This window comes from Rhizobium phaseoli (assembly GCF_003985125.1).
GTDB lineage: Bacteria > Pseudomonadota > Alphaproteobacteria > Rhizobiales > Rhizobiaceae > Rhizobium > Rhizobium phaseoli.
On the sequence record NZ_ML133575.1, the window covers coordinates 1 to 57,671 of the forward strand.

The 57,671-nt window shown below is 61.5% G+C and carries 47 protein-coding genes and 1 tRNA gene (1 of these 48 running past the window's edge); 12 read left to right on the forward strand and 36 right to left on the reverse strand.

The features are described 5' to 3' along the window. From EFD56_RS18815 to EFD56_RS18825, 3 genes are all read right to left on the reverse strand, one after another. On the reverse strand, positions 1–2,827 hold a 2,827-nt coding region (locus tag EFD56_RS18815), incomplete at its 3' end, for a M10 family metallopeptidase C-terminal domain-containing protein (protein WP_425376307.1). Between the two features lie 691 nt (positions 2,828–3,518). Continuing rightward, positions 3,519–3,595, reverse strand: a tRNA-His gene (locus tag EFD56_RS18820). Between the two features lie 130 nt (positions 3,596–3,725). Beyond that, positions 3,726–4,175, reverse strand: a complete 450-nt coding sequence (locus EFD56_RS18825; protein ID WP_012482731.1) for a phasin — start codon at positions 4,173–4,175, stop codon at positions 3,726–3,728. A 211-nt stretch (positions 4,176–4,386) separates the two neighbouring features. Here EFD56_RS18825 and EFD56_RS18830 point away from each other — a divergent pair, with 211 nt between their 5' ends. After that, on the forward strand, positions 4,387–8,175 hold the full coding sequence (locus EFD56_RS18830) for a sensor histidine kinase (protein ID WP_126905958.1): 3,789 nt from the start codon (positions 4,387–4,389) through the stop codon (positions 8,173–8,175). 342 nt (positions 8,176–8,517) lie between these two features. Here the strand turns inward: EFD56_RS18830 and EFD56_RS18835 are convergent, their stop codons facing one another. After that, positions 8,518–10,470, reverse strand: coding sequence for an acetoacetate--CoA ligase (locus EFD56_RS18835; protein WP_126905959.1), 1,953 nt, complete (start codon positions 10,468–10,470; stop codon positions 8,518–8,520). 229 nt (positions 10,471–10,699) lie between these two features. On the opposite strand from EFD56_RS18835, the gene EFD56_RS18840 reads away from it, so the two are divergent. Further along, positions 10,700–12,589 (forward strand): AsmA family protein, encoded by a 1,890-nt coding sequence (locus EFD56_RS18840; protein ID WP_126905960.1) that lies wholly within the window; start codon positions 10,700–10,702, stop codon positions 12,587–12,589. A gap of 1 nt (position 12,590) precedes the next feature. Here the strand turns inward: EFD56_RS18840 and EFD56_RS18845 are convergent, their stop codons facing one another. The 5 genes from EFD56_RS18845 to EFD56_RS18865 all read right to left on the reverse strand — a co-directional run bounded on the left by EFD56_RS18845 (position 12,591) and on the right by EFD56_RS18865 (position 18,259). Next, positions 12,591–13,409: an ABC transporter permease gene (locus EFD56_RS18845; protein WP_012482726.1), complete on the reverse strand. Its 819-nt coding sequence runs from the start codon at positions 13,407–13,409 to the stop codon at positions 12,591–12,593. A 3-nt stretch (positions 13,410–13,412) separates the two neighbouring features. Continuing rightward, a complete protein-coding gene (locus EFD56_RS18850; RefSeq protein WP_085741824.1) occupies positions 13,413–14,324 on the reverse strand; it encodes an ABC transporter permease subunit in 912 nt (303 codons plus the stop codon). A gap of 4 nt (positions 14,325–14,328) precedes the next feature. Beyond that, positions 14,329–15,471 carry an ABC transporter ATP-binding protein gene (locus EFD56_RS18855; RefSeq protein ID WP_126905961.1) on the reverse strand — a complete coding sequence of 381 codons (1,143 nt, stop codon included), beginning with the start codon at positions 15,469–15,471 and terminating at the stop codon, positions 14,329–14,331. A 156-nt stretch (positions 15,472–15,627) separates the two neighbouring features. Further along, positions 15,628–16,725 carry a polyamine ABC transporter substrate-binding protein gene (locus EFD56_RS18860; RefSeq protein WP_004673764.1) on the reverse strand — a complete coding sequence of 366 codons (1,098 nt, stop codon included), beginning with the start codon at positions 16,723–16,725 and terminating at the stop codon, positions 15,628–15,630. 124 nt (positions 16,726–16,849) lie between these two features. Beyond that, positions 16,850–18,259, reverse strand: a complete 1,410-nt coding sequence (locus EFD56_RS18865) for a helix-turn-helix domain-containing protein (RefSeq protein ID WP_126905962.1) — start codon at positions 18,257–18,259, stop codon at positions 16,850–16,852. Positions 18,260–18,452: 193 nt separating this feature from the next. Here EFD56_RS18865 and aceA point away from each other — a divergent pair, with 193 nt between their 5' ends. Beyond that, the gene (aceA, locus tag EFD56_RS18870) at positions 18,453–19,742 is read left to right on the forward strand and encodes an isocitrate lyase (protein WP_126905963.1); all 1,290 of its coding nucleotides are present in this window, start codon (positions 18,453–18,455) and stop codon (positions 19,740–19,742) included. A gap of 21 nt (positions 19,743–19,763) precedes the next feature. Then, entirely contained in the window at positions 19,764–20,000 is a 237-nt protein-coding gene (locus EFD56_RS18875) for an SMc00767 family acetate metabolism repressor (protein WP_004673767.1), read from the forward strand. Positions 20,001–20,169: 169 nt separating this feature from the next. Here the strand turns inward: EFD56_RS18875 and EFD56_RS18880 are convergent, their stop codons facing one another. Then, complete coding sequence (locus EFD56_RS18880; protein ID WP_085741820.1) at positions 20,170–21,039, reverse strand: LysR family transcriptional regulator; 870 nt, start codon at positions 21,037–21,039, stop codon at positions 20,170–20,172. Between the two features lie 90 nt (positions 21,040–21,129). On the opposite strand from EFD56_RS18880, the gene EFD56_RS18885 reads away from it, so the two are divergent. Then, positions 21,130–21,381 (forward strand): hypothetical protein, encoded by a 252-nt coding sequence (locus tag EFD56_RS18885; protein ID WP_064823061.1) that lies wholly within the window; start codon positions 21,130–21,132, stop codon positions 21,379–21,381. On the opposite strand, the gene EFD56_RS18890 is transcribed toward EFD56_RS18885, so the two are convergent. The 4 genes from EFD56_RS18890 to EFD56_RS18900 all read right to left on the reverse strand — a co-directional run bounded on the left by EFD56_RS18890 (position 21,354) and on the right by EFD56_RS18900 (position 27,767). Then, positions 21,354–23,201 carry a methyl-accepting chemotaxis protein gene (locus tag EFD56_RS18890; protein ID WP_126905965.1) on the reverse strand — a complete coding sequence of 616 codons (1,848 nt, stop codon included), beginning with the start codon at positions 23,199–23,201 and terminating at the stop codon, positions 21,354–21,356. The genes EFD56_RS18885 and EFD56_RS18890 overlap by 28 nt on opposite strands. 176 nt (positions 23,202–23,377) lie before the next feature. Then, entirely contained in the window at positions 23,378–25,909 is a 2,532-nt protein-coding gene (locus tag EFD56_RS18895; protein WP_004673770.1) for a methyl-accepting chemotaxis protein, read from the reverse strand. Between the two features lie 310 nt (positions 25,910–26,219). Next, on the reverse strand, positions 26,220–26,363 hold the full coding sequence (locus EFD56_RS32680) for a hypothetical protein (RefSeq protein WP_164736843.1): 144 nt from the start codon (positions 26,361–26,363) through the stop codon (positions 26,220–26,222). Positions 26,364–26,546: 183 nt separating this feature from the next. Next, positions 26,547–27,767, reverse strand: a complete 1,221-nt coding sequence (locus tag EFD56_RS18900) for a BaiN/RdsA family NAD(P)/FAD-dependent oxidoreductase (protein WP_037143439.1) — start codon at positions 27,765–27,767, stop codon at positions 26,547–26,549. 87 nt (positions 27,768–27,854) lie between these two features. Here EFD56_RS18900 and EFD56_RS18905 point away from each other — a divergent pair, with 87 nt between their 5' ends. The 5 genes from EFD56_RS18905 to edd all read left to right on the forward strand — a co-directional run bounded on the left by EFD56_RS18905 (position 27,855) and on the right by edd (position 34,805). Beyond that, positions 27,855–29,291 carry a glutamine synthetase family protein gene (locus tag EFD56_RS18905; RefSeq protein ID WP_016734756.1) on the forward strand — a complete coding sequence of 479 codons (1,437 nt, stop codon included), beginning with the start codon at positions 27,855–27,857 and terminating at the stop codon, positions 29,289–29,291. Positions 29,292–29,299: 8 nt separating this feature from the next. Beyond that, positions 29,300–30,595, forward strand: coding sequence for an NAD(P)/FAD-dependent oxidoreductase (locus EFD56_RS18910; RefSeq protein ID WP_064817469.1), 1,296 nt, complete (start codon positions 29,300–29,302; stop codon positions 30,593–30,595). Between the two features lie 134 nt (positions 30,596–30,729). Continuing rightward, positions 30,730–32,205, forward strand: coding sequence for a glucose-6-phosphate dehydrogenase (gene zwf / locus EFD56_RS18915; protein WP_004673775.1), 1,476 nt, complete (start codon positions 30,730–30,732; stop codon positions 32,203–32,205). Between the two features lie 10 nt (positions 32,206–32,215). After that, the gene (pgl, locus tag EFD56_RS18920; protein ID WP_004673776.1) at positions 32,216–32,914 is read left to right on the forward strand and encodes a 6-phosphogluconolactonase; all 699 of its coding nucleotides are present in this window, start codon (positions 32,216–32,218) and stop codon (positions 32,912–32,914) included. A 67-nt stretch (positions 32,915–32,981) separates the two neighbouring features. Continuing rightward, complete coding sequence (gene edd, locus EFD56_RS18925) at positions 32,982–34,805, forward strand: phosphogluconate dehydratase (RefSeq protein ID WP_085741816.1); 1,824 nt, start codon at positions 32,982–32,984, stop codon at positions 34,803–34,805. Between the two features lie 31 nt (positions 34,806–34,836). Here edd and EFD56_RS18930 read toward each other — a convergent pair whose 3' ends face one another. After that, on the reverse strand, positions 34,837–35,808 hold the full coding sequence (locus EFD56_RS18930) for a LysR family transcriptional regulator (RefSeq protein ID WP_126905966.1): 972 nt from the start codon (positions 35,806–35,808) through the stop codon (positions 34,837–34,839). A gap of 180 nt (positions 35,809–35,988) precedes the next feature. On the opposite strand from EFD56_RS18930, the gene EFD56_RS18935 reads away from it, so the two are divergent. Next, positions 35,989–36,906: an alpha/beta hydrolase gene (locus EFD56_RS18935; protein WP_225883860.1), complete on the forward strand. Its 918-nt coding sequence runs from the start codon at positions 35,989–35,991 to the stop codon at positions 36,904–36,906. Positions 36,907–37,017: 111 nt separating this feature from the next. On the opposite strand, the gene EFD56_RS18940 is transcribed toward EFD56_RS18935, so the two are convergent. From EFD56_RS18940 to EFD56_RS18965, 6 genes are all read right to left on the reverse strand, one after another. Then, positions 37,018–37,371 carry a hypothetical protein gene (locus tag EFD56_RS18940; protein ID WP_009996042.1) on the reverse strand — a complete coding sequence of 118 codons (354 nt, stop codon included), beginning with the start codon at positions 37,369–37,371 and terminating at the stop codon, positions 37,018–37,020. Between the two features lie 176 nt (positions 37,372–37,547). Beyond that, entirely contained in the window at positions 37,548–38,636 is a 1,089-nt protein-coding gene (locus EFD56_RS18945) for an ABC transporter ATP-binding protein (protein ID WP_004672339.1), read from the reverse strand. Between the two features lie 21 nt (positions 38,637–38,657). Beyond that, on the reverse strand, positions 38,658–40,310 hold the full coding sequence (gene bglA, locus EFD56_RS18950) for a beta-galactosidase BglA (protein ID WP_126905968.1): 1,653 nt from the start codon (positions 40,308–40,310) through the stop codon (positions 38,658–38,660). A gap of 34 nt (positions 40,311–40,344) precedes the next feature. Continuing rightward, entirely contained in the window at positions 40,345–41,508 is a 1,164-nt protein-coding gene (locus EFD56_RS18955) for a carbohydrate ABC transporter permease (RefSeq protein WP_004672336.1), read from the reverse strand. A 1-nt stretch (position 41,509) separates the two neighbouring features. Next, positions 41,510–42,523 carry a carbohydrate ABC transporter permease gene (locus tag EFD56_RS18960; RefSeq protein WP_126905969.1) on the reverse strand — a complete coding sequence of 338 codons (1,014 nt, stop codon included), beginning with the start codon at positions 42,521–42,523 and terminating at the stop codon, positions 41,510–41,512. Positions 42,524–42,695: 172 nt separating this feature from the next. Then, complete coding sequence (locus EFD56_RS18965; RefSeq protein ID WP_004672333.1) at positions 42,696–44,057, reverse strand: ABC transporter substrate-binding protein; 1,362 nt, start codon at positions 44,055–44,057, stop codon at positions 42,696–42,698. A 298-nt stretch (positions 44,058–44,355) separates the two neighbouring features. Here EFD56_RS18965 and EFD56_RS18970 point away from each other — a divergent pair, with 298 nt between their 5' ends. Next, the gene (locus EFD56_RS18970) at positions 44,356–45,384 is read left to right on the forward strand and encodes a LacI family DNA-binding transcriptional regulator (RefSeq protein ID WP_064826954.1); all 1,029 of its coding nucleotides are present in this window, start codon (positions 44,356–44,358) and stop codon (positions 45,382–45,384) included. Here the strand turns inward: EFD56_RS18970 and folD are convergent, their stop codons facing one another. The 15 genes from folD to flgK all read right to left on the reverse strand — a co-directional run. After that, the gene (gene folD / locus EFD56_RS18975; protein WP_126905970.1) at positions 45,385–46,284 is read right to left on the reverse strand and encodes a bifunctional methylenetetrahydrofolate dehydrogenase/methenyltetrahydrofolate cyclohydrolase FolD; all 900 of its coding nucleotides are present in this window, start codon (positions 46,282–46,284) and stop codon (positions 45,385–45,387) included. A gap of 121 nt (positions 46,285–46,405) precedes the next feature. Next, on the reverse strand, positions 46,406–48,160 hold the full coding sequence (locus EFD56_RS18980; RefSeq protein WP_126905971.1) for a GumC domain-containing protein: 1,755 nt from the start codon (positions 48,158–48,160) through the stop codon (positions 46,406–46,408). A 156-nt stretch (positions 48,161–48,316) separates the two neighbouring features. Next, positions 48,317–49,156 (reverse strand): WecB/TagA/CpsF family glycosyltransferase, encoded by an 840-nt coding sequence (locus EFD56_RS18985; protein ID WP_010008871.1) that lies wholly within the window; start codon positions 49,154–49,156, stop codon positions 48,317–48,319. A gap of 299 nt (positions 49,157–49,455) precedes the next feature. After that, the gene (locus tag EFD56_RS18990; RefSeq protein ID WP_126905972.1) at positions 49,456–49,995 is read right to left on the reverse strand and encodes a hypothetical protein; all 540 of its coding nucleotides are present in this window, start codon (positions 49,993–49,995) and stop codon (positions 49,456–49,458) included. Continuing rightward, on the reverse strand, positions 49,995–50,360 hold the full coding sequence (locus tag EFD56_RS18995; protein ID WP_010005921.1) for a hypothetical protein: 366 nt from the start codon (positions 50,358–50,360) through the stop codon (positions 49,995–49,997). Before EFD56_RS18995 ends, EFD56_RS18990 begins: the two co-directional genes overlap by 1 nt. 124 nt (positions 50,361–50,484) lie before the next feature. Then, positions 50,485–51,048: a rod-binding protein gene (locus EFD56_RS19005; protein ID WP_010024787.1), complete on the reverse strand. Its 564-nt coding sequence runs from the start codon at positions 51,046–51,048 to the stop codon at positions 50,485–50,487. A gap of 31 nt (positions 51,049–51,079) precedes the next feature. Then, positions 51,080–51,493, reverse strand: coding sequence for a hypothetical protein (locus tag EFD56_RS19010; protein ID WP_037114486.1), 414 nt, complete (start codon positions 51,491–51,493; stop codon positions 51,080–51,082). Continuing rightward, positions 51,490–52,254, reverse strand: coding sequence for a flagellar biosynthetic protein FliR (locus EFD56_RS19015; RefSeq protein WP_126905973.1), 765 nt, complete (start codon positions 52,252–52,254; stop codon positions 51,490–51,492). The genes EFD56_RS19010 and EFD56_RS19015 overlap by 4 nt, the downstream gene beginning before the upstream one ends. After that, the gene (gene flhA, locus EFD56_RS19020) at positions 52,251–54,338 is read right to left on the reverse strand and encodes a flagellar biosynthesis protein FlhA (protein WP_064817462.1); all 2,088 of its coding nucleotides are present in this window, start codon (positions 54,336–54,338) and stop codon (positions 52,251–52,253) included. The genes EFD56_RS19015 and flhA overlap by 4 nt, the downstream gene beginning before the upstream one ends. A 90-nt stretch (positions 54,339–54,428) precedes the next feature. Then, complete coding sequence (fliQ, locus tag EFD56_RS19025) at positions 54,429–54,695, reverse strand: flagellar biosynthesis protein FliQ (RefSeq protein WP_004672321.1); 267 nt, start codon at positions 54,693–54,695, stop codon at positions 54,429–54,431. An 89-nt stretch (positions 54,696–54,784) separates the two neighbouring features. Further along, a complete protein-coding gene (gene flgD / locus EFD56_RS19030) occupies positions 54,785–55,210 on the reverse strand; it encodes a flagellar hook assembly protein FlgD (RefSeq protein WP_004672319.1) in 426 nt (141 codons plus the stop codon). Beyond that, positions 55,201–55,650 (reverse strand): flagellar biosynthesis repressor FlbT, encoded by a 450-nt coding sequence (gene flbT, locus EFD56_RS19035; protein ID WP_012482697.1) that lies wholly within the window; start codon positions 55,648–55,650, stop codon positions 55,201–55,203. Before flbT ends, flgD begins: the two co-directional genes overlap by 10 nt. Then, positions 55,647–55,994: a flagellar biosynthesis regulator FlaF gene (gene flaF, locus EFD56_RS19040; RefSeq protein WP_004672317.1), complete on the reverse strand. Its 348-nt coding sequence runs from the start codon at positions 55,992–55,994 to the stop codon at positions 55,647–55,649. Before flaF ends, flbT begins: the two co-directional genes overlap by 4 nt. A gap of 34 nt (positions 55,995–56,028) precedes the next feature. Further along, positions 56,029–57,081 carry a flagellar hook-associated family protein gene (locus tag EFD56_RS19045; protein ID WP_004672316.1) on the reverse strand — a complete coding sequence of 351 codons (1,053 nt, stop codon included), beginning with the start codon at positions 57,079–57,081 and terminating at the stop codon, positions 56,029–56,031. 3 nt (positions 57,082–57,084) lie between these two features. Next, positions 57,085–57,671, reverse strand: the 3' portion of a protein-coding gene (gene flgK / locus EFD56_RS19050; RefSeq protein WP_004672315.1) for a flagellar hook-associated protein FlgK. 901 nt of this gene lie beyond the right edge of the window; the window shows 587 of its 1,488 coding nt (coding positions 902–1,488); its start codon lies beyond the right edge, outside the window — the gene reads right to left on this strand; the stop codon is at positions 57,085–57,087.

A 57,671-nucleotide genomic window follows, 5' to 3' on the forward strand; every position in this document is an offset into this window, starting at 1 on the left:
CTACCGCGCCGGTATAGGTGAGGTTCTCGACATTGGCGGCAAGCGTATAGTTCGCCAATGCCGTGCGAACCGTGTCGGTCCCTTCGTCGGCGGCTTCGGTGACGATGTCGCCGGCATGGTCGACGATGTAGGTGTCGTCGCCTTCACCACCGATCAACGTGTCCGCACTGACCCCGCCATTCAGCATATCGTTGCCGGCGCCGCCGGTGATCGTGTTGGCAAGCGCATTGCCGGTGCCGCTGAAGTTGGCGGATCCCGTGTAGGTCAGGTTCTCGACATTGGCCAATGCGGCGATCGAGTAGGCTGCAAGCGCCGTGCGAATCTCATCCGTGCCGGCGCTGTCCTTGATCACGTCGCTCGCACTGTCGACAACATAGATGTCGTTGCCGCCGCCGCCATCAAGCGTGTCATTGCCGGCGCCGCCGTCAAGCGTGTCGTTGCCGGCACCACCGGTGATCGTGTTGGCAACTCTGTTTCCGGTACCAGCAAAATCGCCGGTGCCGATGAAGGTCAGGTTTTCAACATTATTGGTCAAAGCATAGGAAGAAAGCGTCGTCTTGGTCAGATCGGATCCTTCATTCGGCCTTTCAGTCACGACGTCGGCAACGTTATCGACAATATAGGTGTCGTCGCCCACACCGCCGATCAGTATGTCTGCTCCGGCCTTTCCGTCCAGGGTGTCGGCACCTGCCCCGCCCTTGATCGTGTTGGCGAGGTTATTGCCGGTCCCGGTAAAGGCTGCTGTGCCGCTATAGGTGAGGTTCTCGACATTGGCGCCAAGCGTATAGCCTGTAAGGGTCGTGCGAACCGAGTCGATCCCCCCATTGGCAGCTTCGGTGACGAGGACGCCGGCATTGTTGATGATATAGGTGTCGTTGCCCACACCGCCGATCAAGGTGTCTGCACCTGCCCAGCCGTCCAGCGTGTCATCGCCGGCGCCGCCGGAAAGCGTATCGGCTGCGCCACCCCCGGTGATCACGTTATCGAGATTGTTGCCCGTGCCCACAAAACCAAACACCCAAGGTCCGCGATAGGTGAGGTTCTCGAGGTTGGCGCCCAGTGTGTAGCCCGTAAGATACGTCTGCACCGTATCGATGCCCTCGTCGGCATTTTCGATGATAGTATCGCCGGCGTCGCGAATGACATAGATATCGTTGCCGGTCCCCCCGGTAAGCGAGTCAGTTCCTTGGCCACCGTCGAGAGTATCGTTGCCTGCCCCACCAGAGAGCGTGTCGTTGCCAGCTGCACTCGTGATTGTATTGTCGAGGCTGTTGCCGGTGCCGGTAGAATTGCCGTTGCTCAGAAGGACTAGATTCTCGACATTGGCGATCCCCGCCAGCGAATAAGCAGTAAGGCCGGTCAGGATCCTGTCAACGCCGCCGTCGGTCGCCTCGACCACGACATCGCCGAGACTATCGACGGTATAGGTATCGTCGCCCGCACCACCGATCAGAGTGTCGGCGCCGGCCTTCCCATCCAACTGATCAAAGCCCGTCCCGCCAGTGATCACATTGTCCGCCGCATTGCCATAACCGGCGAACGTGCCGGTGCCGATGTAGGTCAGGTTTTCGACGTTGGTGGCGAGTGTAAAATTCCAAGCCGTCGTCCGGACCGTGTCCGTCCCCTCATTGGCATTCTCATTCACAATGTCGTTGGCATTGTCGACGATGTAGACGTCGTTACCCACCCCGCCCGACAACTTGTCGTTTCCGGCACCGCCATCGAGTGTGTCATTGCCGGAGTCGCCAGTAAGGGTATCGTTTCCGGCATTGCCCCAGAGCGTATTGTCCGCCTCGTTGCCGACAATCGTATCGTTGCCGGAGCCGGCCTTAACGTTCTCAATCAGCGACGCGACATTGTCGTGATAAAGAAGGGCGTTGAAAATGTTGCCGCGGGCATAGCCACCGTTCGGACCACCGCCCAGATAGGCCAACTGACCCTGGGAAAAGACCGAGTACCCCCCTGCATGCAAGTCGATCTTGAGGGCGGTGGTATAAGCGCTCAGATCATAGGTATCGGAACCGCCGCCGTCCCAGATTGTTGCGAAAACCCTGTTGGCAGCGGGCGTGATGGCTGCCACCCCATTGACGTAGGTGATGCCCTGGTTGGGATTCCACTTGTAGACGGTATCGCCACTGTTCGTCGTATAGTCCGCACCATACATTTCCTGCAGCGCGGCGATGTCGAGCATCATGAAGGTTTGTGGCGCGCCATCATGCTCATACTTGTATCCGCTCGTATTGTCTCCGACAAATGAGCGGTAGGTCATGATCGTATATTCGAGCGAGTCGTGGACTCGCGGAACGAGTGTCATATTGCGAGCATACTCTTCGTGAGCATGCTTCAGTCCGAGAGCGTGACCTAACTCGTGCGCCAAGGTGTGGCCCGCATAGTTGCCGAACCTCGGGAAGCGAAGATCATTTTCGGTGCCAGCGTATTCCGTGCCGAACCAGATATCGCCGCCGACGCCGCCTATAACTGGAGTATAGGCCCATGCCGTCTCAGGCAAGGACGATTGAGCGAACCGCACTGTTGCAGTGCCTGCGCTTCCGGCCTCAAAGTTGGCGTTCGTGAATCCCTCGACGGAGAAGCCGTCATTTGCCGTGTTTCCATAGGACTGTTCCATAAAGAACAGGGCTAAGGACTGCTGTTGTGAGGAAATCGAAGAGAAATTGTAATCCTTCTCGCCGCTATAGGCATAAGATGACGAGGTCGTGGGAAATGCGTAGGTTATCGTTCCGTCCCAGGCAGCGCCGCTGAAGAGCCCGTCAACTTTCTGATCCCCGGTTGAGCTGACGTCTTTGGTCGAGGTAATAAGGTTCGTCATAAAGTCCCCGTTTTCCTATTCCATTTCGGCCGCGCCCAATGCCAGTTTCCCTCTGCTCCATAAAGAGAAAAACTTCAACCAAAAGCTTCATTTCTGTTCAGGAATGTTTTCGATCTTGGCAGCTAGCGCTAATGAAACGCTTCCTCCGCAACCTCTTTCAAGGGCTACAAGACATATTCCAGGATCCTGCGCTCTGCCCGTCCGAACTTCCGCAATTGCTGACATGGCGGCACTTAAATTGACGTTACATTCATGTGCTGAAATTTAGTAAGTCTGAGGTTCGGCGATATCGGCTCCGCATGTTTCGACGCTCCGAACGCTATCTCCGCCTCGGTTGCGGCGAGGTAGGCTTCGCTGGTCGCATCTTCCGCGACATGCTGGCGTGGAGGGAATCTTTCGGATCGAGTGGCGGATCGTCGCAATTGCGGACCTTGGTGCTACTGTGTGCTGCACATGTAGCCGATATGGCACTATCGCACCATATGGGCGGTTGTGCCTTTGAAATGTTCGATTCGATGTGGCAAATAAGCAGCAACTCGCGGTCGGAGCGTCGAGCTGTTGAGGGCGCCGCGCAACTGGCTTCCAAAAGCTTGCGATTTGCAGAATCGCCTCAGCATTCTGCGGCGATACAACATGTTCGAAATGCCGTCGGCCGAAGCGACTTGCTCGAAAGCGACTTGACGTGGGGAGATGGTACGGTTGGGGGGTCTCGAACCTCCGACCTCAGGTGCCACAAACCTGCGCTCTAACCAACTGAGCTACAACCGCATAAACCGCGCCAGGCGCGATGGGGGTCACATACGAGGACTTGGCGATGAATTCAAGCCCCATTCCTCGTCAATATACAAAAAGGCTGGACGCGGGGTCCAGCCTTTTGTTTGCAATCGGCAAAGACTGATCAGGCAACCTTGAAGGAGGCCATGGCCTTTTCGGCGGCTTCCTTGGAGGGCTTTGCGAGCTTTTCGGCAACCTGCTTGGTGGTTTCCTGCATCGACTTCGCTTGGTTGACGGCGAGTTCGGCCTGCTTGCGCAGGAACGAGGTCTGCAGCTCGACGAATTCGGCGACCGACTTGACGCCGAGCAGGGCTTCCATGTGCGAGAGCGAGCTCTCGGCATTGACGCGCAGGACGTCGATTGCCTTCAGGCCGATCTCGACGGTGCCGGCCTGGGCCGTCTGGACCGTGGCTTCGAGCGTCTTGCCGGCTTCTTCGCCGGCGGTCTTCAGCTTGGCATAGGCGTCTTTCGACTGCTGTGCGCCCTTTTCAGCGAATTCGCGGAAGGATTCCGCGAGCTTGGACGGGTCGAAAGAAGCGATTGAAAAAACATCATCGGTCTTTATGGTAGCCATGTCGCATTCCTTTGGGTTGAGGCAGTCGCTGCCTGTGATCATCGAATGACGTCTATATAGGGTATTTCATTGTGCATTGCAACAATCATTGTGCGGCGCACAAGTCGTTAACCCTGTGGGCCGAAACTACCTTGCTGTTCTGGACCGGCATGCGACCTGCAGTTATTAATAAGCCGTTAATTTAGAAGGCCGACAGCGACAAGGTTCGATCATGCCCGCAGTCCAATATCCGTTCATCGATATCGCCGTGCATGCGCGGGTGCGGGAACGCTTTTCACGCGGCGAGGCGATGGTGCTGTTTTCGGCCGATCTTGCGCGCCTGCTCTGGGCAAACGGTGCCGGTGCCGAGCTTTTCGGCCATTCGGCGGTCTATGATCTGCTCGACCAGGGCGTTGATCGCGGCGATATCACCTTTCGCCAGCTGGAAACGGCGGCGCGCCAACTCGCCGATGTCGGCGACAACAGAAGCCTGATGATCCGCGTCGCCAAAGGCTTCCAGCGCGTGCAGGTGCAGGCGGCGGCCGAATTGATCCGGCTTTCCCAAGGCGAGAAGGCCATCCTCTTTTCAGTGCCGGTTGCGGCAAGGCCGCTGGCGGCAGGGGCTTCGGCGGCACAGATGCTGCGGGGGCTCGACGACCCCGACACGCATATGGCCGTGATCGGCGGCAATGGCGAGGTCATCGCCGCCTCACCGGGCTTTGCCTCGCTCGCCATCTCAGGCGAAACCGCCAAGACGCTGATCAACCTTGCCGGTGCGCATCCCGACCGGCTGGTGAAACGCCCGGTCGCCACCGGCAAGGGTTATCTCCCCGCCGCAGTCGGCAAGCTCAGCGACGAGCCGGCCCTCAATCTGCTGTTTGCCGTGGAGACCGCGATCGGTCATCTCGACCCGGTCGATGCACCCGTGCTCGATCCAGTCGATACCCCCGTGCTCGACGCCGTCGATGCACCCCCGCAGACGGCTGACGCGCCCGCGGGCGCAGCAAGCGCGCCGCCGGCCAAACTTCCGCGGGAAGAGCCGGTCGCCGCTACCGGCTTCACCGAGATCATCGACGCGGTGTCTGATATTGAAGAGGTCGAAGAGACCCTCGAGGAGATCGCCGGCGAAAGCGAACAGCCGGCAGAAGCCGCCGCCGCATCCGCCGACGAAGTGATCGCGGAGATGCATCCGGCCGAAGACGCGGCGCCGGAAAACGATGACGGCACGATCGGCAGCAGTTCGGACGAGCCTGTCCAGCTTGTCAATGGCGACGCGGCCCATTTCGTTGATGAGACGGCGGAAACCAACGAGACGGCAGAACCGGCCGCAGCCAGTCAGACGCCCGTTGAAGAGGCGCCGGCAATGGCCAGTGAAGCGTCGGCCGCTGCGGCGTCATTGATTTCCGAGGTCTCCCCTGCCCCGGCGCCTGCCGCGCAACCCGCTTTCGTCTTCCGGCCGAACAGCCGCGCCACGCGCTTCGTCTGGAAGATCGATGCGGAAGGTCGGTTCAACGAAGTCAGCCATGAATTTGCCGAGGCCGTCGGTCCGCATGCATCCGCCATCATCGGCTCCGCCTTCAGCGATATCGCCGCGCTCTTCAACCTTGATCCGGACGGCAAGCTGTCCGAGGCGCTCGCGCGCCGCGACACATGGTCGGGCAAGACGATCCTCTGGCCGGTCGAAGGCACCAGCCTCGTCGTTCCGGTCGATCTCGCGGCCCTGCCGACCTATACCCGCAACCGCGACTTCGACGGTTTCCGCGGCTTCGGCGTCGTCAGGCTCTCCGATGCGCAGGAGGATCCGCTGGCGCTTGGCCTGACGCTCGGCCAGGATGGCGTCGGCCATGATGCGGCAAGCCTCGGGCCGATTGCCGAGCCTGCCGCCGAACCGGCGCATGATGTGGAAGCCACGTCTGGGGAGGCCGCGGCGGAACCGACCGTGGCGGATGCGAACGGGAATGAGGCGCCGACAGCCGCCGCGCCGCAGGCCGAAGAGGCGGCCCCGGCAGCGGTAACCGGCGAAGAGACGACCTTCGAGACATCAGCCCGGGACAATGCTGCAGACGAACCGCCGGCGCTTCGCATCGTCGAAACACCCAATCGCCGTTTCACCGACAAGGTCGTTCAGCTTCACAGCACGGGCGCCGCGCTGACGGCCGCCGAACAGGCGAATTTCCGCGAAATCGCCAAGCGCCTGGAAGCCTTCGGCGCCCGCAAGGAAGAGCCTGCCGCTCCGGCGCCGAGGGGCGCCGGTGCCACGGAAACGGCGGCTTTCGAAGAGAGCGTGAAACCGGACACTATCAAGGACGAAACGCCGCTCGCCGATACGGCCGACAACGCTTCGGCCGAGGAAATGGCGCCGCAGGAAGCGATCTTCGAGAATGCGGCCGAGGTGCAGCGAGAAGAGGCTGAAGGGCTCGCGGCAATAGAAGAGGACGAGGCGACGGAAGGGCTCGAGGAGACCGTCAGCCAGATCGAGGTGCTCACCAGCTTCATCGCGCCGCGCGTCAAGATGACCGACGGGCTGTCGGCCGGAACGGTCGACCAGCTGCCTGTCGCGGTGCTCATCCATGTCGGCGACGCGCTGATGCATGCCAATCCCGAATTCATGCGGCTGACGGGCTATTCGTCCCTAGATGCGCTACGCGACGTGGGCGGCATCGAAGCCCTGCTGCAGCGCCGCGACCTTGAGGAGAATGCCGCAGGCTCCGGCACCATGATGCTGGTCAAGGCCGACGATACGCTGACGCCGGTGACCGCGCGGCTGCAATCTGTGCGCTGGGAAGATGCCAACGCCTTGATGCTGGCGCTGATGCCGGTGGCAGGCAAGGAAGAGGCCCGCACAGAGGCCGGCCGGTCCGAGGCCCGTCCCGAGCGGATGGTCGAGAAGGTGGCCAAGCTTCAGGTCGAGGTGGAGGAATTGCGCTCGATCCTGGAAACGGCGACCGACGGCGTTGTCGTCATCGGCATCGAGGGCGACATCCGCTCGATGAACCGGTCGGCGAGCGCGCTCTTCAATTACGACGAACAGGAGACCCGCGGCAAACCCTTCGTCATGCTGTTTGCCCATGAGAGCCAGAAAGCCGTTCTCGACTATCTGCACGGCCTTTCCGGCCATGGTGTGGCCAGCGTCTTGAACGATGGGCGCGAAGTGATCGGCCGCGAGGCCGCAGGCGGCTTCGTGCCGCTGTTCATGACGATGGGCCGGCTCACCTCCTCGAACGGTTATTGCGCCGTCATCCGCGACATCACCCAATGGAAGCGCACCGAGGACGAGCTGCGCAACGCCAAGGGCGCGGCCGAAACCGCCAATGCCCACAAGACCGATTTCCTCGCCCGCGTCAGCCACGAAATCCGCACGCCGCTCAACGCCATTATCGGCTTTTCCGACATGATGGCCGGCGAGCGCTTCGGTCCGATCGGCCATCCTCGCTACATCGAATATGCCAACGATATCGGCCGCTCCGGCCGGCATGTCCTCGACATTGTCAACGACCTCCTCGACATTTCGAAGATCGAGGCGGGCGAGATGGATCTCGATTTTGCCGCCGTCGGCCTCAACGAGGCGGTCTCGGAGGCGGTCGCCCTGGTGCAGCCGCAGGCGAATGGCCAGCGCGTCATCATCCGCACGGCATTATCGCATGCGGTGCCCGACGTCGTGGCGGATCTGCGCTCGATCAAGCAGATCGCGCTCAATATCCTGTCGAACGCCATCCGCTTCACTCCATCAGGCGGGCAGATCGTCGTTTCCACATCCTATGAGGCGAACGGCAGCGTCGTGTTGCGGGTCCGCGATACCGGCGTCGGCATGACGCGCAGCGAGCTCGACCAGGCGATGAAGCCGTTCCGGCAGGTCTCCTCGACCCAGTCGCGCCATCGCGGCGACGGCACCGGGCTCGGCCTGCCGCTGACCAAGGCGATGGTCGATGCCAACCGGGCGACATTCTCGATCAATTCGGCGCCGAACGAAGGCACGCTCGTCGAGATCACCTTCCCGTCGCAACGCGTGTTGGCCGGCTGATCCGCAATCTGTGACGCAGCTCTGGCGCAGCGAAAAAAAAGGCAGCCAGAGGCTGCCTTGAATTTGGTGCTGTTCAACAAGAGCTCAGTCGATCCACGTCATGTTTCGTAAGCCCGCCTGCATGATTCCTTAAAATCGGGAATCGATCTAAGGAATCATGCAGCAACTCAAAGTGCTACAGCGCCTTTGCGCGTCTGCGACGCGCGGCGCTGTAGGGCTTCGGACCGCCTCGTTCATGTGCGGCCCCCAAGTTGCTCCAACCTTTGCCTAACCTTTCTTAACGAAAGGTTTCGATGACAAGGGATTGCTGAATGGTGAAAGCTCGTAGTTTACGATTCCTTATCAGTCCTTCAGCTCGCTTAAGCCCGCAAAGAGCTGCAGCGCCTCGGGGTTGGCGAGTGCTTCCTGGTTTTTCACCGGCCGGCCATGCACGACTTCGCGCACGGCAAGCTCGACGATCTTGCCGGACTTGGTGCGGGGAATGTCGGCCACAGCGATGATCTTCGCCGGCACGTGGCGCGGCGAGGCGCCGGTGCGTATCCGTGTCTTGATCGCCTTGACCAGATCCTCGGTCAGCGTCACGCCCGCCGCCAGGCGGACGAAGAGGATGACGCGCACGTCGTCGTCCCAATCCTGGCCGATGCACAGCGCCTCGGCCACCTCCTCCATCTGCTCCACCTGATTGTAGATCTCGGCCGTGCCGATGCGCACGCCGCCGGGATTGAGCGTCGCATCCGAACGGCCGTGGATGATCAGGCCGCCATGCTCCGTCCATTCGGCGAAATCGCCGTGGCACCAGACATTGTCGAACCTGTCGAAATAGGCGGCACGATATTTGGCGCCATCGGGATCGTTCCAGAACATGACAGGCATCGAAGGGAAGGCCTTGGTGCAGACGAGTTCGCCCTTTTCGCCGCGCACTGGCTTGCCGTCATCGTTCCAGACGTCGACGGCAAGGCCGAGGCCCGGCCCCTGGATCTCGCCGCGCCAGACCGGCTGCAGCGGATTGCCGAGCACGAAACAGGAGACGATATCGGTGCCGCCGGAGATCGAGGCGAGCTGCACATCCGTCTTGATGCCTTCGTAGACGAAGGTGAAGCCCTCCGGCGACAGCGGCGAGCCGGTCGACGTCATCAGCCGCAGGCTGGAAAGATCATGGCTCTGGCGCGGCGTCAGCCCGCTTTTGCGCACCGCATCGATATATTTCGCCGAGGTGCCGAAGATGACGAAATTTTCGGCCTCGGCATAGTCGAACAGCACGTTGCCGTCAGGGGCAAACGGCGAACCGTCGAACAGGCAGAGGGTAGCACCGCAGGCAAGGCCGCTCACCAGCCAGTTCCACATCATCCAGCCGCAGGTGGTGAAGTAGAAGAGCTTCTCGCCGGCCTCGAGGCCGCAATGCAGACGTTGCTCCTTCAGATGCTGCAACAGCGTGCCGCCGGCCGAATGAACGATGCATTTCGGCACGCCCGTCGTGCCTGATGAAAAGAGGATGTAGAGGGGATGGGCGAAGGGGAGCGGGGTGAATTCGATCTCTCTTGCCTCATAGGGCGCAATGAAGGCTTCCAGCGTCGAAGCCCCCGGCGTCCTGCTCGCCACCGCCCCGGCATCGCCGGCATAGTGGACGACGATCGCAGGGACGCCCAGGCTTTTCGCCACCGCGGCGACCTTGGCGCCGACATCCTGCAGCTTGCCGGAATACCAATAGGCATCGCACGCGATGAAGAGCTTCGGGCCGATCTGGCCGAAACGGTCGAGCACGCCCTGCTCGCCGAAATCGGGGGAGCAGGACGACCAGATGGCGCCGATCGAGGCAGCCGCCAGCATCGCGGCGACGGTTTCCGGCATGTTCGGCATCATCGCTGCGATGCGGTCGCCTTCGCGGATACCTTGCGCCTTGAAGGCCTGCTGCAGCTTCGACACCAGCCTGCGCAGCCGGTCCCACGACCAGCGATCCTCGACCTTGTCCTCGCCGCGGAAGAGGATGGCGTCGCCCTCGCCGCGGCCGGGCAGCAGGTTTTCGGCGAAGTTCAGCGTCGCGTCGGGAAAGAAGCGGGCGCGGAGCATGCTGTCTCCGTCGACAAGCACTTCCGCGCCGCGTTTTCCCTTCACGCCGCAGAAATCCCAGACGGTCGACCAGAATTTCTCCCGCTCGGCGACTGACCAGGCATGCAGCTCCTCAAAGCCGGAAAGCGATAGCCCGAACTCGGCGTTGCAGCGCTCCATGAAGGCATGGATCGGGCTTTTCGCCACGGCTTCGTGCGATGGCACCCAAAGTGGTCTGTTGTCCTGCATTCAATCCTCCTGCCCAATGTCGTCTTTATATCATGCTGCATTGCATTATAAAGGCCGGAACCCGACCGGATCCGACGCCCGGCGAACAGACCGGAAAGCGCCGATCTCAGCGTCGATTCAAAATACCCGAGAGCGCGCGGGCTGGAGGGATTTGCATCTGGCTGATATTTCCTATATCCGGCGAAATCAGCGCTTAACGGCTAAACCGGCTGAATGACCGGTGGAGATCATGGGTACGTCAAGACATCGCAGGTGGCGCAGAAAGATCGGACCCGTTTCGCGCTGGCTGCCGGCTTTCGCGCGTCTTTCAACCGTGCTGCTGCTGATTGCGCTTGGGCTTTTCGTGGCGCTGAGGGTGGCAGCGCCCTATCTGATCACGACTGGTTTCGTGCGCTCCGGCATCGAGGACGCACTGTCGAAATGGACGGGCTATCAGGCTGAGATCAAAGGCGATCCGGTTCTCGAATTCTGGCCGACGCCACGCATCACGCTCAACGAGGTCACGATCCGCCAGCCGCGTGAAAGCGGTGACAAGCTGCTCGGCAGGATTGAAAGCCTCTCGGCCGATTTCAGCCTCATCGATGCACTGAGAGGCCGAACCAGTTTCCACGAATTCCATCTGCTGCGCCCCAACCTGGCGCTGACGCGTGACGAAAAAGGCCTGATCGACTGGAGCTATGCCGGTCTGCTTGCCCGTGCGATCAGCGGCGTACGCTACGAAAACGGAGCCGAGGTGCTCGATCCGGCTCTCGATGCCGAGATCGGCGCAGTGACCGTCGAAGACGGCACGTTTGCCGTCACCGACATCGCCAGCGCCAAGACCTACCATTTCGACAGCGTCACGGCCGACATCGCCTGGCCGCGGCTCTCAGGCGCGATCTCGGCCGTCGTCATCGCCCGCAACAACGGCGAGGACCTGAAGGTCGATTTCGCCTCGCGCCAGCCGCTGCTCGCCTTTGCCGGCAAGAGTGCCGAGACGCGGACGTCGCTGACGTCAAACCTGCTGACCGTGCGTTTCCAGGGGATTGCCAGCATCGCCAGCCTTTCGGCCCTTTCCGGCAATATCGCCGTCAGCATTGCCGATGTGCCGGCCCTTCTCACATGGTCGGGCAGATCGATCCCCGGCATCGGGACGCTGAAGAGCGCCTCGCTGGAATCCGACATCATGTCGTCGGGCAACGGGCTGCGCTTCAACGATCTCAGCCTGTCGCTGAACGAGGCAAGCGCCACCGGCGTCATGGACTTTTCGACCGAACCCGGCAAACGTCCGAAGATCGGCGGCACGCTTGCCTTCGACCAGATGAACCTCAAGCCGTTCCTGGACGCCTTTGCGCTCAGGCTTGCCGCAGGCGAGGCGGAGGATATCTCCGGCATGCGCGAACCGCTGCAACTGCTCGATATCGACGTCAGGCTTTCGGCGCGACGCGCGCAGATGGGCCTCTTCGAGCTTTCCGATGTCGGCGCCAGCATGATCGTGACCGGCGGCGAGGCGAAATTCGATATCGGCGACAGCGCCTTCGAAGGCGGTGAAATGACCGCGCATCTGGAAGCGACACGGCGCGATTTCGACGGCGGCGGCAAATTGCAGCTGTCGATCCGCGATGCCGACTTCGCCGCCCTTGCCGAGCGCCTGCAGCTCAAAGGGCCGCTGCCGCTGGCGACGGGATCGCTCGACCTCGACCTGCAGTCGCCAAAGGCGATCTGGACGACCGGACTTGCCGACGTCACCGGCAAGCTGCACTTCTGGACGCAGGAGGGCACGATCCCCGGCGTCGATGTTGGAACGCTGCGGAGCCAGGCCGCCGAAAAGGCGTTCTTTCCGCTGAGTGCGGCGGCAAACGGCGCCTTTGCCTTCAGCCGGCTGGACCTCCAGGCCGATTTCGCCAATGGTTCGGCCGAGATCCACGACGCTCATATCACCGGGCCAGCACAGACGCTGACGCTTTCAGGGGTGGTCACCTATCAGTCGAACGGGCTGGCGCTTTCCGGATCGCTGGAGGCAACCGATCCGGCCAAAGCGGCCGAGCTGCCGCTTCTGCCCTTCTTCATCGGTGGCTCCTGGCCAAACCCGGTGATTTCGCCGGTCCCGCTTTTCGGCAACAGCCCTCACGCGCAGTAAATCAGGCCCCGGCGGCAGCCGCCCGCTCGTCCCGATCACGCTGGATTTCACGGCGCTTGGTGATGATCGAGGCGCAGACGACCCCGACCGCGACGATGCCGATCAGGATGGTGCAGACCGCATTGATCTCCGGCGTCACGCCCAGGCGCACCTGACTGTAGATCTTCATCGGCAGCGTGGTTGCGCCCGGGCCCGAGGTGAAGCTTGCGATCACGAGGTCATCCAGCGACAGCGTGAACGCCAGGATCCACCCCGAAAATACTGCCGGCGAGATGATCGGCAGGGTGATTTCGAAGAAGGTGCGCACCGGCGGCGCCCCGAGATCCTGCGCCGCCTCCTCGATCGATTGATCGAAGCTTAGAAGCCGTGACTGCACGACGACGGCGACAAAGCACATGGTCAGTGTCGTATGCGCCAGCGTGATCGTCCAGAAGCCGCGGTCGAAGCCGATCGCCACGAAAAGCAGCAGCAGTGACAGGCCGGTGATGACCTCGGGCATGACGAGCGGTGCATAGACCATGCCGGAGAAAAGCATGCGGCCGCGAAAGCGGGTGTAACGCACCAGCGTCAGCGCCGCCATGGTGCCGAGGACGGTGGCGAAGGTGGCCGACAACAGACCGACGCGGATCGTCACCCAGGCGGCATCGAGCAAAGCCTGGTTTGACAGCAGCGAGACGTACCATTTGGTGGAGAAGCCGCCCCAGACGGTAACGAGCTTCGACTCGTTGAAGGAAAAGATCACCAGCAGCACGATCGGCAGATAGAGAAAGGCAAAGCCGAGCACGACGGAGATGATGTTGAAACGGGTCCATCGCAGCATGGTCTATTTCCCCCGCTCTTCGGCCTTGGCCTGTGCATTCTGGAAGAAGACGATCGGGATCACCAGGATCATCAGCAGGATGGTCGCGACCGCCGAGGAGACCGGCCAGTCGCGATTGGCGTTGAACTCGTTCCAGAGCGTCTTGCCGATCATCAGCGTCTGTGAACCGCCGAGAAGATCGGGAATGACGAACTCGCCGACGGCGGGGATGAAGACCAGCATGCAGCCTGCCACCACGCCTGGGATCGACAGCGGGAAAGTGACGCGCCAGAAGGCCCGGATCGGCGTGCAGCCGAGATCCTGGGCCGCCTCGATCAGCGTGCCGTCCATCTTTTCGAGCGCCGAATAGAGCGGCAGCACCATGAAGGGCAGGTAGGAATAGACGATACCGATATAGACCGCCGTCGGGGTGTTGAGAATGATCAGCGGGGTGTCGATGATATGCAGCGACAGCAGGAGCTGGTTCAGCAGTCCCTCGGGTTTCAGGATGGCAATCCAGGCATAGACGCGGATCAAGAAGCTCGTCCAGAACGGCAGGATGACGAGCATCAGCAGCGTCGGGCGGATGGTGCGCGGCGCCTGCGCCATGCCATAGGCGATCGGATAAGCGATCAGCAGCATCAGCAAAGTCGAGACCGCCGCGATGATGACGCTCGACAGGTAAGCGTTGAAGTAGAGCGGATCGTCGGTGAGATAGCCGTAATTGTCGAAGGAGAAGGTCGCAACCTTGCTCCAGAAACCGCTCCAGCCGTCGGCAAAGGAGAAGACAGGCTCATAGGGCGGAATGGCGATCGCCGTCGTCGACAGTGAGATGCGGAAGACGATGAAGAACGGCGCCAGAAAGAAGAGCAGCAGCCAGGCATAGGGAATGACGATGACGAGGCGGTTATAGAAGCGTGATGCCAGCGTGCCCATGATTTCAATCCTTCAGCAGCACGCCTGCATCCTGATCGAAGGAAACCCAGACATCCTGATCATAGGTGAAGGGGTCTTCGACGGAACGCCGGGCATTGAGGGAAGAGGCTCTGACGAATTGGCCGCTCGCCAGCTTGATGTGGAAGACGGTCATGTCGCCGAGATAGCCGATATCCCAGATCTCGCCCCTGGCCGCATTGACCGGGGCGTTTGCCGGTGCCGCGCGGCTGACGCGGATCTTCTCCGGGCGGATGGCAAAACCGACCGTGCTGCCGACTGCCGGAGTGTCGGGGGCGGCAATGCGGATGGTGAAATCGCTGTCGACTGAGATCTCGACGGCACCATTTCCCGACGTCGTCACCTTGCCGTCGAAGATGTTCACGTCACCGATGAAATCGGCGACGAATCGGCAATTCGGCGCCTCGTAGATCTCGGCCGGCGTTGCGACCTGCACGACCTTGCCGTGGCTCATGACGGCGATGCGGTCGGCCATGGTCATCGCCTCTTCCTGGTCGTGGGTGACGACGACGAAGGTGAGGCCGAGGCTTTGCTGCAAGTCCATCAGTTCGAACTGGGTTTCCTCGCGCAGCTTCTTGTCGAGCGCGCCGAGCGGTTCGTCGAGCAGCAGCACTTTCGGGCGCTTGGCAAGCGACCGGGCGAGCGCCACGCGCTGGCGCTGACCGCCGGAAAGCTGGTTCGGTTTGCGGGAGGCAAACTGCTCGAGCTTGACGAGCTTCAGCATCTGCGACACGCGCTCTGCCATCTCGTCCTTCGGCATGCCGTCCTGCTTCAGGCCGAAGGCGATGTTCTTCTCGACGGTCATATGCGGGAAAAGCGCATAGGACTGGAACATCATATTGACCGGCCGCTTGTAGGGGGGCGTGCCGGCGAGGTCGGTGCCATCGAGAACGATTTCGCCCGATGTCGGCTGTTCGAAGCCGGCGAGCATGCGCAGAAGCGTCGACTTGCCGCAGCCGGACGCGCCGAGCAGCGCGAAGAATTCGCGGTGATAGATGTTCAGCGACAGATCATTGACGGCGGTGAAATCGCCGAAGCGCTTGGTGACGTTCTTGAAGGCTATGAAAGGTTTTGCTGACGGATCGGTCCAGGGTGCGAAAGCGCGGCGGATATTGCCTAAGGACTTCATATTATTCCCCGAGAATATGGATTTCAGCCGGCCTCCACCTAGAGCATGATGCCGAAAAGCGTGAGCGGTTTTCGGGCGACATCATGCTCTAACTCTTCAGTGTTCTAGGCCGCGAGTTGAAAGGCCCGGACGTTTCCGTCCGGGCCTGGCATCGACTTACTGGCCGGTTACGACCTTCGTCCAGATTCGCGTCGCCGTGCGCTGGGTCTTCGGATCCCACGGCTTGACGGTGAACAATCCCTTCATCACCTCATCCGTCGGGTAGACCGCCGGATCTTCGAGCACATCCTTGCTGACGAATTGCTGCGAGGCCTTGTTGCCGTTGGCATAGAAGGTGTGGTCGCTCGCCTTGGCGATGACTTCGGGCTTCATCATGTAGTTCAGGAACTCATGCGCTTCGGCCACATGCTTGGCATCGGCGGGGATCGCCATCATATCGAACCACATCTGAGCGCCCTGCACCGGGATCGAGTAGTTGACCTCGACACCGTTCTTGGCTTCGGCCGCGCGGTCGCGGGCCTGCAGCATGTCGCCGGAATAGCCGAAGGCGATGCAGATGTCGCCGTTGGCAAGGGCGTTGATATATTCGGAGGAGTGGAATTTGCGGATATAGGGGCGAACCGCCGTCAGCAGTTCCTCGACCTTCTTGAAATCCTCGGCCTTGGTGGAGTTCGGATCGAGGCCGAGATATTTCAGCGCCGTCGTCATGACGTCCTTCGGCGTGTCGAGCACGTAGATGCCGCAGTCCTTGAACTTTTCGGCGACCTTCGGATCGAAGATCACCTCGAGGCCCGGCTTGGCATCGGGACCGAGAATCTCGGCAACCTTCTTGACGTTGTAGCCGATGCCGTCGGTGCCCCACATGTAATCGACGGCATATTCATTGCCCGGATCGTATGAGGCGGTGCGCTGCTCGATCACGTCCCACATGTTGGACAGGTTCGGCAGCTTCGACTTGTCGAGCTTCTGGAAGACGCCGGCCTGGATCTGGCGCTGCAGGAAGTCGGCGGTGGGAACGACGACATCATAACCGGTGCCGCCGGCGAGCAGCTTGGTTTCGACGGTCTCGTTGGAATCGAAGGTGTCGTAAACGACCTTGATGCCGGTTTCCTTGGTGAAATCGGTCAGGATGCTGTCATCGATATAATCCGACCAGTTGTAGACGTTGACGACACGCTCCTGCGCGACGGCCGGGGCGGCGGCAAAAAGCGCGGCGATGGCGGCGGCCGTCACGCTTGCGATGGTTGACCTCATGACTTCTCCTGTTTGTTCAAAGCGCCCGCATCCCCGGGCATCTTTTCCCTCTGGTTTGCCCGCAGACTAAGAAGGAATTTCTAAGCCCACAAGCGCAAAAACTGCGCTCTCAACGATTTCACAATCACTGGAAGTCGAAGGCGCTGAGGCCTGCCACCATCTCGTCGAGCCCGAGCGGCCTCGTCACCGGCGGCTCGGCGCGGGAAAGACAGCCGCGCCGCTCGCAGAGGCGACAGGCCGGGCCGATCGCGACCGGATCGAGCGCCGTCGCCTGCCCATAGGCCAGCCCCTCGCCAAGGGCGGCGTCACAGCCGATCAGGATCGCGGTGCGCCTGACCCTTTCGGCGAATTCGACGCTCGGCCCCTCCAGGGTGCGGGCAACCGTCAGGAAGGAGGCTCCGTCAGGCATGACGACCGTCTCGGCGAGAATCTGACCCGGCTGCAGGAAGGCGGCGTGAACATTGAGCTTCGGACAGCCGCCGCCGAAACGGGCCTGCGGAAAGCCCTGGGCGCCGGCTCGGCGCAACCGGTGGCCGGCGGCATCGATCTCCATCAGGAAGAAGGGAATGGCCGCCGCCCCAGGACGCTGCAGCATGGTCAGGCGCGTGGCGGCATGGCCGAAGGAGACGCCGAAGCGGGCGCGCAGAATATCGATGTCGTAACGCGTGGCCTTAGCCGCCGACAGAAAGGCCTCATAGGGCATGGCGAGCGCCAGGGCCGCGATGCGGGCGAGCTCGAAGCGAGCGATGCGGCGCGCCTCGGCGGAGGAGAGCGACAGATCGTCGAGCTCGGCATCGATGGCCGGCAGCAAAGCGAGGTTGGCGGCCTCGATAGCGATCTCATGCGCACGGTCGGCCGGCGACAGCCGCTCGGAAATGAACAGCCGCATCGAATGGCGGTCGAAACGGCGGCGCAGATCCGGCATGACGTGCACCGGCAGGACGCGCACCGCAATGCCGCGCTCGGCGCGCAGCCAGTCCTTCAGCCCGGCGGCAAGATCGGCGCCGCCAGGAAGCGTCGCGGCGAAGGCTTCCGCCGCCGTCTCGATCCGGCCGAAATAGCCGGATCTGCGCTCCAGCGTCTCGCGCAACTCGTCGAGCGGCAAGCGACCGGCGGCGACGGGCGCATGTCCCTCGGCCGCCATCAGCGCCGTCAGGTCCGACAGCCGGGCAGCCTGTTCACGATAGGCGCGATAGAGCTTGATCATGCCGCTTGCGGCATTGGGTGCGGCCTCGGCCACCTCGACCAATTCCTGGTCGCCGGGCAGTTCCCCCGAAAGCAGCGGGTCGGCGAAGACCTCCTTCAGCTGGCCGAGGCTGCCGCCGGTCTGCCCCCGCAATTCCTCCAGATCGACCCTGTAGACGGCCGCGAGCTTCAAGAGGAGCTGCACCGTCAACGGCCGCTGGTTGCGCTCGATGAGGTTCAGGTAAGATGGCGAAATCTCCAGCGCCTCGGCCATGGCGGTCTGCGTCAGCGCCAGCGCATTGCGGATCCGCCGCACTTTCGGGCCTGCGAAGATCTTCCGTTCCGCCATGTCACACCCTTTGACAAAAAGCCGGGCCACTTGATTTACAAAATTTTACAAATTCACAGCGTGAGCTTGTAAATCCTGCGCATGATAACCCGTTTCCACTGCCGATATCAAAGGTTTTCCTGGCAATTCCGGGCATTTTTGTAAATTCTGTGGCGCGACACCGGAAACGGCAATTTTCAGTAAGGAGAGCAGCATGACGGAATTTTACAAGCTTGTCCAAAACGCACCGGCGGGCCGCTTCGACGGCATCGAGCGGCCCTACTCGGCCGCCGATGTGCAGCGGCTCAGAGGCTCGGTGGCGCTCAGCCATACGCTGGCCGAAATGGGGGCGGACCGGTTGTGGCGGCTGCTCCACCAGGAGGATTTCGTCAATGCGCTCGGCGCACTCTCCGGCAACCAGGGCATGCAGATGGTGCGCGCCGGGCTGAAGGCGATCTATCTCTCCGGCTGGCAGGTGGCGGCCGACGCCAATACGGCATCGGCGATGTATCCCGACCAGTCGCTTTATCCCGCCAATGCCGGGCCGGAGCTTGCCAAACGCATCAACCGCACCCTGCAACGCGCCGATCAGATCGAGACATCGGAAGGTAACGGGCTTTCCGTCGACACCTGGTTCGCGCCGATCGTCGCCGATGCCGAAGCCGGCTTCGGCGGGCCGCTCAACGCCTTCGAGATCATGAAGGCCTATATCGAGGCCGGTGCTGCCGGCGTCCATTTCGAGGACCAGCTCGCCTCGGAAAAGAAATGCGGCCATCTCGGCGGCAAGGTGCTGATCCCGACGGCCGCCCACATCCGCAATCTCGACGCCGCCCGGCTTGCCGCCGACGTCATGGGCGTGGCGACGCTGGTGATCGCCCGCACCGATGCGGAAGCGGCAAAGCTCTTGACCTCAGACATCGACGAGCGCGACCAGCCCTTCGTCGATTACGAGGCCGGGCGCACCGTCGAAGGCTTCTACCAGGTCAGAAACGGCATCGAGCCGTGCATTGCCCGGGCCGTCGCCTACGCGCCGCATTGCGACCTGATCTGGTGCGAGACTTCCAAGCCGGATCTCGAGCAGGCGCGCCGTTTTGCCGAGGGTGTGCACAAGATCCATCCCGGCAAGCTGCTCGCCTATAATTGCTCGCCTTCCTTCAACTGGAAGAAGAACCTGGACGAGGCGACGATTGCCAAGTTCCAGCGTGAACTCGGGGCGATGGGCTACAAGTTCCAGTTCATCACGCTCGCCGGCTTCCACCAGCTGAACTACGGCATGTACGAACTGGCGCGCGGCTACCGGCAGCGGCAGATGTCGGCCTATTCCGAGCTGCAGGAGGCGGAATTCGCCGCAGAGGACTACGGCTATACCGCCACCAAACATCAGCGCGAGGTCGGCACCGGCTATTTCGACGCCGTGTCGCTCGCCATCACCGGCGGCCGGTCGTCGACCACGGCGATGCACGATTCAACCGAACATGCGCAGTTCAAACCGGCTGCGGAATAAGGCGAACAGGAGGACAGAACCATGGCATCCATTTCACGCGTCCGGGAACGGGCCGAAGAGCAGACGACCAGCATGAGCGAGGATCAGCAGACGACGATCCGCATGCTCGCCAACGACCTGCACCGGCTGAACCAGTCGGTCATGAAAGCGGTCGAGGCCGGCGTTTCGGTCGAACTGGTGCGCTCGGCCCGTCATCACGGCGGCGACGGCAACTGGGGCGACCTGCTCATCCCGGTCGTCGTCACCAACCGGCATTGACCGGGACGTCCGGCGCGGCCCGACGATACGGGGCACGCTGATCGACCAGAGCGTCCGCGCATTCTAGAGATGCGCGGGCGCTTAGAGCATGATGCCGAAAAGTGTGCGCGGTTTGCTACCGGGTCCAAAATCATCCTGTTCTAGCCATAGACATGGAACGCGCTGACGATCAGCCGCGGCTCGGTCGTTTACCGGCGAAAAGGTCGGCATAGCTTCGGATGAGCTTGGTCATTCGGTCGGCGACCGTCCGGATTTCGGGGCGATGGCGATCCTCGGCGTTCATGACGATCCATTGGCGGTGGCGCAATTCCGGCAATTCGCCGCCCTGGCGCTGCAATTCCGGATGGAGATCGCCGACGAAACAGGGAAGCACGGTCTTGCCGGCGCCGGCGCGCACCAGATCCGGCAGCGAACGCGGCCGGTTGACGGTGGCGACGATCCCGGATGCGGCATGGGTGTGCGGCCAGCGCAGATAGGCCGAGATCGCCTCATCCTCGCCAACGGCGATCCAGCGCTCGTCGGTCTCGGCGGCGTTGCGTCTGGCATAGATGGCATAGGCCACCTCCCCGAGCAGGCGTGCGGCGAGGTTCGCTTCCTCCGGCTCAAAGGCGCGAATGCCTATATCGCTCTCGCGATAGGCAAGGCTTGCCCGCGCCTCGCCGATGGTGAGCGCAATGGCGAAGGCATCGCCCGGCATACGGATCGCGGCAAAATTTTCGGTCAGCAGCCAGGCGACCCAGGTGCCGGTGGTGATCCTGACGGTCGTGCCGCCCTCACCGGATTGCCGCCAGGCTTCCACCTTGCGGGCGGCGGCTTCCATTTCCTGCAGATGATCGAGCAGCGCCTGGCCATCCTGCGTCAGCCGATAACCGGTCTGGCTGCGCGAAAACAGGGCGCGGCCGACCTCCTGTTCGAGCTCGAGCATGCGCCGGCCGACCGTGGCGGGGCTGAGCCCGCTGGCAGCACTCGCTCCCGTCAGACCGCCGAGCCGGGCGACCTGCAGGAAAAGCTGATAGGAATCCCAATTCGCGTTTTTCATTGCTGAAAAACATAGCGGGATTTTCCCTGTTTATGAAGAGAATTTTGCAGCCTAAATGAAGTGATGTCTGACACAAGAAGGGACATCGCCATGATCGACATGATCACCATCGCTGGCGTCCACGGATACCGGCATTTCAGCAAGCCAAGCGGTTCAAAAGCCGATGAAGACCGGTTCTATGCCGAGTTCGGAGACGACAGCATCGTTGGCTTCGCCGCTTGGCTGACCTCGATCGACCTCATCTTGAGGCGCATCGCATCGAACGGAAGACGCCGCAGCGTTGCGGCGCAATCCTGCGGCCGGCACAGCCGCGCTCAGGCAACCTTCCTTGCGCCGAGGTGAGCGGCGGCCGGTTCTGCGCCGAGGCGGAAACGCTCGATGATCGCCATCAACGTATCGGCTTCGCCGGCGAGCAGGCGGCTTGCCTGCGTCGTCTCGGCAACCATCGAGGCGTTCTTCTGAGTCATCTGGTCCATGGCGTTCACCGAACCGTTGACCTCCTGCAGCGCCGCCGACTGGTCGCGGCTGGCGGTGGCGATGGTCTCGACATGGCCGCTGATCGCAATGATTTCCTGGCTGATCGAGGCAAGAACGCTGCCGGTCTTCTGAACCAGTTCGGAGCCGGCCGTCACTTCCCGGCTGGATGTTTCGATCAGCGACTTGATCTCGCGCGCCGCATCGGCCGAACGCTGGGCGAGTTCGCGGACCTCCTGGGCGACGACGGCAAAACCCTTGCCCGCCTCGCCGGCCCGTGCCGCCTCGATACCGGCGTTCAGCGCCAGAAGATTGGTCTGGAAGGCGATATCGTCGATCACCTCGATGATTTGCTCGATGCGCTGCGAGGCCCCTTCGATGCGCTGCATGGCGGCGACGGCATCGCCGACGACGGTGCCGGAATTGTCGGCCGTCTTCTTGGTCGCCGCCACGACATTGTTGGCTTCACGGGCGCGCTCGGCGGAAGAGCGGACGGTGACGGTGATCTCCTCGACCGCAGCGGCGGTTTCCTCGAGGTTCGCCGCCTGCGCCTCGGTGCGCTTGGAAAGCTCGTCGGCAGAGGCCGAGACGGCGCCGCTGTTGCGCTGGATCGTCGAGGCACTGTCGCGAATGCCGGACAGCGTATCCTGCAGCCGCAGCAGCGAGGTATTGAAATCGACGCGCAGCTGCTCCAGCCGGCCGACAAAGGGTGTGCCGATCGTTTGCGAGACATCCCCCTGCGACAGGCGCCCAAGGCCGGCGGCAAGCTGGTTGACGGCGAAGTCGATCTGGCTGTCGAGCGAGCGCTTGTCGGCATCATTCCGGGCGCGTTCGGCATCGCTCAAGGCCCGCTGTTCGGCCGCCTCGGTTTCCAGATCGCGCCGTGCAAGGGCGCTGTCGCGGAAGAGCGAGAGGGCGCGGCCGATTTCGCCGAACTCGTTCTTCTTCTCGAGACAGGGGATCGGTTTGTCGAGATCGCCCGACGAAATCGAGTGGACGCTCGCGGTTAGCGCCTGCAACGGCTTTACCGACAGGCGGATCGCATAGAAGGCCAGAACACCGACGAGCAGCATGACGACGGCGCCGATGCCGAGAACCAGCATCAGCAGCTCGTTCATGCGCTGATAATAGAACTCCATCGGAATGCCGATGAAGAGAATGCCGACATTGGCGTTCGATGCGTTCTTGATCGGGAAGTAACCGGTCATGAATTTGCGGCCGAACAGTTCGGCCGGGCCGAAATAGGCCTCGCCGCGGGCAAGAACCGACTGGGCCGGGTGCTCGGCGGCAAGCTTGGTGCCGACGGCGCGGTCGCCGTTTTCCTTCTTGACGTTGGTGGATATGCGGACGTAGTCGCCGCCCTGCTTCTGGAAGATGGTGGCAACGCCGGCAATCGACTGGGCCGTGCGGTCGACCAGCGAATGATCGGCAAGGGCCGGAATGGCCTCTTCGGTGACGGCGGAAAGCTTGTTGTCCTTCACCTCGATCTTCGCAGCTTGATCGGCCGCGCCGTAAAGGACAGCCATGGTGCGGGCGGCATCCCTGGCGTCGGAGACGGCGCCATCCATCACGTGGCGGCTCAGATTGTAGTAGGTCACGCCGACAATGGCCGCGGTGCTGATCGCCAGCAGAAACAGCGTGATCGCAACGATCTGGCGGACGATGGATGTAGAGAAAAGGCGCGGCATCAAAACCCCCGGCGGCACAATGAGGGCTAAATTAGAGGAAAAGCGTTAAGGAAAATTTTCCGTAAATCTGGGGTGCCCGGGATATTCGGGCGCGCCGTTTCCGGGGCGTTTCCAACAAATACGCAAACGGCCCCGGAAAACCGAGGCCGTTCGAAAAGATGGAAATCGAGCCTTGATCAGGCGGCGCGGTAGACCCGCGCTTCACCCGCCCCGCCGTCAATCTTGAACTGCTGGATGAGGCGGCGCAGCGAGTCGGCCTCGTCGGCCAGTTCGCGGCTGGCGGCGGTCGTCTCCTCGACCATTGCGGCGTTCTTCTGCGTCATCTGGTCCATCTGGTTGACGGTCGAGTTGACGCTCTGCAGCGCGTTGGACTGGTCGTGGCTGGCGCGGGCGATCATCTCGACATGCTGGCTGATCGTGACGATCTGGGCGCTGATCTTGGCGAGCACCGTGCCGGTCTCCTGCACGAATTGCGAGCCGGAGCTGACCTCGTTGGTCGACTTGTTGATCAGTCCCTTGATCTCCTGCGCGGCGGCGGCGGAGCGCTGGGCGAGCTCGCGGACTTCCATGGCGACGACGGCGAAACCCTTGCCGGCCTCGCCGGCGCGTGCTGCCTCGATGCCGGCGTTGAGCGCCAGCAAGTTGGTCTGGAAGGCGATCTCGTCGATGACGCCGATGATCTGCTCGATCTGCCGCGCGGCATCCTCGATGCGGCCCATCGCGTCGATCGCATTGTTGACGACGACGGCGGAATCGTCGGCGCTGCGCTTGGCCTGACGGACGATCTGGTCGGCATCCTTGGCGCGTTCGGCCGACGAGCGGACCGTGACGGTGATCTGATCGACGGCTGCCGCGGTCTCCTCGAGCGACGCCGCCTGCTGTTCGGTGCGCTTGGAGAGATCTTCGGCCGACTGGGCCATCTGGTTGCCGTTGCCCTGGATCAGTTCGACATTGTCGCGGATCTGGCTCATCGTCGCCTGCAGGCGCAGCATCGAACCGTTGAAATCCTGACGCAGCTGCTCGAGGCGGCCGATGAAGGGGGTTTCGATCGTCGTCGAAATATCGCCCTGCGACATGCGTTCAAGGCCCGCGGCGAGCGCATTGACCGCAAATTCGATTTGGCGATCCATCTCGCGCTTTTCGGCGTCGTTGCGCTGGCGCTCATGTTCGGCAGCGGCGCGTTCCTCGTCGCTCTGCTCCTCGATGCGGATCTTCGAGATGGCATTTTCCTTGAAGATGCCGAGTGCGCGGGCCATGTCGCCGATCTCGTCGTAGCGCTGCTCGCCTGAAATGCTGGTATCCAGCGACCCTTCGGCGATGCGGCGCATGGCGGCAGTGATCTGGCTGATCGGGCGCTGCAGCGTCAGCACCAGGGCGATGCCGCCGAGGATCGACAGCAGGATGCCGAGGCCGGTGGTCAGCACCGAGATGCTGTTTGCCTGGGTGCGCTCGGTGCCGGCCGTCTGCTTCTGCAGCTCGGCGAAGTCGGTCAGCTTCGTCCAGATCTGGTCGAGTTCCTGTCGGGCGGCGGCATAGGCCGTGACGCGCTCGCCGATCGTATCGACGATCTTCGAACCACCGCCGGAAATGGCGTCGAGGGCCGGCTGGATCGCGTCGGAAATGCCTTCGGCAAAGCCCATGCCCTTGGCGCTGGTGGTCAGCACCTGCATGTCCTTGCCGAGCGTCCCGGCCTGCTGCTGCAGGCGCACGAGGTTGTCCTTGCTCGAATTGGCGAGGAAGTCGGACAGCACGATCTGCAGCGCGTAGACGGAATTTTCCAGGCGACGCGTATCCTGAAGCACCGAGTTGGTCTGGGCGATGCGGCCCTCGAGCTCGGCGAAGCGCTGCGTCGCCTCGCGCATCTTCTGCGTCGCGGTCAGCTGCGTATAGGTCGAGGTCTGGCGGAAGCGGGAGACGAGACGGCCGAGTTCGGCGATGTTCTCGTCGGTCGGCGCCGGCATCTGGGCGATCGCCTTGATGCTGTCGATGGTTGCGGCCAAGGCGTCGACCACATTCTTCTGATTGGTCGGAACCGAAATGGCGATCAGGCGCTGAGATTTGATGATCTCCGGCATCTGTTCATTGATGAAGGCGATCTTGTCCTGCGGCGTCTGCGGCTTGCTGAAACCGCTGGCGACGGTGCCGAGGAAATCGCCGCCCTTGAGCAGGCGGTCGGCGGTGCGCAGGGTGACGGTGGCGGCGCTCTCGTCGCGCTGCAGCGCCGTCTGCAATTCCTCGGCCTGGTAGGAGACCGTGAAGCGGGTGCTGATCAGGCTCTTCTGCGCCGCGTCGATCTGCTCATGCAGCGCGACTTCCTGCTCATGCAGGGCCCAGAGCTTGTCGACGACGCCCGAAATATCCTTGGTGCGGCGGGAAGCTTCCGCAAGGCTGTCGCGGCCGGAAGCTTCTTCGCCCACCTGGTTCAGCGTCTGGTCGAGCACGCCCTGCTGGGTCTTCAGATCGGTGAGCAGCTTGTCACGCGCCTGCTGGCTGGTGATGCGCAGGAAATCGTCCATCGAACCGTAGAGATCCTTGAACCCGCTCAGCGACTGTAGCACGCTGTTGGAGATTTCCATGCGGCCCTGCAGCAGTCCGGAAGCATAAAGGCCCGTCAGGCCCACCGCCGAAATGGTCACAACGAAGGGCAGAACGAAGATCAGAACCTTCGTTTTGATCTTGAAGCGGGAAAGAATCTTGTCAATCAACATGGCGTTCCGGGCCTTTCATACACTACTCCTCCCGCGGGCAGCCATCAGGCGCGCCAGCCGAGTGCACATCGAGCTATTCTCTTTACATTGGGGAACCCGGAAGCCAGGCGGCAGTCATTGCCGGTTCATGTCCAAGCAAGTTGGAGATGCCCAAATAATCGCGGGCAATTGTGTCAGATTAGATATTAATTTTCGGATAAGCGGTGATGGCTGCTGCAGCCAAGACGGTGAAATAGTTGCAATTTATGCGCCACAGGACCGCAATGTCGCGATCGAAGGCGGCAAGGTTACTTCAGGATGCGAGCAAGGGTCAGAGGAAGTGCGCGAGCAACAGCGCCAGGCTGGCGGCTGTGGCGCCGGCTGCGAGCATCAAATATCGCAGGACGGCCATCCTGTTGTCAGGCTTTGCCTGGGTGATTGCGATGGCGCGGGCGCGTCGTGCGTTTCTGGTCATGCTCGAAACCTCACTCTTCTGACACAACAATCCAACAAAACGGCTTGCCGGTAAAGCTTAATTTAGGAAGAGCTTTGCAAACAGCCAATTGAGACAGGATGGCGCACCTCTCTTAAGAAGTCTTGAATCGGCATTGCTAATATACTGAGCAGCGGTTCCGCCAATATGCAGAAATCGAACGCGTCAGGCGCATTCGCCCGCAGCAAATCCCGAGGCCCAGGCCCACTGGAAATTATAGCCGCCGAGCCAGCCGGTGACGTCGACGCATTCGCCGATGAAATAGAGGCCGGGCACAGCCTTGGCCTCCATGCTGCGTGAATCGAGCGCGGCCGTATCGATGCCGCCGAGCGTCACTTCGGCGGTGCGATAGCCTTCAGAGCCGGAGGGTTTGACGGCAAGGTTCTGAGCGCTCGCGGCAAGGCGAAGCAACGTCTTGTCGGGTAGGTCGGCCATATTGCCGGAGATCTTTTCGCGTTCGACGAGAAACTGCGCCAGCCGCTTCGGCAGGATCTCGCCAAGCGCGGTCTGGGCCGACTGGCGGCCGTTCAGCTGCTTTGCCGTCTTCAGCTGCGCGGCGATGTCGATATCCGGTTCGATGGCAAGGACGATCTCGTCGCCTTCGCGCCAATAGGAGGAGATCTGCAGGATGGCAGGTCCGCTCAAGCCGCGATGGGTAAACAGCAGCGCTTCGCGGAAGGCGGTCTTGCTATGGCGAATTTCGGCCGGAGCGGAAATGCCGGCAAGCGGCGCAATGCTTGCGAGCAGGCCGGGATCGAGCGTCAGCGGCACAAGGCCGGGGCGAGTTTCGAGCACGGCCAGGCCGAACTGCTCGGCGAGGCGATAGGCAAAGCCGGTGGCGCCCATCTTCGGGATCGATTTGCCGCCGGTGGCGACGATCAGCGATGCAGCTTCGTAAACGCCGTCGCCGGTCGAGACGCGGAAACCCGTCGCCAGCCTGTCGACGGCCGATATCTCGGTGCCGAGCTGCAGCATCGCGCCGACGGCGCGCATCTCGTCCAAGAGCATGCGGATGATATCCTTGGCGCTGTCGTCGCAGAACAGCTGGCCGAGCGTCTTTTCATGCCAGGCGATGCCGTGCCGCTCGACCATGGCGATGAAATCCGCGGGGGTGAACCGTGCGAGCGCCGACTTGCAGAAATGCGGATTGGCGGACAGGAAATTCTTCGGCCCGGCATGGATATTGGTGAAATTGCAGCGGCCGCCGCCGGAGATGCGGATCTTCTCGCCGGGCGACCGCGCATGGTCGAGGACCACGACGGAGCGACCGCGCTTTCCCGCGCGGATGGCCGCCATCATGCCCGCCGCCCCGGCGCCGATGACGATGACGTCGCTTTTGCGCTGCAAACCCGTTTCCTTAATCAAATCGGCGTCTTCTTTTTCCATCGAAGAGCGAAAGTCAACGTTCTCACCCCCTCGCCAATTGGCAAAGTCCGGCTATGCTAGCGCCAAGATCAACCAAACCGGTGTGTCATGTCCCCAAAAAAGACGACGCTGAAGCCTGCCAGAACCGTACCCGCCTCGACGAAAACCCCTCCGGACCCCGGATCCCTGCGCGGCGTTGCGAACTGGAAGGAAGCGGCGCAATGGCTGAGAGCCAGGGGCATCGAAGACATCGAATGCATTACGCCCGACCTTGCCGGCGTGCCGCGCGGCAAGATGATGCCGAGCTCGAAATTCACCTCGAACACCTCGCTGGCGCTGCCTTCGGCGATCTATCGGCACACGATTTCCGGCGAATATCCCGAAGAGACGGAGAGCTTCCGCTATGAGCCGCGCGACAGCGACCTCAAGCTGATGCCCGATCTTTCGACCCTTTCGGTCGTGCCCTGGGAAACCGACCCGACGGCGCAGGTGATCTGCGACATCGTCGATTCGGATGGCGGCGAAGTCCCCTATACGCCGCGCAACGTGCTGAAGCGGATCATGAGCCTCTATCACGACCGCGGCTGGAAGCCGATCGTCGCGCCCGAGATCGAATTCTACCTGGTCGCCAAGAATGACGACCCCGACTATCCGCTGCATCCGCCGAAGGGCCGCTCCGGCCGCTCGATCCTCGGCGGCCAGGGTTATTCGATCGCCGGCATCAACGAATTCGACGAACTGATCGACGACATCTACCATTTCTCGGAGAAACAGGGGCTGGAGATCGACACGCTGATCCATGAGGAGGGACCGGCCCAGCTCGAAATCAACCTGCGCCACGGCAATCCGATCGAGCTTGCCGACCAGGTGTTCCTGTTCAAACGCACGATCCGCGAGGCGGCACTGAAACACGACATCTATGCGACCTTCATGGCCAAGCCGATGCAGGGCCAGCCGGGCTCGGCGATGCATATCCATCAGTCGGTGGTCAATATCGAGACGGGCAAGAACGTCTTTTCCAATGCGGACGGATCGGCCTCGAAGGAATTCTTCCACTTCATCGGCGGCATGCAGAAATTCGTGCCGAGCGCGATGGCGATGCTTGCCCCATACGTGAATTCCTACCGGCGCTTGCAGCCCGACATGTCCTGCCCTGTCAACAATGCCTGGGGCTACGACAACCGGACCACCGCTTTCCGCGTCCCGGTGTCCGATCCGCAGGCCAGGCGCGTGGAAAACCGCCTGCCGAGTTCGGACGCCAATCCCTATCTGGCGCTCGCCGCCTCGCTCGCTTCCGGCCTGCTCGGCATCATGAAGCAGATCGAGCCGACGGCGCCGACGGAGGATTCGGCCAATGAGGGCTCGATCGACCTGCCGCGCGGCCTCTTGGAGGCCGTGGCGCTGATGGAGGACGAGCCCGCCTTCGAAGAGGTGTTCGGCACGCAGTTCATCGGCCTTTATGCCGGCGTCAAACGCGGCGAGTTCGAAACCTTCATGCAGGTGATCAGCCCCTGGGAGCGGGAATTCCTTCTGCTCAACGTGTGAGGGATAGGATGGCATCGCAGGAGATGTGGCAGAGCCCGATCGCGCCCGGGCTGTCCTGGTATCAGGCCACCGTCGGCGAGCGGCCCACCTACGCCGCTCTCGACGGCTCGAGAACATGCGACGTTGCCATTATCGGCGGTGGCTATACCGGTCTGCAGGCCGCCTATCACCTCGCCAAGTCAGGCGTTTCGGTGGTGCTGATCGAGGCCTGGCGCTTCGGCGACGGGGCGTCCGGGCGCAATGGCGGACAGCTCGGTACCGGCCAGCGATGGTGGCCGGAAGAGCTCGAGGAAAAGATCGGTTATGAACGCTCGAAGGCGCTGTTTAACGTCGCCGAAGCGGCCAAGCACTATCTTCTCGATTTCGCTCGGGAACATCGGATCGAGATCGATTATGTGCCCGGCCAGCTCAACGTCGCGCACAAGGCAAGCTACGAACGCGACTATCGTCGGAATGCCGACATTGCCGCGCGGCGCTACGACTATCCGTATCTGCGCTTCATGGATAGGAAGGAAACGCAGGAGCGGCTCGGCTCGAAGCGTTTTTACTGCGGTGTGCGCGACGTCGGCACCGGCCATATCCATCCGCTGAAACTGCTCGTCGGGCTGGCGCGGGTAGCCGCCGATGCGGGGGCTGCCATCTTCGAGATGACGCCGGCAAAGGCGATCCGCCAGGGCGGCGGCAAGGTGACGATCGAAACCGAAAGGGGCACGATCACCGCCGATCGGGCGCTGATTGCCTGCGACGGACATATCGACGGCCTCGAACCGGTGACGGCAAGCCATGTCATGCCGATCCGCTCCTTCATCGGCGCCACCGTTCCGCTCGAAAAACATCCCGACGTGCTGCCAGGCGGCGAGTCCGTCGCCGATTCGCGCTTCGTCGTGCGTTATTTCCGCCGATTCGAAGGCCGTCTGCTGTTCGGCGGACGCGAGGCCTATACGGCCGACAATCCGCGAGACATTTCGCAGCATATCCGCCGGCAGATCGCCGAAATCTATCCTGATCTGCAAGACATCGAGATCACCCATGCCTGGGGCGGCAGCGTCGGCATCACCATGCCGCGCCAGCTCTTCGTGCGCGAGGTGATGCCCGGCGTCACGTCGATCGGCGGTTATTCCGGCCATGGCGTCATGCTGTCAAACTACTGTGGCAAGCTCTATGCGGAAACGGTGCTGGGGAAATCCGGCGAGCTGGATCTGTTCAAATCGCTCGATATTCCGGCCTTTCCCGGTGGAGCCCGCATGCGGGCGCCGCTGCTTTTCCTCGCCTTGTCGTGGTTTGCGCTTCGCGACAAGTTTTAGTCCGATTGCGGATTTCCTCTCATGGAAATTCGCTCTAAAACCGGTGCCTGACAGATTCATTGCACTGCACACTGGCTTTTTTAAATCGATTAGATTAAAAGGGCCGCCAACCAGCCTGATTGAGAGACAAGCTCATGAGCAGCCAGATCATTCCCGTTGAGCCTTTTGATTACGTCGTCTTCGGCGGCAGCGGCGACCTTGCCGAACGCAAGTTGCTGCCCGCCCTCTATCATCGCCAGATCGAAGGCCAGTTCGGCGAACCGACCCGGGTAATCGGCGCTTCGCGCAGCCCGCTGACCCACGAGGAATACCGCAAATTCGCCCGCGACGCGCTGAAGGAACATCTGAAGAAGGGCGAATATGACGAGAACGAAGTCGAGAAGTTCTGCGCCCGCCTCTCTTACGTCTCGGTCGATGCCCGCGCCGACAGCGGCTGGGATGAGCTGAAGAAGCTGCTCGATGAGGGCAAGGATCGGGTGCGCGCCTTCTATCTGGCGGTCGCGCCCGGCATCTTCGGCGACATTTCGCAGAAGATCCACGACCATAAGCTGATCACCAAATCGACCCGCATCGTCGTCGAGAAGCCGATCGGCCGTGACCTCGCATCGGCGCTGCAGCTCAACGACATGATCGGCCGCGCCTTCAAGGAAGAGCAGATCTTCCGCATCGACCACTATCTCGGCAAGGAAACGGTGCAGAACCTGATGGCACTGCGCTTTGCCAATGCGCTCTACGAGCCGCTGTGGAATGCCAACTATATCGACCACGTGCAGATCACCGTGGCCGAAGCGGTCGGCCTCGAAGGCCGCGCCGGCTATTACGACACCGCGGGCGCGCTGCGCGACATGGTGCAGAACCACATTCTGCAGCTGCTCTGCCTGACGGCGATGGAAGTGCCGTCGTCGATGGATTCGGAAGCCGTTCGCGACGAGAAGCTCAAGGTGCTGCGAGCGCTGAAGCCGCTCGATGCCTCGAATGTCGAGCAGGCGACGGTGCGCGGCCAGTATCGCGCCGGCGCCTCCGGCAGCGGCCCGGTCAAGGGCTATCTCGAAGAGCTCGAAGGCGGCGTCTCCAACACCGAGACCTTCGTCGCCATCAAGGCCGAGATCAACAACTGGCGCTGGGCCGGCGTTCCCTTCTATATCAGAACCGGCAAGCGCCTCGCCGGGCGCATGTCCGAGATCGTCATCACTTTCAAGTCGATCCCGCATGCAATCTTCGATCAGGCCGCCGGCCGCATCAGCCAGAACCAGCTGATCATCCGCCTGCAGCCGGACGAGGGCGTCAAGCAGTCGCTGATGATTAAGGATCCGGGCCCGGGCGGCATGCGCCTGCGCAATGTCTCGCTCGACATGAGCTTCGCCCAGGCCTTCAACGTCCGCAATCCCGACGCCTACGAGCGCCTGCTGATGGACGTGATCCGCTCCAACCAGACATTGTTCATGCGCCGCGACGAAGTCGAAGCTGCATGGAAGTGGGTCGACCCGATCCTGAAAGGTTGGGAAACCACCGGCCAGCAGGTGCAGGGCTATACGGCCGGCACCTGGGGCCCGAGCCAGGCCATCGCGCTGATCGAGCGCGACGGCCGCACCTGGCATGACGATATCTAGGACGACATCGATGGCATCGACCCTGCATTCCTTCGCCAGTGCCGCAGACCTCGCGGGCAGCCTCGCCGACAAGGTCGCCGATACGCTTTCGGCGGCGATCGCCGCCCGCGGCGCCGCCTCCATCGCCGTTTCCGGCGGCTCGACGCCGAAGGCCTTTTTCCAGGCGCTGTCGACGCGCGAAATCGCCTGGGACAAGGTGACGATCACTTTGGTTGACGAACGCTTCGTTCCGGCCGACAATCCGCGCTCGAACCATCTGCTGGTCGATGCCAACCTGTTGCAGAACAAGGCGAAGGCGGCGCGTTTCGTGCCGCTGTACCAGCCGGCAGCCTCCGTCGAGGAGGCCGCACGGCTGGCGACGGCAAAGAGTGCCGAGATCGGCATCCCCTTCGACGTCGTCATCCTCGGCATGGGCGGCGACGGCCATACGGCATCGTTCTTTCCCGGCGGCAGCAATCTTGCCGAGGCGCTCGATGCCTCGACGCCGCGCGGCGTCATCACCATGGAGGCGGAAGGCGCCGGCGAGCCGCGGCTGACCTTTACCTTCTCCAGTCTTCAGGATGCCGCACTCCTGGTTCTCCATATCGAGGGCGAAGGCAAAAAAGACGTTCTCGCCAAGGCGGAAGGCAGCGGTGAAGAGGCAGACATGCCGATCCGCGCCGTTCTGCGCCGGGCCACTTCCCCGGTCGAGATTTATTGGGCTCCCTGATACGGACTGACAGCCGCCGGAGCCGGCGAACACATTGAGACGAACCAGAACAAGGCAGGGATCTTCCATGTCCGCTCACGCACGCATTGCTGCGATCACCGATCGCATTGTCGAACGCTCCAAGCCAACCCGTGAGCGCTATCTGGAACGGCTGCGCGCCGCCGCCTCCAAGGGCGTGCAACGCTCGGTGCTCGGCTGCGCCAACCTCGCCCACGGTTTTGCGGTCTGTTCCCCCGCCGAGAAGGACGCGCTCGCCGGCGACCGCATCGCCAATCTCGGCATCATCACCGCCTATAACGACATGCTCTCGGCTCACCAGCCGTTCGAGACCTATCCGGCCATCATCCGCGAGGCGGCCGCCGAGGCGGGCGGCGTCGCCCAGGTGGCGGGCGGCGTGCCGGCCATGTGCGATGGCGTCACCCAGGGGCAGCCCGGCATGGAGCTGTCGCTCTTCTCGCGTGACCTGATCGCCATGGCTGCCGGCGTCGGACTGTCGCACAACATGTTCGACGCCGCCCTCTTCCTCGGCGTCTGCGACAAGATCGTGCCCGGCCTCGTCATCGCGGCGCTCTCCTTCGGGCATCTGCCGTCGATCTTCGTTCCGGCCGGGCCGATGACGACTGGCCTGCCGAACGACGAGAAGTCGCGCGTACGCCAGCTCTTTGCCGAGGGCAAGGTCGGGCGCGCCGAGCTGCTGGAGGCGGAATCGAAATCGTATCACGGCCCCGGCACCTGCACCTTCTACGGCACTGCCAATTCCAACCAGATGCTGATGGAGATCATGGGCTTCCATATGCCTGGCTCCTCCTTCATCAACCCCGGCACGCCGCTGCGTGAAGCGCTGACGCGCGAAGCCGCCAAGCGGGCGCTGGCGATCACCGCGCTCGGCAACGAATTCACGCCGGCGGGCGAGATGATCGACGAACGCTCGATCGTCAACGGCGTCGTCGGCCTGCATGCGACTGGCGGCTCGACCAATCACACGCTGCACCTCGTTGCCATGGCGCGGGCAGCCGGCATCCAGCTCACCTGGCAGGACATTGCCGAGCTTTCGGAAATCGTGCCGCTGCTGGCCCGCGTCTATCCGAATGGGCTTGCCGACGTGAACCATTTCCAGGCGGCCGGTGGCATGGGCTTCCTGATCAAGGAACTCCTCAAGCACGGCCTGGTGCATGACGACGTGCGTACGGTCTTCGGCCAGGGCCTCCAAGCCTATACGGTCGATGCCCGCCTCGGCGAAAACCGCGGCGTGTTGCGCGAGCCGTCGCCGGAAAAGAGCCATGATCCGAAGGTGCTCTCCAGCATCGAGACGCCGTTCCAGGCCAATGGCGGGCTGAAGATGCTACGCGGCAATCTCGGCAAGGCGGTCATCAAGATCTCGGCCGTCAAGCCGGAGCGCCACATCATCGAGGCGCCGGCGATCGTCTTCCACAGCCAGCAGGAACTGCAGGACGCCTTCAAGGAAGGCAAGCTCAACCGCGATTTCGTCGCCGTCGTGCGCTTCCAGGGGCCGAAGGCGAACGGCATGCCGGAGCTGCACAAGCTGACACCGCCGCTCGGCGTGCTGCAGGATCGCGGCTTCCGCGTGGCGCTCCTGACCGATGGGCGCATGTCCGGCGCCTCCGGCAAGGTGCCGGCGGCGATCCACGTGACGCCGGAAGCGGTCGACGGCGGCCCGATCGCCCGCATCAAGAACGGCGACATCATTCGCCTGGACGCGATCAAGGGCACGCTCGAAGTGCTCGTCGACGCCGCCGACATGGCCGAGCGCGAGCCGGTGACCGTTGATCTCTCCGACAATGAATTCGGCATGGGCCGCGAGCTCTTCGCGCCCTTCCGCCGCGCCGTCGGCGCTTCGGATCAGGGTGCGAGCGTGCTGTTCCACCATTGAATCTTAAGCGGTGTTTCCCCTAACACGTTAATCAGGTTGCGCCGGACTCCGATTTCGCCTTTTGCTTGACGATCTGAGCATTGGGCGAGTTGGCTTGAGAGGGATGATAATTGTGCCAGTAATCTACAAACGCCCGCAATTTGGGTAGCGCTTGTTTTCGGTCCGGAAAATAGATGAAAAAACCAGGACTCGTGGGCATGAACGTTTCGAGGCAGGTTTCGAGGAGACCCTGGCGGATCAGCGGCTCGACAACGCCAGCGATATTGTAGGCTAAACCGACACCTGCCTGCGCGGCTGAAAGAGAAGTCGCGGGTCCATTTACGGTGAGACCTCCTGCCACATCCATCACGAAGCTCCGAGTCCCAATCTCCTCGGTGTGCTCGACAAAATCCCAGCGGTAGACCGCGCCTCCTGCGAGGCGAATATTGATACAGGAGTGACGCTCAAGCTCTTCTGGCCGCAGAGGCTTCCCGCGTTCTGCGAAGTAAGCGGGTGACCCCACGACAACCCTCGGAGAAGCTGGGGTCAGCCGTACTGCCACCATATCCTGTGCGATCATCTCCCCGATCCTGATGCCCGCGTCATAGCCTTCTCCGGCGACGTCAACAAAACGGTCCTCAAAGACCAGTTCAAGTTCGATGTCCGGATACGCATCAGTAAAGCCCTTGAGCATAGGTTCGATAAGAGTTTGCGCCACGTAAGGAACGCTCAACCGCAGAAGCCCTCGTGGGTTATCACTGAGGCGCTGAGCGGCCTCATATGCAGCTTCAACGTAGGCGACGCCCGCTGAAGCCTGCTCCAAAAAAACTTGTCCCGCTTCGGTAAGGCCAACTGAACGCGTTGTGCGCGTGAAGAGCGGTGCCCCCACACGCGCCTCCAGTTGCTTGATCGTCCAACTGATTGCAGCAGGTGTCACGCCGAGTTCAAGCGCAGCAGCAGTAAAGCTGCGTCGTGCCGCGACACGAGTGAAGACGACTATTCCTTCAAAGATGTCAGCTCTCATTATCAAATCCGCCTTACAAACCCTTTTAGTTTTCTGCAGATTATCAAACCAAACTCCATCGGATATCTTTAGAACCTTCGTTAGGAGTTGTCGCCAATGCCTATTGCATCGATCACACGCCGGAACCTCGGACTCGCTATTGGGGCGACAGCCGTTCTCTTCAGCACAGGAAAAAATACTATGGCACAGACACTGACCGAACGAAGCCAACCAGCGGCGCAGAAAGTCAGTTTTGCAAGCGGGGTCGGATTCGTCGTCGCCAATCTATATCTTCCAGAGGGACATGATCCATCGCGTCGCTATCCGGCCGTCGCGGTCGGCGGTTCGCTAACCTCGGTGAAGGAGCAGATGGGCGGAAATTATGCTGGCGAACTTGCCCGACGCGGCATCATTGCGCTCGCAATTGATTATCGCAATTACGGCGAGAGTAGCGGTGCGATGCGCCAGTTCGAGGAGCAGGCTTCGAAGGCGGAGGACTTATCGGCCGCGCTTCGGTATTTGAAGAAACGTAGCGATGTGACTGGAACCGGCATTCTTGGGATTTGCACATCAGGGGGCACGGCTCTCTACACGGGTGCGAAGGACCCCAACGTGGGCGCGTTGGCCACCGTTGCAGGGTTTTTCTCCGACCCCGAACTCGCGTTGAAGATGTTCGGCCGCGAAGGTATCGACAACCGGATCGCGGCAGGTCGACAGGCGCGTAAACGATACGACGAATATGGGGTAATCGAAACGGTCTTCGCGTACATGCCGAACGACAAATCGGCAGTGAGCCCCAGCCCCAGCGAATACTATATGGATCAGTCACGCGGCGGGAGCGTTCGTGCCTGGCGCAACGAGTTTGCAGTTATGGCCTGGGAGCCTTGGCTTGCGTTTGATCCTTTGGCGCAGGCTCCCCATGTTACTGTACCGGCACTCGTCGTTCACTCAGATGGTGCGGCGTTCCCTGATCAGGCTCGCAAAGTGTATGACCTTTTGGCAGGCCCGAAAGACCTTCATTGGATTGAGGGAAAACACTTCGACTTTTACGACCAAGCTGAGACAGTGCGTCAATGTGCTGACCGGGTTGCGTCACACTTCCACAGCAAGCTCAGTTAAGGCGACGCCGAGGAGAGGGTTATCCAAGTATTGAACCGGGGTGCTGCGGACAAGAAAAACCCGCGGGCGCGTGAAGCAGCCTGCGGGTTTTCTTTTGTCTGTCCGAGGCCGTCAGGCGCGAATGTCGAGAACGTAGTCCTTGTGCGCCGGGTGCGTGCTGTAGACGAAGATCTTGTTCAGCTCCTTCTGCGTCAGCAGGCGCAGGAAGCGGACTTCGATCGTGTTGTTGGCGTTGACCTTCATCAGCAGGCAACCGACCTTGGTGATGCGGGCATCCGGAATATCCAGATAGAACTGCTTCGGCAGGTTGAACTGGGTCAGGATCGCGAGCGTCGCGCTGCTCATCGAAATCCGGACGATGTCGCAACGGCGCGAAGCCGCGTGCATGACACCCTTTTCCGTATATTCGATCCGCGCGGCGTTCATCGTATCCTCCATTTTGAACCGCGCCTCGCGGTCGTACATGAAGGATTCTTCCTTGCTCAGGAAATGAGATCTTGGCTGTGACGGATTGGAAGCGGCCACTTGCTTATCCCCCTCATAAATTGACGAGGAAAAGGTAGCAGCCGATCTTTAACAGAAAGTGAGAATCCGGTCCGCCAAGTATAATTCTCGGGATTATGACCCCAAAAATGGCTGTCTCATTTCCGGTAGGTATGGCCGCTTGCATCGAAGAGATGCAGCTTCTGCCGGTCGGCGGCAAAGCGCATTCTCTGGCCCTTGTGAACGTCGTAGATACCCGGCAGCTTGACGACGATCGGTTCGCCTGGGACGAGGCCCTCGATATAGAGCAGCGTCACTTCTCCGAGCGCTTCGACGATCGACACCTCGCCTTCGAAAAGATAATCGGCGCCGTCGGCAATCCTCAGATCCTCCGGACGAACGCCGAAGCTTGCCTGCTTGCCCTTCTCGGATGCGTCAGTCGCGACATCGAGCGTCACCGACATGCCGCCGGTGAGCGTCACCGTCGTCTGGCTGCCGGTGCCTGAGACCGTCGCCGGGATGATGTTCATGGCCGGCGAGCCGATGAATTTGGCGACGAAGAGGTTGGCCGGGCGCTCGTAGAGCTCCAGCGGCGCGCCGACCTGCTCGATATTGCCGGCGGAGAGAACGACGATGCGGTCGGCGAGCGTCATCGCCTCGACCTGGTCGTGGGTGACATAGATCATCGTCGTGTCGGCCATCTGCTCGTTGAGGCGGGCGATCTCGATGCGGGTGGCGACACGCAGCGCAGCATCAAGGTTGGACAGCGGCTCGTCGAACAGGAAGACCTTCGGATCGCGGCAGATGGCGCGGCCGATCGCCACACGCTGGCGCTGGCCGCCGGAAAGCGCCTTCGGCAGGCGGTCGAGATATTTGGTCAGCTGCAGGCTCTCGGCCGCCGCCCGCACACGGCGGTCGATCTCCTGCTTGCTTTCGCCGGCAATCTTCATGCCGAAAGCCATATTGTCGAAGACGGTCATGTGCGGATAGAGCGCATAGGACTGGAAGACCATGGCGATGCCGCGCTTCGACGGCGGCACGTCATTGACGAGATGGCCGTCAATATACATCTCGCCGCCGGTGATCGCCTCGAGACCGGCGATCATGCGCAGAAGCGTGGACTTGCCGCAGCCGGACGGGCCGACGAAGACGATGAATTCGCCCTGCTTGATATCGAGATCGATCCCGTGGAGAACGTCCACGGAACCGTAGGATTTGCGGATATCCTTCAGCGTCAGTCCAGTCATTTCTCACTCCCCTCCTGATCCTTAAGCGAGACGGGCGAAATACGCCCCCCAGGCCGGAATATCGATCTTGTCGCCATAGTTGTTGCTGATAAAGCCATGCCCCGTCAACGCCTGCCATTCTCCCGCAGGCAGGGTGACGCTGGCCTCGGCCGGGCTCATGTTGAAAATGCAGAGCAGCTTCTCGTCGCTGTAGTCGCGGGTGAAGACCAGGATATCGCCTTCGGTCTCCTCGAATTCGATCTCGCCCTTGGCAAAGGCCGGGTGCAGCTTGCGGAAGGCGATGAAGCGGCGATAATGCTCGAGCACGGACGTCTCGTCGCCCTGCTGGACATTGACGGCGCGCAGAATATGTTCGACCGGGACCGGCAGCCAGGGCTTGACCGTCGAAAAGCCGCCCTGGGCGACGTGGCTGTCCCAGACCATCGGCGTGCGGCAGCCGTCACGGCCTTTGAACTCCGGCCAGAACTGGATACCATAGGGATCCTGCAGATCCTGATAGGCGAGATCGGCTTCGGTCAGCGCCAGTTCCTCGCCCTGATAGAGGCAGACGGAACCGCGCAGCGTCATCAGCAGCGAGGCGTAGAGCTTGGCGAAGGCGTCGTGATCGGCGACCAGTCCGCCCCAGCGGCTGACATGACGCATGACGTCGTGATTGGAGAAGGCCCAGCAGGCCCAACCGTCGGGGGCCGCGGCTTCGAAATCCTCCATCACCTCCTCGACGCGCTCCGGCGTCAGCGGATCGGGCGCCAGGAACTCGAAGGCGTAGCACATGTGCATCTTGTCGTTGCCGGAGGTGTATTCACCGACGATTTCGAGGCCGCGCTGGCTGTCACCCACCTCGCCGACGGCGGCGATTGCCGGGAATTCCTCAAGAACGGCGCGGAAGCGCTTCAAGAAGGCGAGATTCTCCGGCCGGTTCTTGTCGTAGATATGTTCCTGGAAATTATAGGGATTGACCGCCGGCGCCGTCGAGGCGTTGCGGCGCTCAGGCGCAAGGGCGGGATTGTCGCGCAACAGCGGGTCGTGGAAATAGAAATTGATGGTGTCGAGGCGGAAGCCATCGACGCCTCGATTGAGCCAGAAGCGCACGACATCGAGCAGACGGTCCTGCACCTCCGGACTATGCAGGTTCATGTCCGGCTGCGAGGTGAGGAAATTATGCAGGTAATATTGCATGCGCGTCGGATCCCACGCCCATGCCGAGCCGCCGAAGATCGACAACCAGTTGTTCGGCGGCGTGCCATCCGGCTTGGCGTCGGCCCAGACATACCAGTCGGCCTTGGCGTTGGTTTTGCTGGAGCGGCTCTGCACGAACCAGGGATGCTGATCGGAGCTGTGCGAGATGACCAGATCGATCATCACGCGGATGCCGAGGCGGTGGGCCTCCGCGATCATCGTGTCGAAATCCACCAGCGTGCCGAAGATCGAATCGACATTCTCGTAATCGGAAACGTCGTAACCGAAATCGCGCATCGGCGAGGTGAAGAAGGGCGAGATCCAGATCGCATCGACGCCGAGGCTTGCCACATGCGGCAGGCGGGCGGTGATGCCCTTGAGGTCGCCGATGCCGTCGCCGTTGGAATCCTGATAGGAGCGCGGATAGATCTGATAGATCACCGCGCCGCGCCACCAGTCCTTGTCGGCGGTCAAGATCGATTGGGAAGCCACGTTCATGGAATATCCTGTCTGAAGTCACGTTCGAAAATGGTCAGCCGCCCTTGACCGAGCCCGCCAGCAGACCACGCACCAGATAGCGCTGCAGGCTGAAGAAGACGAGCAGCGGCACGACAATGGTGACGAAGGCCGACGCCGTCAAAATCTCCCAATTGCCGCCGCGCGAGCCGAGCAGCGCGTTCAGGCTGCCGGTCAACACGAGGTGCTCCTTGTCGGTGCCCAGGAAGACCATGGCGACGAGCAGGTCATTCCACACCCACAGGAACTGGAAGATGGCGAAGGAGGCGAGTGCGGGGAAGGACAGAGGCAAAACGATGCGGGTAAAGATTTCGAAGTCGCTCGCGCCGTCGACACGGGCAGATTCGATGATCTCCTTCGGCAGGCCGGCAATATAGGCCCGCAGCAGAAAGATGGCGAGCGGCATGCCGAAGGCGGTATGGGCGAGCCAGATACCGGGATAGGTCTTCGACGGCTGGCCGAGCATGGTGCCGATCTCGTTATAGAGGCGCAGAAGCGGGATCAGCGACATCTGCAGCGGCACGACGATGAGACCGACGACGAGCGCAATCAGCAGCGCGCGTCCGGGAAAATCCATCCAGCTCAAGGCATAGGCGGCGAAAGCGGCAATCAGGATCGGGATGATCGTCGCCGGGATCGTCACGGTCAGCGAATTGATGAAGGACTGGCCGATGCCCTCGCCTGTCAGAACGGTGTTATAGTTCTGCGTCGTGAATTCCGGCGGCGCGGAAACGGAGACATAGATGCGCCGCGGCCGTTCGTCCGGCGAGAAGGCAGCGTTCTTCATGTAGCGATAGCTGCCGTCGCTGTTGATCTGCAGGCTTTCGCCATCACCGAGGTCGGCGGTTTCCCCCGCCTTGAAGGCGGCCGGCTGCTGCACGCGGTTGCCGTAGGCTTTCACCGAGCGACCTGTCTGGCCTTCCAGCACATTGCCTGAGATGACGTAGGTGGCGCCCTCCTGCTTCTGCTGGTCAGGCGTGCCTAGACGGACGGCAACAGTCTGCGTCGAGCCGACGAAGGAGGTCCACCAGCCGGACACGACGATCTGATCCTTGTCGCGCAAGGCGCTGACGAAGATGCCGAGCGTCGGGATCAACCAGAGGATGACGATCAGAAGAACGGCAAGGTGAACGAAGAGGCGGGCGGGGCCGATCTTGAAATAGCTTCCAACAGCGGTCATCTCAATGGCCCTTCAGTTCGCGGTTGGCGCGGCGCACGTTCCAGACCATGATCGGCGTGACGGCGAGCATGATGATGATGGCGATAACAGCACTTCGGCCGGAATCGCCGCCGCCGCGGAACAACCAGTTGAACATCAGGTTCGCCAGCACCATGGTCTGCCATTGGCCGTTGGTCATGGTCAGCACGATATCGAAGACCTTGAGGACGAGAATGGTGATCGTCGTCCAGACGACGGCGATGGTGCCCCAGACCTGCGGCACCATGATGCGCCAGAAGATCTGCCAGCCATTGGCGCCATCGATGACGGCAGCCTCGATCGTCTCTTCCGGGATGCCGCGCAGCGCCGCCGACAGGATAACCATGGCAAAACCGGTCTGGATCCAGATCAGGATGACCATCAGAAAGAAATTGTTCCAGAAGGGAACGGAAATCCAGACCTGCGGCGTACCGCCGAATGTCTGCACGATGGCGTTCAGGAGGCCGATCTGCACATCGTTGCCGCCGCGATACTCGTAGATGAACTTCCAGATGACGGAAGCGCCGACGAAGGAGATCGCCATCGGCATGAAGACGATGCTTTTGGCGATATTGCCCCACCAGATGCGGTCGGTCATCACGGCGATGACCAGGCCGAAGAAGGTGCAGGCAGCGGGCACGACGGCGAGCCAGAGGATGTTGTTGAAGATCGACTGGCGGAATTCGCGGTCGTTCAAGGCCCACAGGTAATTCGTCGCGCCGACGAACTCGTTGCCCGACCGGTCGTAGAAGGACAGGATGAACGTCGCGATGACAGGGTAGACGAGGTAGACGATCAGCAGGGAGAGTGCCGGGCCGAGGAACAGCCAGGGGCGGATCATGGCGCGCCGGTTCAGGTTTCGCGAAGCCTGACGGATATCACCGTCCCTCACCGGCAAGGCGAGATCGAGGAGCTTGTTCGAGAAAAAGAAATAGGCGGAGCATGCAAAAACGGCTCCGACCACGACGCCCAAAGCGGACACAATCTGCAACAGCATTTCGTCCCTCCCCTGCTTCCCTGTCTTGTTTCGAAGGGTTAACGCCGGATGCCGTCAACGCATCTTGTGTCTTTGACCACAGGATCCGGCACGACCGGGCTCCCCCTCTGGAACCCGGCCGGTCATTCTGCTAATGCCGCCGGCTACCCGGCGGCATGAGACTTATGGGAAATTACTTGATACCGTCCCAGGCACTCTGGATCTCGGCCGCTGCATCCTGAGCGGACTTGCCGCCGACGAAATCGACCATGCCGGTCCAGAAGGCGCCGGCGCCGATCTTGCCGGGCATCAGGTCGGAACCGTCGAAGCGGAAGGTGGTGGCGGATGTCAGGATCTCGCCTTCCTTCTTCATCTGCGGGTTGGCATAGGCGTCGGTGCTGACGCCCTTATACGGGGTCAGGAAGCTCGACTGCGCCATCCACACTTCATGGGCGATCGGGGTCTTCAGGAAGTCGATGAAAGCGCGGGCCGTCTTCGAGTCCTTGGCGATCGAGACCAGCGTGCCGGCACCGAGAACCGGCTTGCCGAGTTCGGGATGCGAAGCGAAGGTCGGCATGTAGAAGAAGTCCGCATCCTGACCGAGCTTCGTGCCTTCGGGGAAGAAGGACGGGATGAACGAGGCCTGATGGTGCATGTAGCACTTCGGCGGAACGGCGAAGAGGCCCTTCGGGCTGTCGCGAAAGTCGGTCGACGCTACGGCGGCAACGCCGCCATCGACGTATTTCTCGTTCTTGGCAAACTTGCCGAATTCGTCGATCGCGGCAACGACGGCCGGATCGGTGAACTTCATCTCATTGGTCGTCCACTTGTCGTAGGCTTCCGGCGGCTGAGTGCGCAGCATGATGTCTTCGACCCAGTCGGTCGCCGGCCAGCCGGTGGCGCCGCCCGAACCGAGGCCGATGCACCAGGGAACGCCGCCGTCCTTGACGATCTGATCGGTCAGAGCATGCAGCTCTTCCATGGTCGTCGGGATCTTGTAGCCGGCTTCCTCGAAATTCTCCGGAACATACCAGACGAGTGATTTCACGTCGGCCTTATAGGGGAAAGCGTAGAAGGCTTCCTTGCCGTCCTTGCCCTTATAGGTGCCGTACCCGACCCAGCTGTCGCCGGCGCCGTAATTGTCCTTGAGCCACTTGGAGTTGTCATCGCCGAGCGGCGTCAGGAAGCCCTTGCCGGCGAGGTCCGCAAGAAGGCCCGGCTGCGGCAGGATGGCGATGTTCGGCGGCGAGCCCGCCTGCGTGTCGATGACAATCTGCTGTTCGTAGTTTTCGGAAGAGGAATATTTGGCGTCGATTCCGGTCGCTTCGGTGAAATAGGCGAGGACGCTCAGGAAGAACGCCTCGTCTTCGCCGCGCCACGGCCCGAAGATCGTCAGCGGCTGGCCCTTCAGATCGGCATGGGCGGCCTTGAATTCGTCATAGCTTTTCCAGTTGAACTTGGCATCCTGTCCCGGGGCAAATTTCAGATCGGCCGCCGACGCAGCACCGGCAAAAAGCGCCGCTACGGCAACGCCCATCAAAAATGACTTCTTCATGTGATCATCCTCCCATCACAATCCCAACCCGCGCCGAATCCCTTCAAAAGGAAATTTCAAAGCGCTTTGACACCTTCACTCATTCCACTTTCGGTGGAATGGAGTCAAGTCATTTCACGAAATCTCGCCGTGAACACGCAGAATACGCAGCTCAGCAACGCCTATCGGGGAATATGGAGCGATTTTTCTTGAGTCAAGCGCGCGAGATGCTACATAATTGAAAGCGCTTTGGGTGCCATTGGGAGGCGGCAGGCCTTTTTGAAGCGGCCGACGGGCGGGCCGGGAGGAAGCATAACAGGTGAATCTCAAACAGCTATCGGAATTGCTCGGGCTGTCGCAGACGACGGTGAGCCGGGCGCTCAACGGTTATCCCGAGGTCAATGAAGCGACCCGCGAGCGCGTGCTCCAGGCCGTCAAGGAAACCGGATACCGGCCGAACAAGGCTGCCCAGCGGCTTGCGACCGGCAAGGCAGGCTCGATCGGCCTGGTCATGCCGACGGCGCCCGGCCACCAGTCCGACGTGCATTTCGGCGAATTCCTGGCCGGGCTCGGCGAGGAGGCCGTGCGTCACGATTTCCATTTCGTCATCATGCCGGCCGATCCCGATGACGAGGTGGCCGCACTCCGGCGGCTTGCGATCAGCGGCAATGTCGACGCGCTGTTCGTCGCCTATATGCGCGGCCACGATCCGCGGCTTCCCATGCTGAAATCGCTCTCCATGCCCTATGTCGTGCATGGCCGCTCCTTCGGCGCGGAGCTGGATTATCCCTATCTCGACATCGATAATGAAGGCGCCTTTTACGACGCCACACGGCTGCTGCTGCAGCTCGGCCATACGCGCTTTGCGCTGATGAACGGGCAAGTGCATCTCGATTTCGCCATCCGCAGGAAGAACGGCGTCATATCGGCGCTTGCCGAACGCGGACTTGTTCTCGAGGAGGATTGCATCAGCCATACGCTGATGACCGACGAGCAGGGCCTGCTGGCGATGGAACGCTTCCTGCAGCTGCCGCAGCGGCCGACGGCGATCCTCTGCTCCAGCACGGTGATGGCGTTGGGCGCAATCCGCGCCGTCAACCAGGCGGGACTGCGGCTCGGCGAGGATATCTCCCTGATCGCCCATGACGACGTGCTGCCGCTCTTGAAGCCGGAAAGTTTCTCCGTGCCGCTGACGACGACGCGCTCGGCGCTGCGCGCTGCCGGCGTGCGCATCGCGCAGCGGCTGATCGGCACGGTGAAACAGGCCGGCCCCTTCCCCGATCAGGAACTCTGGAAGACCGAGCTGATCGTCAGGGCCTCGACCGGCCCTGCCCCGCAGCAGCCATAATCAGAATTGCGGCGGGGTCTGCCCTGCGGCGCGATGGGCGGCAATCACCGTATTGGCCATCAGCATGGCAATGGTCATCGGCCCGACCCCGCCGGGAACCGGGGTGATGGTGCTGGCGACGTCGCAGACTTCGGCGAAGGCGACGTCACCGACGAGCCGGGTCTTGCCCTCGCCCTTGTCGGGCGCCGGGACGCGGTTGATGCCGACATCGATGACTGTCGCACCCGGCTTGACCCAATCGGCCTTGACCATTTCCGGCCGGCCGACGGCGGCCACCAGAATATCGGCGTTGCGGCAGACCTCGGCGAGGTCCTTCGTTCTCGAATGGGCCATCGTCACCGTCGCATTGGCGTTGAGCAGCAATTGCGCCATCGGCTTGCCGAACAGGTTGGAGCGGCCGATGACGACGGCGTTGAGGCCGGAGAGATCCTCGCCATGGGTGCGGCGGACGAAAACCATGGCGCCGGCCGGCGTGCAGGAGACCAGTCCGGTCTTCAGGTCGCCGGTGGCGAGCTTGCCGGCGTTGACGACGCTCAAGCCATCGACATCTTTTTCCGGCAGGATCGACTGGATGATCGGCTCGCTGTCGAGCGGCTTCGGCAAGGGCAACTGCACCAGGATGCCGTGGATCGACGGATCGGCGTTGAGGGTGGCGACGAGCGCTGCCAGTTCCGCCTGGCTGGTCTCGGCCGGCAGCGTGTGCTGGACGGACTTGAAGCCGCATTCCTTGGCCATGCGGCCCTTGGAGCCGACATAGGCGTGGCTTGCCGGGTCGTCGCCGACGATGATGACGGCCAGGCCGGTGGTGACGCCGCTGCTCTTTTCCAGCGCCGCCGTCGCACTCTTGACCGTCTGAATGACCGATGCAGCCACATTCTTGCCGTCGATTACTGTCGTCACGCGTCTCTCCGCCCTGGTTTCAGGTCAATCTAAGGATAGTTGACGAGCGTCAAATGCCCGCTAACGCCCTATCCTGTCGGAAAGCGGCAAGGCAATATCAAACTTGCAAGGAAATGTTGGTTCAGCGCCGCGGTTGCCGCACTTCCATCAAATCGCGAAGGCGGTCACGGAGGCCGGAGATCTCGGAGCGCAGCACGTCCATCTCGTCGAACGCCGCCGGGGGCGCGGGCGCCGGCGGCGGGGACACAACCGACGGGGACACTGGCATTTCCGTTGCAGAGGAAACGACGGATTTGCGCAAGAACAGCAGGAACGCCAGAGCAAGACCGATTGCCAGCCCGGCGGCGCCCCCGGTCAGCGCGCCGCCGATCGAGCCATTCGTTGCCGCTACCCTCGAGGCCACCGGCGATTTCAGCACGATCAGATGAGCGTCGTCGGCTGCCCCCGTTGCGGAGGCCGTCTCTTCCAGGCGCACATGCGCGGCATTCGCCTTCTCGCGCAGCTCGGTCAGCCGGGGCAGATCGACGCCGGTATCCCGGCTCTGGGCGATCAGCGTGTTGCGGCGATCGTTCAGACCCTTGCGCGTATCGACCGCAGCCTTGGCGGCGGCATTGGCGAGCTGGGCCAGACGGGCAAGCTCCTTGCCCATGTTCTCCTTCAGCCCGTCCGTTTCGGCCTGCTGCTGCAGCAGGCGCGGATGGCGCGGGCCAAGCTCGGCCGAGAGCTGGGCCAGCGTCGTCCTGGCGACGGCATATTTGTCGCGCCAATCCTGCAGCGCCGGCGAGAGCAGATCGGAGGGGAGCGAACCATCCAGCACGCCCGCGAGTTTTGCCGTCTTCAGCCGGTCGGCCTGCGCCTTGGCGGCGAGGATATTCTCGTCGGCCTGCTTCAGCTCGGCATCGAGCCCATCGATTTGGCGGCGAAGGTCGATCGCCACCTTGACGTTGCCCTCGCCGCTTTTTGCCGTAAAGGCGGCAAGCTCCGCCTTCGCCTCGTCATAAGCCTTGCGCAGCGCCGTGTCGGTTTCGGCGCTTCGGCCGGGACCGCTGCCGGCGGACACCGCTTCGCCAAGCCGCGCGGCGATGCGCATCGATTTGCCGCTGTCGCCGGTCGTCACCCTGACGAGAATCGTACCGGCGGCAACATCAGGCACGATCTCGACCGCATGTTTCAGCGCCGCCTCGGCGCGCGAGGCCGGATCGGCGGCAGCACCGGTGGCCGAGAGGAGGTCGAGCGCAACGCCGAGCGCATTGGCACCGGAGCCGGCAAATTCGGGGTCGTGATCGAGTTTCAGCGCAGCGACCGTCGATGCCATCACGCGTGCCGACAACAGGCCTTTCGCCGCAGCCTGGGTGAAGGCCGCGCGGCTTGCCGCATCCGTGCTTACCGAAAGCGTCGTCTCGGCACGATAGAGAGCGGGCGAGACCGGCATCAACGCCGGCAGGCCTGCCCCGAGGATCGTGGCGGCGACGACCGTCATGACAAGGCCGAAGCGGCCGGCGCGGTGGCGCGGCGCTGCCGGCTGGAATCTAGCGGGCTCCTCGCTGATCGCGGCCAGCGGCGCGGGCGGGAGTGCGGGCTCTTCCGCAGCGATGGACTTTTCATGACCGGCCGGCTCTGGCGGAAGAGGACGGCCGATATCGTTGGCAGCCCGCAGGCGGTTGCCGAGGATGGTTTCAATGCGGTCGACCAGCGGCGCCGAACGCGCCGCCATTGCGCGCTGCTCTTCGAGCGCGCGGCCGATCGCGCGCAGCAATTCGGCCTCGGGCAGTGCGATAGCAGTCCCCTGCGACTGCCGGCGATAGGAATCGTCAAAGGAGCGCGGCCCCGCGGCTGCGCGATCCTGGAAGCTGTTTCTCGCCCTGATATCGTACATTTGCGCCACATCTCATGCACATGATGGCCGAGTTCAATCATCCGCACGCGATGCAGATGATTAAACGACTCTAAATATTCATGGCAAAGAAATGGTTAACCGCGACTGGCAAGAATCGCGGTCCGAGGTTTCAAATTTGAACCGGGCGCCGCCCGTTCAGCTCGCCTTCCTACGTTCCGCCGCCGGCTGCGAGACGCTGCGATGCTCTTCCGGGTAGCTCAGAATTCTTTCGCGGCGGCGGAAGCGGTAGCGCAGGACATGGAAAAGGAAGACCGGAATGCCGACGATGTAGCGCCGCCAAAGGCGCGCGGGCTCCTGTATCAGCCGATAGGCCCATTCGAGACGCATCATCCGCACCGTCTTCGGCGCTCGCGGAACGGCGCCGGAGACGAAGTCGAAGAGCGCGCCTACCGTCAGCACCAGACGCGCATGGTCGGCGCGGATGTTGTCGTGGACCCATTTCTCCTGCAGCGGCGTTCCCATGCCGACGATCAGAATGTCGAGCTTCTGGCGCTCGATCTCCTCGGTGACATCGGAGGAGTCGACCTTGTCGAAAAAGCCGTCGGAAATGACGACAAATTCATGCCAGGGTGTGTGCTTGCGGAAATTATCCGCCGCCGCCTCGACGACCGCGCGGGTGCCGCCGATCAGGCCGATGCGGCGCGGAGCCTCCATGAAGGTGAGGAAGGCCGGCACGAAATCGGTACCGTTCAGGTTGGCGGGAAACGGCGAGCCGTGGGCGATCTGCGATGCGATATTGAGGCCGATGCCATCCGGCAGCACCAGATTGTGCGACATGATCCGGTAATAATCATCGTCGCGCAACGCGGTCAGCATATTATGGGCGTTGACGAAGCAAACCACGGTCTGGCCGACGGGAATGGAGGCCAGCTCGTTGATAAAAACGAGTGCATCGTCCCAGCCGAGATCGCAGACCGGCAGATCGAAGATCGTCCGCCGCGACGCAAGCACCGCGAAGTTTGCAATCAAATTCATTCCTACCTCCTGCCGAGGGTGCGTCATGCGCCCGACATCCCGGAAACCAAGCCCATATTTTTCCGCACCCGGAGGTCTCGAAAGGACCGGTCGCGTCACGCATGGCAGCGTCGCCCCGCTCACGGAATACGGCGCATGCCAAGCTGTGAGACCTGATATAACAGGAGGCTTTCAAACAACCCTTAGGAAAATTCCTTGGATTTTGATGCTCGCATAAGTGGTTTATTAACCACATCAAGCCCAACGACAAACGGCGCCCGAAAGGCGCCGTTCATGCATCGGATCTGGAATACGTTATTTCAGTGGGCGGCCGGGGCCGGCGCGCCATCAGCCGCGGCGCCCTCAATGATCTTGACCGGAGCGCCGAGCTTTTTCGGCTCACCGGCCGCGTTCTGCTTGACCTCTTCCTTGGAGAGATAATCGAGCTGCTCCAGCATCACTTCGGCGACATATTCGCCGCCGAGCCGCTCGTTCATGCCCTTCTTGATCTCCTCGCGGAAGGCCTTGGCGTCAAAGGACTTGATGTGCGCGAGATCGACCATCTTGTTGCCGACGAGCAGGCTGAAAAGCTCGTCCGTCGTCATCTCGGTCAGCGGCAAGGTCACGCCCTTCAGCATGTCCTTGTTCATCATGAAGGAAATGCGGCCGAGGAAATAACCGGTGATCGCACCGTCGCCGATGACCGGCACCGTGATCGTTTCACCCTTCACCAGTTCGAGCGCGCTCTGTTTGGAATCCGTTGCCGCAGGTGCTGGCGCCGTCGCCATGTACACCGAAAAGTAGACCGAGGCCAAGGTGATGGCGCAAACCCAGACACCGGTGAGGACCAGCTTGACCATCAGTTCCCACGCACGGCGAATTGTTCCTGGGAATAGGTGCCGTCAGCGTCAGCGTCCTGAACGGCATTCTTCAGGAGGTCGGCGACAGCGCGAACCGCTTCGAGGTGCGCTTCGACGCGCCGGGCGTTGAGAACCAGCTTCTTCTTCAGGCCGTGCAGCTGATCGAGATGGGCGGCGGCAAGCTCGGCCGGATCGGTGTCGCGGAAAAGCATCGACAGCTCATAGAGGCAGCGGCTCTTGTGCGCATTGGAGACCTTGAGATCGAACTGCGGATCGTTGCCGATCCGAGTATTCTCATTGTCGATGATCATTTCGAGGCGTCCGAGAACGGATTTGATCCTGTATTCGTTCGAAATTATTTCCATTGTACCCTCGATTATGCGTCGCTTAGAGCATGATGCCGAAAAGTGTGCGCGGTTTTCGGACGACATCATGCTCTAACTATTTAATTTAGAACAGGATTCAGATTTCAGGCCAACGGGCCTAAAATCATCCTGTTCTATCGGCCTTGGCGTCCGCCGTCGGCGTGCCAAAGGTCTTGCGCTGGAAGTCGTCGATCATGCTGAGAGCGGTGTTGCGGTCACGATCATCGGTCGAGGCATTGACGATCTTGCCTTCCTGCCGGCGCAGCTGCTCGCTGTACATCTGCTTGGCAATGCCGATGCCGTCGCCCTTAGCCATGGTGTTGCCGAGCTGCTCGGCCATCATGCCCTTCCAGATATCGCCGGTCGCGCCCTTGCCGTAGACGTCTTCACTTTCGCTCGGCAGCATCGACTTGACGAAGTTCTGCAGAACCATGGCCTCGAACTTCCGGTAGCTTTCCGGAACCTCCTCGGCCTTGGTGCGGTTCTGGATGTTGGAAAGGCCGCTTTTCTGGCCGACATGATCGAGAACGTCGACCGTATTGGAGAAGCCCTTGCCGTTCTCGGCGAGGCTCGTTGCGGCAAAGGCCGCACGATTTGCCTTCAACTTTTCCTGGGCTACCTGAACCTCCATGGGGTCGGCAGCTTTGACCACGTCCAGGACCAGATCACTGGGGGGCGAAATAGCCACGTTACAATCCTCTAATTTAAGATCGTAACGATTATGGTTTTTGAAGCTTGCTGGAGGCTGGTGTTGCGAATTGCTGATCGATTACATCGTAGACGGCATTGTCGTCGGCCTCGCGGCGCTCGGCATCGAGGGCTTCTTTCATGCCCTCTTCCAGCCGATCGGCCTTGGCGCGCTCGCGCGTCAGCCGCATCTCGTGGATCTGCTGCATGCCGGTGAGCTGCTGATCCTTGATCGTCAACCTGCCGAACCGGTCGGCATAATTCTGCGAGAAGGCGTGGTGGACCGGATCCATCGAACCGAGAGCGACGATAACGTCGTCCATCGCCGCATTGACCTCGATGCGCTGACGGCTGGTTTCGGCCAGGTCGTTCTCGGCCATCCTCTCGATATGCCGCTGCACCGACAGCAGACGCTTGAGTTTTTGGGAGCGGCTCTTCTCGATCATATCAGCCTCATCGGCCCGATATAGATCGAACCGAAGGCCTGGCCGAACTGGCTGACCAGCGCCGCGACCGAGACATAAAACAGGAAGAGCCCGCCCATCAGCAGATAGGGTGTGGAAATGAAATAGACCGGAATCTGCGGCGCCAGCTTGTTGATGAAGCCGATCGAGACGTTGAAGATCATGCCGTAGATCAGAAAGGGGCTCGACAGCCGCAGCATGATATAGGTGGTCTGCTCCAGCGTGTCGGTAAAGGAGATCAGCGTCGCGCGCATCTGCGTCACCCCGCCGAAGGGCATGGTCGTGTAAGAATCGACCAGCGCGCGGAAGACGATGTGATGGAAATCCATGATGAACAGAATCATGATGCCGGCAAAGGTGATGAAGCCGGAAAGGCTGGTTTCCGGCGCGTCTTCGATGACGTCGGCCGAGCCCGGCTGGGTATAACCGACCATCATGGCGATGATCGTCGCGGCGAACTGCATGCCGAGCGTATAGATTCTGGCCAGCATGCCGTACATCAGGCCGACCAGCGATTCGCTGAAAATCAGGCCGATATAAGTTCCGGCTCCCGTGTGGACAGCCGGATAGACCGTGTCCCAGAGCAGCGGCATGAGTGCGATCGACAGCGCACCGGCGATGAAGACGCGCAGCTGCTCGGGCACGCGCGCCGAGGAAAAACCCGGAAGAGCCAGCACGCAGCCGCCAATCCGGCAGAAGACCAGAAACAGCGCGAGAACGGTCCCTTGCGGGTCTGTTATCATGAAATCGAGCCCAAAATCTTTATCTCGATGCCCTTGGCCAGTTCGACATGCGACAGGACCGGCAGCGTGGCGAACAGCCGTTCGATGATCATGCGCACATAGGAGCGTGTTTCCGGCGACGTGACAAGGGCGAATGGCAGGCCGCGATCCATGAACTCACGGATAACTTTGCTCGCCTGCTCGCTGAACTCCTCCAGGCTTCTGGGATCGATGTCGAACTCGATCACCTCGCCCTTGGCATCGCGCTTCAGCGCCTGGTGGAAGGCGAGATCCCACTTGCTGCCCAATCTCAGTACACGCAGCACGCCGTTGTCGGCAAGATCGCCGCAGAGCTGCTGGGCCATGCGGATGCGGACGTGTTCGACGATCTGCTCGGTCTTCCTGACATGCGGGGCAAGCTCGGCCACCGCCTCGAGAATGAGGTGCAGGTTGCGGATCGACACGCGCTCGGCAAGCAGGAGCTTGAGCACCGCCTGCAGGCCGGAATAGGACATGTGCGACGTGCAAATTTCGTCGGCGAGCTTCTTGTATTCCGGGTCGAGGCGATCGATCAGCACCTTGACGTCCTTGTAGGACAGAAGCTGCGGCAGGTTGTTGCGAATGACCTCGCTCATGTGGGTCAGCACGACGGAGACGTTGTCGATCGGCTGGAAACCTTCGCGTTTCAGATCATCGGCGAAGTTTTCGAGAATCGAGACGGCCGGCATGCCGAAAGCGGGCTCGCGGATTTCGTCACCCGGAATGCTGGGCTTGCGGCCGGCGCCGGTGACGACGAGGACTTCGCCGACGCGCAGCAGGTTGGAGGCGACCGTCGTGCCATGAATGCGGATCTGGTAGGACTTCTCGGCGATGGCAATATCGTCGGTGACCTTGATTTCCGGGACGACGAAGCCGTATTGCGTGGCGAACTTCTTGCGCATCTTGCCGACGCGGAAGGCCAGTTCCTGATGGGCGCCGAGCAGGCGCGTCGAGACCATCTTGCCGAGCGCGAGCTCGATTTCGGAGGTGCGGAGCACCGACTTGACCGAATCCTTCTCCAACTCCTTGCTCTGGACGACCTTCTTTTCCTCCTGTTCGCGGCGCAGCTTGTTTTCGGCCTCGACCTGACGCGGAATGAACCAGGCGGCGAAGGCGAGAAGACTGCCGAGGATCACGAAGGGGACGAACGGCAGGCCCGGCATCAGCGCCAGGACGAACATCAGCACCGCCGAAACCGAGAGCGCGCGGGGGTAACCGCTCAACTGGTTGACGACCGCCTGGTCGGTGGAGCCGGTGGTGCCGCCGCGCGAGACGAGGAGGCCGGCGGCGAGCGAGACGATGAGAGCCGGCATCTGCGAGACGAGGCCGTCGCCGACGGAGAGCTTGACGAAGACGTCGGCTGCTTCGCCGATCGGCATGCCGTGGCGGAAATAACCGATGATGATGCCGCCGAAGACGTTGATGGCGGTAATGATCAGGCCGGCGACGGCATCGCCGCGCACGAATTTCGAGGCACCGTCCATCGCACCGAAGAAGGAGCTTTCCTCCTCGAGCTCCCTGCGCCGGCGCTGGGCTTCCTTCTCATCGATGATGCCGGCCGAAAGATCGGCATCGATCGACATCTGCTTGCCGGGGATGGCATCCAGGGTGAAACGGGCGCCGACTTCGGCGATACGCGTCGCACCTTTGGTGATGACGATGAAGTTGATGGTGATAAGGATCAGGAAGACGATCAGACCGATGACGAAGTCGCCGGACATCACCAGGCTTGCGAAGCCGGCAATGACGCCGCCGGCTGCGTCATGGCCCTCATTGCCGTGGGACAGGATGACGCGGGTGGTGGCGATGTTCAGCGCCAGCCGGGTCATCGTCGCGATCAGCAGGATGGTCGGAAAGGACGAGAAATCGAGCGGCTTCTGGATCCACAGCGCGACCATCAGGATCAGCACCGAAAAGGCGATCGAGAATGCCAGTCCCATATCGATCAGGAACGGCGGAATCGGCAGGAAGAGAATGCAGATGATGCCGACAATGCCGAGAGCAAAACCGACATCGCGCAGGCTCGGGGCGACTTTCGGAAGGGGGAGTGCAGGTGGTTGCGCCATAACGATTCCGTCTCTTCATGAGAGGAGGCGGAAACGAGGTCCGCCCAATTCGGATCGAGAGTTAAATGGCGAAGCTTGCGCGAAGGTGGCTCAGAAGCCGGATTGAATGCGCGAGAAGACCAGATTGGTGAAAATCGAGATCTGTGAGCCGATGAAAGGCGCGGTGACGCCGACGGTGATGAGCACGGCGAGGATCTTCGGCACGAAGGTCAGCGTCGCTTCCTGCACCTGGGTCAATGCCTGGATCAGGGCGATGACGAGACCCACCACCATCGCAGCGATCACGGCAGGACCGGCAGCAATCAGGACCGTCCAGATCGCGGCCTGGAACAGATCCAATGCATCAGCTTCATTCATCTGAAGGCAACCTCATATCGCCTCGAAGCAGCCCGCGACAGCCGGGCTGCGATTGATCGGCATAATCAGGCGCCTCGGCGCCTTTTGCATCAGGAGCTGCTGCTCGGCGCCTCGTCGGCAACAGTGATTCCCGCCTGCACGAGTATCTTACCGCCATCCGTCGTCGTCGCAATAATGCCGTCGGAATAAACCTTGACGGAATCGATGACGCCTTTGACGGTGCCGTCAGCGCTTTCCATGTACTTCCCGACATAGCTGCTGGCCTGGGTGAGGCTCGAGCTTGCCAGAAGCGTGTCCAGCTTGGTGTTGGTCTGGATCGTCTGCTCGACCTGCGAGAAAGTGGCAAGCTGAGCGACCTGCTCGCTGGCATCCATCGGATCGGTCGGGTCCTGGTTCTTCATCTGCGCGATGAGCAGCTGAAGGAAGTTGTCGTAGTTCAGCGTCGCCTTTTGGGTCGAGCTCGAGGTGCTCGCCGAGGTCGAGCTCGTCACCTTTGACGTTGCATCTACCGCCATGGTGCGATCTCCCTGCGAATCTGCTCGACCATCGTCGGCGGCAGCTCGTGATTGTTGAGAATATTGTCTTCGATCGCGTAGAGACCGCGGATCGCCTTCAGCGCGTCGAAGGCGCGGCCGGTCGACACGAGCGCGTCGATGCGCTTCAGTTCGGCGAGGATCTCTTCATTCTTGAAGCAGGTGAGGAGCATGGTGATCGACTTGCGGAACATCGCCGTCGAGTGGTCCTTGCCCTCGGGATTGATGAGGATCATCTGCGCGATGAAGTAGAGCTGGCGCAGGGGCGTCGTCGCACCTTCCGGCTGAAGGACGTGATTTTCGAGAAGGAACGTCACATCATTCAGGAATTCCAGCGCGACCTTGCGGTCGACGCGCAGGACGGCGCCGTTGATGAAGATTCTTTCTCCGGCTTTCAGAGAAATGCGTAGTGTACTTTTCATTTAAGTCCATCCCTGATGATGGTGGTGACGTCGATGATGCCCTGGTAGTTATTCGACAGACGTTTTCTGATCCTGTCGCATTCCTTCAAAATCCAGATTGCGATCGAGATGAGATTGGCCCTGAGCTGAACATCCAGCTGATTGTCCGGATGCTTCAGATCCTCGATGAAGCTGATCCACACCCGACGCGTATAAAACAGGGCTTCAATGGCTTCCCGACCGTATTTGTCCTTGTCGCGCGCCAACGCCAGCAGTTCTATGGACCGGTCAAGAACCTGCCATTCCCGCTCTTTCGCGTCGGCCACCGAGTCCTGCATGACTTCGGCATATGAGAACTGATACATTCATGCATCCTTCTTTATTGCGCGCCTTTGCTCATCAAAGGTAGTTTACGAGACTCAACTGCTGGATTTTCGAAACGATCGTGTAAGCGGTTTCAAGCTGTGTTTCCAAAGTCTTGACGAGGGTCGAGGCTTCGTAAGGGTCGACGCCCTGGAGATCGACCAGCTTGTTCTTGATAATGTTCGACTGCGCGTCGAGAGCGTCGTTGGACTTCTTGACACGCTCCTGGGAGAGGCCAAGCTGGCTTGCCTGCGTCACCAGGCCGCTGGTTGCCTTGGCCGTGTAGCTGATTGCCTGCTTGGAGACGGTCGTCATTGCATCCGTGCTGAGGTTCTGGCCGAGCAGCGCGGAGGTCATGACCGAGGCGAGCGCAAAATAACGCATGCCTTCGGAATTGGCGTTGGTCGAGGATTCGATCACTTCCGAGTTGCTGATGCGGCTCGTCATGTTCTGGCTCGATGCCTGCGACCATCCGGTCGCCGCATTGGTCCAATTGGCCTGGCTGAACATCGGCTCGACCGTCGTCGTGATGAAGGTCTCCATTTCGGTGCCGGTGAGATCGCTGACGGCCTTCGGCGGAGCCAGACCAGCGGCGTAGCTGTTCAGCGCCGTCACGATGGCCGCACTCGTGGCGGTCGTCTTGTCGGTCAGCGGCTGCACGTCGGTATTGATGCCGGAGAACAGATATTCGCCGTTCACCATGGTATTGGCCGTATCCATCATGGTGGACAGGGCGCTGGTCGCCGACTGGATGGCGACGGTGATGCTGCCCGGATCGTGGCTGCCCTGCAGCGCAGTCAGCTTCGAAACGAGGCCATCGCCGACATCCTTCATCTTGGACAGGCCGAGCTGCGAGGATTCCATGCGGGCGCTGACAAGCGAATTGCTTGACTTGATCGAATCGATCCGGTCGGTCTCGCGGGTGAAGTCGACGCTTCTGGCAGCATTGCCGCCGAGCGAGACACCGATATCCGCATAGACTCCCGTCGTTGCTTCCATCGTCGCCTTCGTCATCTGGTTCTGCGCCTGACGGATCGTCAAACGCATCGCACTTTGAATGGCGGTACTTGAAATAAATGAGCTCTTCATGGCTTAACTCGCGATATCCAGCAATGACTTCAACATTTCGTCGACAGCGTTAAGGATTTTGGTCGCCGCTTTGTAGGACTGTTCGATATCGAGAAGCAGCGTCAGTTCCTCGTCGAGGTTGACGCCGGTTTCGTTGGAATAAGCTTCGTCGGAGCGCGACAGGGCGGCCGAGGTGTTTTCCGCCGCCGTCGTGGCGTTGCTGCGATACTGCTCGAGCCAGCCGAGGGAATTGGTCGCATATTCCATGATGCTGACGTTGGAATCGATCCCCGTCGTGGCGTCGAAGCCGACCGCCGGACCTGCCGCCGGATCGAAATCGATGTCGGAGCCCAAGGCGGTGTAAAGACGGTCGAGGTCCGTCGTATAGCCACTGAGGCCGGTCGGATTGTTGACGACGCCGTTGACGTTGACGCCGCCATCGCGCAGCCGCATCGGGTCGCCGCCCTGCGATGTGATCACACGGCTGCTGACGCTGATGGTCGACGCCATGCCGGCAATCGCAGTGCCGCCGGTGTCGACCGTGCCGCCGCTCCAGGTGAAGAGGCCGGGCACATAGGCCGGGGGCCCAGCAGTATTCTGCTCCTTGAAGA

Bases quoted from the DNA above. Each gene is read 5' to 3' on its own strand.
- EFD56_RS18825 (WP_012482731.1), bottom strand. From the start codon at position 4,175: ATGGCTACCATAAAGACCGATGATGTTTTTTCAATCGCTTCTTTCGAC.
- EFD56_RS18830 (WP_126905958.1), top strand. From the start codon at position 4,387: ATGCCCGCAGTCCAATATCCGTTCATCGATATCGCCGTGCATGCGCGG.
- EFD56_RS18835 (WP_126905959.1), bottom strand. From the start codon at position 10,470: ATGCAGGACAACAGACCACTTTGGGTGCCATCGCACGAAGCCGTGGCG.
- EFD56_RS18840 (WP_126905960.1), top strand. From the start codon at position 10,700: ATGGGTACGTCAAGACATCGCAGGTGGCGCAGAAAGATCGGACCCGTT.
- EFD56_RS18845 (WP_012482726.1), bottom strand. From the start codon at position 13,409: ATGCTGCGATGGACCCGTTTCAACATCATCTCCGTCGTGCTCGGCTTT.
- EFD56_RS18850 (WP_085741824.1), bottom strand. From the start codon at position 14,324: ATGGGCACGCTGGCATCACGCTTCTATAACCGCCTCGTCATCGTCATT.
- EFD56_RS18855 (WP_126905961.1), bottom strand. From the start codon at position 15,471: ATGAAGTCCTTAGGCAATATCCGCCGCGCTTTCGCACCCTGGACCGAT.
- EFD56_RS18860 (WP_004673764.1), bottom strand. From the start codon at position 16,725: ATGAGGTCAACCATCGCAAGCGTGACGGCCGCCGCCATCGCCGCGCTT.
- EFD56_RS18865 (WP_126905962.1), bottom strand. From the start codon at position 18,259: ATGGCGGAACGGAAGATCTTCGCAGGCCCGAAAGTGCGGCGGATCCGC.
- aceA (WP_126905963.1), top strand. From the start codon at position 18,453: ATGACGGAATTTTACAAGCTTGTCCAAAACGCACCGGCGGGCCGCTTC.
- EFD56_RS18875 (WP_004673767.1), top strand. From the start codon at position 19,764: ATGGCATCCATTTCACGCGTCCGGGAACGGGCCGAAGAGCAGACGACC.
- EFD56_RS18880 (WP_085741820.1), bottom strand. From the start codon at position 21,039: ATGAAAAACGCGAATTGGGATTCCTATCAGCTTTTCCTGCAGGTCGCC.
- EFD56_RS18885 (WP_064823061.1), top strand. From the start codon at position 21,130: ATGATCGACATGATCACCATCGCTGGCGTCCACGGATACCGGCATTTC.
- EFD56_RS18890 (WP_126905965.1), bottom strand. From the start codon at position 23,201: ATGCCGCGCCTTTTCTCTACATCCATCGTCCGCCAGATCGTTGCGATC.
- EFD56_RS18895 (WP_004673770.1), bottom strand. From the start codon at position 25,909: ATGTTGATTGACAAGATTCTTTCCCGCTTCAAGATCAAAACGAAGGTT.
- EFD56_RS32680 (WP_164736843.1), bottom strand. From the start codon at position 26,363: ATGACCAGAAACGCACGACGCGCCCGCGCCATCGCAATCACCCAGGCA.
- EFD56_RS18900 (WP_037143439.1), bottom strand. From the start codon at position 27,767: ATGGAAAAAGAAGACGCCGATTTGATTAAGGAAACGGGTTTGCAGCGC.
- EFD56_RS18905 (WP_016734756.1), top strand. From the start codon at position 27,855: ATGTCCCCAAAAAAGACGACGCTGAAGCCTGCCAGAACCGTACCCGCC.
- EFD56_RS18910 (WP_064817469.1), top strand. From the start codon at position 29,300: ATGGCATCGCAGGAGATGTGGCAGAGCCCGATCGCGCCCGGGCTGTCC.
- zwf (WP_004673775.1), top strand. From the start codon at position 30,730: ATGAGCAGCCAGATCATTCCCGTTGAGCCTTTTGATTACGTCGTCTTC.
- pgl (WP_004673776.1), top strand. From the start codon at position 32,216: ATGGCATCGACCCTGCATTCCTTCGCCAGTGCCGCAGACCTCGCGGGC.
- edd (WP_085741816.1), top strand. From the start codon at position 32,982: ATGTCCGCTCACGCACGCATTGCTGCGATCACCGATCGCATTGTCGAA.
- EFD56_RS18930 (WP_126905966.1), bottom strand. From the start codon at position 35,808: ATGAGAGCTGACATCTTTGAAGGAATAGTCGTCTTCACTCGTGTCGCG.
- EFD56_RS18935 (WP_225883860.1), top strand. From the start codon at position 35,989: ATGGCACAGACACTGACCGAACGAAGCCAACCAGCGGCGCAGAAAGTC.
- EFD56_RS18940 (WP_009996042.1), bottom strand. From the start codon at position 37,371: ATGTACGACCGCGAGGCGCGGTTCAAAATGGAGGATACGATGAACGCC.
- EFD56_RS18945 (WP_004672339.1), bottom strand. From the start codon at position 38,636: ATGACTGGACTGACGCTGAAGGATATCCGCAAATCCTACGGTTCCGTG.
- bglA (WP_126905968.1), bottom strand. From the start codon at position 40,310: ATGAACGTGGCTTCCCAATCGATCTTGACCGCCGACAAGGACTGGTGG.
- EFD56_RS18955 (WP_004672336.1), bottom strand. From the start codon at position 41,508: ATGACCGCTGTTGGAAGCTATTTCAAGATCGGCCCCGCCCGCCTCTTC.
- EFD56_RS18960 (WP_126905969.1), bottom strand. From the start codon at position 42,523: ATGCTGTTGCAGATTGTGTCCGCTTTGGGCGTCGTGGTCGGAGCCGTT.
- EFD56_RS18965 (WP_004672333.1), bottom strand. From the start codon at position 44,057: ATGAAGAAGTCATTTTTGATGGGCGTTGCCGTAGCGGCGCTTTTTGCC.
- EFD56_RS18980 (WP_126905971.1), bottom strand. From the start codon at position 48,160: ATGTACGATATCAGGGCGAGAAACAGCTTCCAGGATCGCGCAGCCGCG.
- EFD56_RS18985 (WP_010008871.1), bottom strand. From the start codon at position 49,156: ATGAATTTGATTGCAAACTTCGCGGTGCTTGCGTCGCGGCGGACGATC.
- EFD56_RS18990 (WP_126905972.1), bottom strand. From the start codon at position 49,995: ATGGTCAAGCTGGTCCTCACCGGTGTCTGGGTTTGCGCCATCACCTTG.
- EFD56_RS18995 (WP_010005921.1), bottom strand. From the start codon at position 50,360: ATGGAAATAATTTCGAACGAATACAGGATCAAATCCGTTCTCGGACGC.
- EFD56_RS19010 (WP_037114486.1), bottom strand. From the start codon at position 51,493: ATGATCGAGAAGAGCCGCTCCCAAAAACTCAAGCGTCTGCTGTCGGTG.
- EFD56_RS19015 (WP_126905973.1), bottom strand. From the start codon at position 52,254: ATGATAACAGACCCGCAAGGGACCGTTCTCGCGCTGTTTCTGGTCTTC.
- flhA (WP_064817462.1), bottom strand. From the start codon at position 54,338: ATGGCGCAACCACCTGCACTCCCCCTTCCGAAAGTCGCCCCGAGCCTG.
- fliQ (WP_004672321.1), bottom strand. From the start codon at position 54,695: ATGAATGAAGCTGATGCATTGGATCTGTTCCAGGCCGCGATCTGGACG.
- flgD (WP_004672319.1), bottom strand. From the start codon at position 55,210: ATGGCGGTAGATGCAACGTCAAAGGTGACGAGCTCGACCTCGGCGAGC.
- flbT (WP_012482697.1), bottom strand. From the start codon at position 55,650: ATGAAAAGTACACTACGCATTTCTCTGAAAGCCGGAGAAAGAATCTTC.
- flaF (WP_004672317.1), bottom strand. From the start codon at position 55,994: ATGTATCAGTTCTCATATGCCGAAGTCATGCAGGACTCGGTGGCCGAC.
- EFD56_RS19045 (WP_004672316.1), bottom strand. From the start codon at position 57,081: ATGAAGAGCTCATTTATTTCAAGTACCGCCATTCAAAGTGCGATGCGT.